Origin of the sequence: Lentzea sp. NPDC060358 (assembly GCF_042725365.1) — a bacterium.
Lineage (GTDB): Bacteria > Actinomycetota > Actinomycetes > Mycobacteriales > Pseudonocardiaceae > Lentzea.
The window spans coordinates 1-49,767 of sequence record NZ_JBHXCW010000033.1 but is presented as its reverse complement, the minus strand read 5'-3'; the positions used below and the strand labels follow the sequence as shown (position 1 = coordinate 49,767).

Annotated in this window: 42 protein-coding genes; 26 read left to right on the top strand and 16 right to left on the bottom strand. The window is 70.5% G+C overall.

The window, feature by feature from the left end; genetic code table 11:
- Positions 1 to 15: 15 nt before the first annotated feature.
- From ACFWGZ_RS10270 to ACFWGZ_RS10260, 3 genes are all read right to left on the bottom strand, one after another.
- Entirely contained in the window at positions 16 to 2,985 is a 2,970-nt protein-coding gene (locus tag ACFWGZ_RS10270) for a beta strand repeat-containing protein (protein ID WP_382451174.1), read from the bottom strand.
- 196 nt (positions 2,986 to 3,181) lie between these two features.
- A complete protein-coding gene (locus ACFWGZ_RS10265) occupies positions 3,182 to 3,946 on the bottom strand; it encodes a hypothetical protein (protein WP_382451173.1) in 765 nt (254 codons plus the stop codon).
- Positions 3,947 to 4,082: 136 nt separating this feature from the next.
- Complete coding sequence (locus ACFWGZ_RS10260; RefSeq protein ID WP_382451172.1) at positions 4,083 to 6,257, bottom strand: hypothetical protein; 2,175 nt, start codon at positions 6,255 to 6,257, stop codon at positions 4,083 to 4,085.
- Between the two features lie 82 nt (positions 6,258 to 6,339).
- Here ACFWGZ_RS10260 and ACFWGZ_RS10255 point away from each other — a divergent pair, with 82 nt between their 5' ends.
- On the top strand, positions 6,340 to 7,491 hold the full coding sequence (locus ACFWGZ_RS10255; protein WP_382451171.1) for an AI-2E family transporter: 1,152 nt from the start codon (positions 6,340 to 6,342) through the stop codon (positions 7,489 to 7,491).
- A gap of 255 nt (positions 7,492 to 7,746) precedes the next feature.
- Here the strand turns inward: ACFWGZ_RS10255 and ACFWGZ_RS10250 are convergent, their stop codons facing one another.
- Positions 7,747 to 8,943, bottom strand: a complete 1,197-nt coding sequence (locus ACFWGZ_RS10250; RefSeq protein ID WP_382451170.1) for a diguanylate cyclase — start codon at positions 8,941 to 8,943, stop codon at positions 7,747 to 7,749.
- A gap of 124 nt (positions 8,944 to 9,067) precedes the next feature.
- On the opposite strand from ACFWGZ_RS10250, the gene macS reads away from it, so the two are divergent.
- The 9 genes from macS to ACFWGZ_RS10205 all read left to right on the top strand — a co-directional run bounded on the left by macS (position 9,068) and on the right by ACFWGZ_RS10205 (position 17,746).
- Positions 9,068 to 10,231: a MacS family sensor histidine kinase gene (gene macS / locus ACFWGZ_RS10245; protein ID WP_382451169.1), complete on the top strand. Its 1,164-nt coding sequence runs from the start codon at positions 9,068 to 9,070 to the stop codon at positions 10,229 to 10,231.
- Positions 10,228 to 10,890 carry a response regulator gene (locus ACFWGZ_RS10240; protein ID WP_382414904.1) on the top strand — a complete coding sequence of 221 codons (663 nt, stop codon included), beginning with the start codon at positions 10,228 to 10,230 and terminating at the stop codon, positions 10,888 to 10,890. Before macS ends, ACFWGZ_RS10240 begins: the two co-directional genes overlap by 4 nt.
- Positions 10,891 to 10,910: 20 nt before the next feature.
- Positions 10,911 to 11,420, top strand: coding sequence for a DUF1707 domain-containing protein (locus ACFWGZ_RS10235; protein WP_382451168.1), 510 nt, complete (start codon positions 10,911 to 10,913; stop codon positions 11,418 to 11,420).
- Positions 11,421 to 11,641: 221 nt separating this feature from the next.
- On the top strand, positions 11,642 to 13,096 hold the full coding sequence (locus tag ACFWGZ_RS10230) for an SDR family oxidoreductase (RefSeq protein ID WP_382451167.1): 1,455 nt from the start codon (positions 11,642 to 11,644) through the stop codon (positions 13,094 to 13,096).
- A 37-nt stretch (positions 13,097 to 13,133) separates the two neighbouring features.
- Positions 13,134 to 14,165: an L-threonine 3-dehydrogenase gene (gene tdh / locus ACFWGZ_RS10225; RefSeq protein WP_382451166.1), complete on the top strand. Its 1,032-nt coding sequence runs from the start codon at positions 13,134 to 13,136 to the stop codon at positions 14,163 to 14,165.
- Positions 14,165 to 15,343: a glycine C-acetyltransferase gene (locus ACFWGZ_RS10220; RefSeq protein ID WP_382451165.1), complete on the top strand. Its 1,179-nt coding sequence runs from the start codon at positions 14,165 to 14,167 to the stop codon at positions 15,341 to 15,343. The genes tdh and ACFWGZ_RS10220 overlap by 1 nt, the downstream gene beginning before the upstream one ends.
- Positions 15,344 to 15,432: 89 nt before the next feature.
- Entirely contained in the window at positions 15,433 to 15,906 is a 474-nt protein-coding gene (locus ACFWGZ_RS10215; RefSeq protein WP_382451164.1) for an RNA polymerase sigma factor, read from the top strand.
- On the top strand, positions 15,891 to 16,904 hold the full coding sequence (locus tag ACFWGZ_RS10210; RefSeq protein ID WP_382451163.1) for a hypothetical protein: 1,014 nt from the start codon (positions 15,891 to 15,893) through the stop codon (positions 16,902 to 16,904). Before ACFWGZ_RS10215 ends, ACFWGZ_RS10210 begins: the two co-directional genes overlap by 16 nt.
- Positions 16,901 to 17,746, top strand: coding sequence for a LysR family transcriptional regulator (locus tag ACFWGZ_RS10205; RefSeq protein ID WP_382451162.1), 846 nt, complete (start codon positions 16,901 to 16,903; stop codon positions 17,744 to 17,746). Before ACFWGZ_RS10210 ends, ACFWGZ_RS10205 begins: the two co-directional genes overlap by 4 nt.
- 45 nt (positions 17,747 to 17,791) lie before the next feature.
- Here ACFWGZ_RS10205 and ACFWGZ_RS10200 read toward each other — a convergent pair whose 3' ends face one another.
- Positions 17,792 to 18,238 (bottom strand): MarR family winged helix-turn-helix transcriptional regulator, encoded by a 447-nt coding sequence (locus ACFWGZ_RS10200; RefSeq protein ID WP_382451161.1) that lies wholly within the window; start codon positions 18,236 to 18,238, stop codon positions 17,792 to 17,794.
- Positions 18,239 to 18,320: 82 nt separating this feature from the next.
- Between ACFWGZ_RS10200 and ACFWGZ_RS10195 the strand changes: the two genes are divergently transcribed.
- Complete coding sequence (locus ACFWGZ_RS10195) at positions 18,321 to 18,722, top strand: Rid family hydrolase (RefSeq protein ID WP_382451160.1); 402 nt, start codon at positions 18,321 to 18,323, stop codon at positions 18,720 to 18,722.
- Here the strand turns inward: ACFWGZ_RS10195 and ptsP are convergent.
- From ptsP to ACFWGZ_RS10165, 6 genes are read right to left on the bottom strand one after another with little or no spacing between them, the layout of a single operon-like run.
- Positions 18,719 to 20,350: a phosphoenolpyruvate--protein phosphotransferase gene (ptsP, locus tag ACFWGZ_RS10190; RefSeq protein ID WP_382451159.1), complete on the bottom strand. Its 1,632-nt coding sequence runs from the start codon at positions 20,348 to 20,350 to the stop codon at positions 18,719 to 18,721. The genes ACFWGZ_RS10195 and ptsP overlap by 4 nt on opposite strands.
- Before the next feature lie 47 nt (positions 20,351 to 20,397).
- Complete coding sequence (locus ACFWGZ_RS10185; RefSeq protein ID WP_382451158.1) at positions 20,398 to 21,267, bottom strand: ribokinase; 870 nt, start codon at positions 21,265 to 21,267, stop codon at positions 20,398 to 20,400.
- Positions 21,264 to 22,181, bottom strand: coding sequence for a substrate-binding domain-containing protein (locus tag ACFWGZ_RS10180; protein WP_382451157.1), 918 nt, complete (start codon positions 22,179 to 22,181; stop codon positions 21,264 to 21,266). Before ACFWGZ_RS10180 ends, ACFWGZ_RS10185 begins: the two co-directional genes overlap by 4 nt.
- A 33-nt stretch (positions 22,182 to 22,214) precedes the next feature.
- On the bottom strand, positions 22,215 to 23,120 hold the full coding sequence (locus ACFWGZ_RS10175; RefSeq protein ID WP_382451156.1) for an ABC transporter permease: 906 nt from the start codon (positions 23,118 to 23,120) through the stop codon (positions 22,215 to 22,217).
- Positions 23,117 to 24,526 (bottom strand): sugar ABC transporter ATP-binding protein, encoded by a 1,410-nt coding sequence (locus ACFWGZ_RS10170; protein WP_382451155.1) that lies wholly within the window; start codon positions 24,524 to 24,526, stop codon positions 23,117 to 23,119. Before ACFWGZ_RS10170 ends, ACFWGZ_RS10175 begins: the two co-directional genes overlap by 4 nt.
- Positions 24,523 to 25,488, bottom strand: a complete 966-nt coding sequence (locus tag ACFWGZ_RS10165; RefSeq protein ID WP_382451175.1) for a LacI family DNA-binding transcriptional regulator — start codon at positions 25,486 to 25,488, stop codon at positions 24,523 to 24,525. The genes ACFWGZ_RS10170 and ACFWGZ_RS10165 overlap by 4 nt, the downstream gene beginning before the upstream one ends.
- Before the next feature lie 112 nt (positions 25,489 to 25,600).
- Here ACFWGZ_RS10165 and ACFWGZ_RS10160 point away from each other — a divergent pair, with 112 nt between their 5' ends.
- Complete coding sequence (locus ACFWGZ_RS10160) at positions 25,601 to 27,547, top strand: DUF2339 domain-containing protein (protein ID WP_382451154.1); 1,947 nt, start codon at positions 25,601 to 25,603, stop codon at positions 27,545 to 27,547.
- A gap of 83 nt (positions 27,548 to 27,630) precedes the next feature.
- Positions 27,631 to 28,710, top strand: coding sequence for a YncE family protein (locus ACFWGZ_RS10155; protein WP_382451153.1), 1,080 nt, complete (start codon positions 27,631 to 27,633; stop codon positions 28,708 to 28,710).
- On the opposite strand, the gene ACFWGZ_RS10150 is transcribed toward ACFWGZ_RS10155, so the two are convergent.
- Positions 28,641 to 30,764, bottom strand: a complete 2,124-nt coding sequence (locus ACFWGZ_RS10150) for an MMPL family transporter (RefSeq protein ID WP_382451152.1) — start codon at positions 30,762 to 30,764, stop codon at positions 28,641 to 28,643. The two genes, ACFWGZ_RS10155 and ACFWGZ_RS10150, sit on opposite strands and share 70 nt — an antisense overlap.
- 112 nt (positions 30,765 to 30,876) lie before the next feature.
- On the opposite strand from ACFWGZ_RS10150, the gene ACFWGZ_RS10145 reads away from it, so the two are divergent.
- Positions 30,877 to 31,605, top strand: coding sequence for a TetR/AcrR family transcriptional regulator (locus ACFWGZ_RS10145; RefSeq protein ID WP_382451151.1), 729 nt, complete (start codon positions 30,877 to 30,879; stop codon positions 31,603 to 31,605).
- A 338-nt stretch (positions 31,606 to 31,943) separates the two neighbouring features.
- Entirely contained in the window at positions 31,944 to 32,093 is a 150-nt protein-coding gene (locus ACFWGZ_RS10140; RefSeq protein WP_382451150.1) for a hypothetical protein, read from the top strand.
- 21 nt (positions 32,094 to 32,114) lie between these two features.
- Here the strand turns inward: ACFWGZ_RS10140 and leuS are convergent, their stop codons facing one another.
- Complete coding sequence (gene leuS / locus ACFWGZ_RS10135; RefSeq protein ID WP_382451149.1) at positions 32,115 to 34,892, bottom strand: leucine--tRNA ligase; 2,778 nt, start codon at positions 34,890 to 34,892, stop codon at positions 32,115 to 32,117.
- A gap of 247 nt (positions 34,893 to 35,139) precedes the next feature.
- Here leuS and ACFWGZ_RS10130 point away from each other — a divergent pair, with 247 nt between their 5' ends.
- The gene (locus ACFWGZ_RS10130) at positions 35,140 to 35,544 is read left to right on the top strand and encodes an SdpI family protein (protein ID WP_382451148.1); all 405 of its coding nucleotides are present in this window, start codon (positions 35,140 to 35,142) and stop codon (positions 35,542 to 35,544) included.
- Positions 35,545 to 35,600: 56 nt separating this feature from the next.
- Here the strand turns inward: ACFWGZ_RS10130 and ACFWGZ_RS10125 are convergent, their stop codons facing one another.
- Complete coding sequence (locus tag ACFWGZ_RS10125) at positions 35,601 to 36,173, bottom strand: YqgE/AlgH family protein (protein ID WP_382451147.1); 573 nt, start codon at positions 36,171 to 36,173, stop codon at positions 35,601 to 35,603.
- A 237-nt stretch (positions 36,174 to 36,410) separates the two neighbouring features.
- On the opposite strand from ACFWGZ_RS10125, the gene ACFWGZ_RS10120 reads away from it, so the two are divergent.
- Positions 36,411 to 37,751, top strand: coding sequence for an MFS transporter (locus tag ACFWGZ_RS10120; protein ID WP_382451146.1), 1,341 nt, complete (start codon positions 36,411 to 36,413; stop codon positions 37,749 to 37,751).
- Here the strand turns inward: ACFWGZ_RS10120 and ACFWGZ_RS10115 are convergent.
- Positions 37,680 to 37,901 (bottom strand): LuxR C-terminal-related transcriptional regulator, encoded by a 222-nt coding sequence (locus ACFWGZ_RS10115; RefSeq protein WP_382451145.1) that lies wholly within the window; start codon positions 37,899 to 37,901, stop codon positions 37,680 to 37,682. The two genes, ACFWGZ_RS10120 and ACFWGZ_RS10115, sit on opposite strands and share 72 nt — an antisense overlap.
- A 118-nt stretch (positions 37,902 to 38,019) precedes the next feature.
- Positions 38,020 to 39,456, bottom strand: a complete 1,437-nt coding sequence (locus tag ACFWGZ_RS10110) for a CCA tRNA nucleotidyltransferase (RefSeq protein ID WP_382451144.1) — start codon at positions 39,454 to 39,456, stop codon at positions 38,020 to 38,022.
- Positions 39,457 to 39,498: 42 nt separating this feature from the next.
- Between ACFWGZ_RS10110 and ACFWGZ_RS10105 the strand changes: the two genes are divergently transcribed.
- The 9 genes from ACFWGZ_RS10105 to ACFWGZ_RS10065 all read left to right on the top strand — a co-directional run bounded on the left by ACFWGZ_RS10105 (position 39,499) and on the right by ACFWGZ_RS10065 (position 49,711).
- Positions 39,499 to 40,014 (top strand): NUDIX hydrolase, encoded by a 516-nt coding sequence (locus tag ACFWGZ_RS10105; RefSeq protein ID WP_382451143.1) that lies wholly within the window; start codon positions 39,499 to 39,501, stop codon positions 40,012 to 40,014.
- Positions 40,011 to 42,308, top strand: coding sequence for a DUF6049 family protein (locus tag ACFWGZ_RS10100; protein ID WP_382451142.1), 2,298 nt, complete (start codon positions 40,011 to 40,013; stop codon positions 42,306 to 42,308). Before ACFWGZ_RS10105 ends, ACFWGZ_RS10100 begins: the two co-directional genes overlap by 4 nt.
- Complete coding sequence (gene murJ / locus ACFWGZ_RS10095) at positions 42,305 to 43,945, top strand: murein biosynthesis integral membrane protein MurJ (RefSeq protein WP_382451141.1); 1,641 nt, start codon at positions 42,305 to 42,307, stop codon at positions 43,943 to 43,945. The genes ACFWGZ_RS10100 and murJ overlap by 4 nt, the downstream gene beginning before the upstream one ends.
- A gap of 37 nt (positions 43,946 to 43,982) precedes the next feature.
- Positions 43,983 to 45,500: a protein kinase family protein gene (locus ACFWGZ_RS10090; RefSeq protein WP_382451140.1), complete on the top strand. Its 1,518-nt coding sequence runs from the start codon at positions 43,983 to 43,985 to the stop codon at positions 45,498 to 45,500.
- A gap of 67 nt (positions 45,501 to 45,567) precedes the next feature.
- The gene (sigM, locus tag ACFWGZ_RS10085; protein ID WP_089927514.1) at positions 45,568 to 46,185 is read left to right on the top strand and encodes an RNA polymerase sigma factor SigM; all 618 of its coding nucleotides are present in this window, start codon (positions 45,568 to 45,570) and stop codon (positions 46,183 to 46,185) included.
- Positions 46,182 to 46,928 carry a hypothetical protein gene (locus tag ACFWGZ_RS10080; RefSeq protein WP_382451139.1) on the top strand — a complete coding sequence of 249 codons (747 nt, stop codon included), beginning with the start codon at positions 46,182 to 46,184 and terminating at the stop codon, positions 46,926 to 46,928. The genes sigM and ACFWGZ_RS10080 overlap by 4 nt, the downstream gene beginning before the upstream one ends.
- A gap of 78 nt (positions 46,929 to 47,006) precedes the next feature.
- Positions 47,007 to 47,987 (top strand): thioredoxin-disulfide reductase, encoded by a 981-nt coding sequence (gene trxB, locus ACFWGZ_RS10075; protein ID WP_382451138.1) that lies wholly within the window; start codon positions 47,007 to 47,009, stop codon positions 47,985 to 47,987.
- Positions 47,988 to 48,021: 34 nt separating this feature from the next.
- Positions 48,022 to 48,351 carry a thioredoxin gene (gene trxA, locus ACFWGZ_RS10070; RefSeq protein WP_382451137.1) on the top strand — a complete coding sequence of 110 codons (330 nt, stop codon included), beginning with the start codon at positions 48,022 to 48,024 and terminating at the stop codon, positions 48,349 to 48,351.
- A 220-nt stretch (positions 48,352 to 48,571) separates the two neighbouring features.
- On the top strand, positions 48,572 to 49,711 hold the full coding sequence (locus ACFWGZ_RS10065; protein ID WP_382451136.1) for an N-acetylmuramoyl-L-alanine amidase: 1,140 nt from the start codon (positions 48,572 to 48,574) through the stop codon (positions 49,709 to 49,711).
- Positions 49,712 to 49,767 lie beyond the last annotated feature (56 nt).

Below are 49,767 nucleotides of genomic sequence, written 5' to 3'. Positions count from 1 at the left end.
GTACTGCGGGGTGTGTTACAGCTGGCCGGTCACGGTGTCGAACAGGTGAGCCGGGTCGATCAGGGTCATCGCCGGAGCGGAGAACGGCAGCGCGCGCTCCTGCGCCGGAACCAGGCCCTGGGTCGGGTTGAGGTTCAGGCCGGAGACCGAGGCGGGGCCGTCGACCGGCAGGGCCGGCAGCGAGCGCTCGGTGGGCAGGCCGGGGACCTGGACCGGCAGGGCCGGGGCGGTCACGGGCAGCGACGGGACGGCCGGCAGCGAACGGCCGGTGGCACCCGCCGGGACCAGGCCCTGCGCGGCGCCGAGCACCTGGCCCAGCGGCAGGCCCTGGACGTTCGGGGTGATGCCGGCCGTGCCGCCGTTCAGCGGCAGCGACGAACGCTCCTGCGCGGGCAGCTGGCCCGTGAGCGCGGTCAGCTCGGCCGGGTTCGGGAGGGTGTTGACCGGCAGGCCGTGGAACGCCGGGACCTCGTCCGCCTTCATCAGGCTGTCGACGCCCTGGGGCAGCTGGATGCCCTTGAGCTGCGTGGCACGCAGGGTGCCCTGGTCCTCACCGGTGAGCTGCGTGTCGTCGCTCGAGCCCAGCGTGGTCGCCTGGCCGACGACCTCGACGGGGACGCGCGCGAGCTTGGCCGCGGCCTCGACCGGCACGGTCATCTCGCGGGCGGTCAGCGGGCCGCTGCCCTCCGTGAGCATCTCGCCACCGGCCTGGGTGTACGAGACCTTGTCGGTGGCCGTGGTGGACTTGCCCGCCACCGCGACCGCGTCCGCGTACGCGCCGGCGACGGCGTTCGCGGGGACGTGCACCAGGTTGCCGGACACCGAGGCGTCGTCGGCCATCGAGTAGTTGTCGCCACCGGACACGACGGCGGTCTGGCTCACCACGTCGGACGTGGTGATGCCCGCCGCGGAGACGGTGTTGCCCGGAACGGCCGGGAGCACCGTCGGCTGCGCGCCGATCAGGTTGCCGGAGACCGCGCCGCCGTCACCGTTGCTGTTGACGTCGCCGCCCGCGACCGACGAGAGGTCGTTGGTGGCCACGGAGTCGACGTTGCTGCCGCCGCCGACCGACCAGCCGAGCACCTGCGTGCCGGTGGCGACCGGGGCCGAGATGGCGTTGCCCGCGATGGAGCCCTGCTCGCCGGTGGTGATGGCGTCGCCGCCGGCCTTCATGTCGGTGGCGTTGTCGCCCGTGGTGGCGTTGTTGCCCACCAGGGTGGCGCCGTCGGCGAAGACCTGGGCCGGCGTCGAGGTCGGGACCTGGACGATGTTGCCGGAGACCGAGCTCTTCTTGCCGGAGGCGTTCGGGGCGTCGCCCGCGGTGACCGACGTGTCGTTCGCGGTGTCGGACTTGGTGTTGCCCACCAGGCCGGCGGTGACCGCGAAGACCTGCGGCGCGGCGGCGGTGGGCGCGGTCACGATGTTGCTGGAGACCGTGCCGTTGTCGTCGTTGGTGTTCGGCGTGCCGCTGGAGCGGACGTTCTTGACCTCGTCGGCCGAGCCGGACGCCTGGCCGCCGAGCGTGCCGGCGACGCCGTAGACCTCGGCGGGCGAGGCGACCGGGGTCGACACGATGTTGCCGCCGACGACGGAGTCGTTGCCGAGCGTGCCCTGGTAGCCGCTGGTCGTCGACTGGACGTCGTTCTCGCAGGTGCCCACGGACTGGCCGGCGAGCGAGGCGCCGTTGCCGCACACGTCCACGGCGGTGGCCGGGGGGACGTCGGCGATGTTGCCCGACAGCACCGAGTTGTCGCCGACGGTGAAGACGTTGCCGCCCGCCGTCGAGGTCGCTTCGTTGGAGTGGTCGGTCAGGGCGTTGCCCACGATCGACCCGCCGTTGCCGCCCGCGGCGACGGGGAGCGAGATCGGCGCGCCGGCGACGTTGCCGGAGGCCGTGGAGCCGTCACCGTTGGTGAAGGTCTCGCCACCGGCGATCGACTCGTTCCGCGTGTCGCTGATCGCGGTCGCGTTGCCGGCCGCGGCGGCCGCGTTGTCGTCGACCGTGATCGGGCCGGCGAGCGCGGGCTGGACGACGTTGCCGGCCAGGGTGGCCGGGTCGCCGCTGGTGACGGTCTTGCCACCGGCGTAGGCGGCACCGGTCTGCACCGAGTCGGTGGTGGCGTTGCCCGCGGCGGCGGCGGAGTTGCCGTTCACCTCGGCCAGCGGCGCGAGCGGGACCGGCACGGTGTTGCCGGAGATCGAGCTGTTGTCACCGCTCGTGGTGACGTCGCCCTCGGAGGAGGCGAACGTGTTGGCGGCCGAGTTGACCTCGGCGATGCCGACCGCGCCGACGCCGTTGCCGGTGATCTGGACCGGGGTCGCACCGCGCTCGGCGATGACGTTGCCGGAGATGGCACCCCTGTCACCGTTGGTGGTGATGTCGCCGCCGGTCGTGGAGACCTGCTCGGCCGTGCCGTAGGTGGTCGCCTTGCCGGCCGCGGCGATCCCGTTGCCGGTGATCTGGACCGGGAGCACGTGGTCGACGGCCACGACGTTGCCGGTGAGGGCCTGGCCCTCGCCGTCCGTGACGATCGTGCCGTCGCGGTGGGTGTACTGGGTGCAGTCGGCGGTCGACTCGGCGTTGGCGAGGACCGCGATCGCGTTGCCGCAGATGTTGATCGGCACGTCCAGGTGGCCCTGGATCCGGTTGCCGCGCACCACGTTCTCGGCCGCGGTGCCCTGCAGGCTCTGACCGGCCTGGCGGATCAGCGGGTTCGCGACGGGCGAGGCCGCCTGCATCGGCACCACGTCGGTGACGCGGTCCGTGCTGATCGTCCGGTCCACCTTGGGGAGGGTGATCTCCCGGACCGGCGTGGCGAGCTTGTTCTGGTCCGCCTTGACCGGGATGGAAGCCCCGATGTCGACGGCCGACGGAGCGGCGTCGGGGTCGACGTTCTCCTGAGCAGAAGCGATGCCCGTACCGAGCATCAGCAAACCACCGGTGACAAACGCGGTCTGAAGTCCGCGCTTTGCCCAGGTCTGCATTGGATCTCCTTTTTCCAGATGTCCCGTCGTGACGACGGGGGTTCATGGGGGGTGGGGCCGGACGCGCTTGGGGATGGGCGCGTCATCACCGGGGGAGTCGCACGCGGTGATCGACCGAAAGGAGCGCAAGAAAAAAGCGCGACGGTCGACTTCCGGACAGCCGGGGGAGGAGGCTGCCGCGGACCGCGCGCTGGAATCAGTCGGGGTTGATACCGGGCTGCTTGCCCGGCGTCACGGTCACCTCGTCGGTGGACGGCGCGAGAGCGCGCGTCACCGAGGTGCCGAGAGCGTTGCCGGACGCAGCGAGAGCAGCGAACGTGCTGCCCTTCGCAGAACCAGAACCGTCGGAGCACGAGGTGCACTGCACCGGCGCGGGGGCCGGGACGGGCAGCTTCGGCAGCGGGGTGCTGGGCTGGGACGGGAACTGCTGGGAGGGCACGGCGAAGTCGTTGTGCTCCACCAGGTCCGTCCACGAGGCACCGGGAAGTCCGGTGACCTGCGGAACCACCGTCTCGACCGGCGTCTGACCGGTCTCGGCGACGGGTGCCGGGATCTCCGGGAACGTCACGTCGAGGGCCCGCTCGGTGGCGGGGGCCTGCGGCACGGCGATCACGGGGACCTGGGGCAGGATCTGCTCGGCGATCTTCTCGACCGCCGCGGCGACCTGCACCTCCGGCAGGGCTGCGCGAGCCTTCTCGTGCTCGGTGCGCAACGTTTCGTCGATCTTGTGCACTGCGGTGGCAGCGGGAGCGACGACCGGCAGCTTCTCGTCCGTCTTGGAGACGATCTTGGTGACGACGTCGAACTGCTGCACGTCCTCGGCAGCGTGCGCCGAGGACGTGGTCAGCGCCCAGGCAACGGCCGTCCCCGCGATCGCACCACCGACAGCGAGCAGCGCTCGGGTGGCGAACCGGCGGATGCCGTTCGCTCCCGTCTTCGCTCGCAGATCGGCAGAGGACAACGCAGGAACCTCGCTACTCGGTGGCGCTCAAGGGATTCGCCGACGATCAACTGATCAAGTCGACGTCGGCGACTCTGCCATCCGCGCCACCGCGAACGCACGCTCTGAGCGCACCTTTAACTACATCGTGTGACGATCAGACCCGCTTCAACACCCGCGCCGCACCCGCCGCGGCGGTCGACGCGAGCACCCACCCGACCGCGATGAGCGTCGCCGAGATCCACTGCGAAGCACCCGTGAACTGCCATTTCCCGTCGTGGCCGAAGTCGATGATCGGGATCAGCAGGTCGAGCGCGAGCAGCCAGGCGTTCCACACCGGGTCCTCGTCGGAGTTCAGCTTGACCATCGGGTGCCAGTTGAACCAGAGCGCGCCGCCGAACCAGAACACGCCGAGCCAGCAGATCGCGAGCCACGGCCGGTAGCCGTACCCGACGGTCCACCGCTGGATCTGGCCCCAGATCCGCCCCGCCCTGCCGAGCTCGGAGTAGCGGCGGCGCTGCTTCTCCAGCTGGACCTTCTGGGCGAGCTCCTCCTCACCGCCCTGCTGGTAGACGGCGGCGAGCTGCTCGTACGGTCCCGGCGCGAAGTCGGGCTGCACCTTGAGCAGCCACCCGAGCCGGGTCTCCACCGGCACGTCCGGGTCGGCGGTGATGCCGGCGAACTCGAAGTCGTCGACGGCGACGCCACCCTCGGCGTCCCACAGCCCCGGCCCGTCGGTGACCGACACGGCCTTCAGCCGGCTCAGCACTATCTTCCCCTTGGGCTGCTGGCCCTTCGGGATGTGCAGCCGGAACTGGTGCACGGTGAGGCCGTAGGCGTTCAACGCGATGTCGGCGGCCGTCGAGCCGAGGTGCGAGTCGCTGAACGTGGCCATCTTGCCGACCTCGCCCAGCCTGATCCGCACGCCGCCGACCGCGGTGAACCCGCGGCTGCACAGGAGGTCCTTGCCGATCGTGATGGCGCGGGCGTCGAGCGACGGCTTCTGGGTGCCGTTGGTGCGCAGCCGGGGCAGCGTCAGCTCGGCGCCGGACATGTCGAGGGTGGAGCCGATGTTCGCGTTCTGGAGCCGGACCGAGCCCTTGGCCTTCAGCTCGCGCAGGAACAGGGTGCCGCCGACGCGGAGGCGGTCGGCGAACAGGACGTCGATGCCGGGCCCGTGCAGCGCGACGCCGGACATGCTGGCGCTGCCCATGATGTGCGCGTTGGACAGCCGGACCTGGCCGTAGGTCTGCAGCGGCAGCGAGCGGGTGCCCGAGCCGTTGACCGCGCTGCGGGCCTCGACGTCGCCGCGGACCTCCATGCCGTCGGCGTGCAGCGCGACGGGGATGCGGTGGCGGACGTCGCCCGCGGTCTCCTCGGCGACGTCGCGCGGCCCGATCACCGCGCCGGACATCCGCAGGTACCCGCCGATGACCGCGTTGGGCAGCCGGACCGTGCCGGTGCTCGTGAAGCCGTCGTCGAGCTCGACGTTGCCCTCGACCCGGACGCGGTCGGCCACGAGCGTCGCGGCCTCGTCGGCCAGTCCGTGCGGCAGGACCAGCACCTGTTCGACGCGATGGGTGGAGTGCAGCCGTGCGCCGGTGAACTCGAGGTTGCCGCCGACGCGCGCGCCGTCGAGCAGCACCCGTCCGTCGACGGTGAACCGGCCGCCCTCGGCGTTGCAGAAGATGTTGCCGGCGACGACGATCCCGGACGCCTCCAGCGCGTCCCGGCCGGTGTTCTTCAGCCGCGCGCCGCCGAGGTGCACGCTGCCGCCGATGGACGCGCCGCGGAGCCGGACCTCGCCGTCGGCCCGCATCGCTATCGCCTGGACGGAACCGCTGACCCTCAGTCGTGCGCCCAAGAGGGCGTGATCGGTGGTGGAACGCAGGACGGCGCCCGCGAGGCGCAGCGTGCCGTCGACGGCGGCGTCGGTGAGGTCGACGGTGCCCGTGCACGTGAACCCGGCCTCGAGGACGAGGTCGCTGAAGACGCGCAGGTTGCGGCCCTGCAGCCCCGGCACGCGGGTGCCGCGGAGCCGGAGCCCGATGAGCCGGGCCATGCGCAGGTCGGGCGCTTGCTCGAACGTGCAGTGCGTGAGGTCGATGACGCGCGTGACGCGGGTGCCCTCGAGCTCGAACCTGCCGGTGATCCGGGCGTTTCGAAGTCGCAGGGCTGGCAACCCCCTTCGCGGCACCCGGTACATGCCGGTCAGCAATCCGGTGAGCACCTCGCCGCGCACGCTCTGCCCGGTCAGGTCGATCTCGGTGCCACCCGCGTAGGCACCGGCGACCTGGCGTTCCACCTCGGTCAAGTCTTCCGGCTTGATCACTGTCGTTCCTCCCCCTGACAAACCGGATCATCCCCAATCAGCTTCCACCTTGGCGAGGGGCAGAACAGTTAACGTGAGGTCCGTGAGCGCACCGGAGTCGGAGATCAGCAGTCGCGTTCCGCTGCTGCTACGGGTAAGTGCCGCGCTGAGCTGGCGGTTCGTCGTCGTGGTGGCCGCGTTGTACGTGGTCGCGTACGTCTTCGGCTACCTGGCCTCGATCGTGATCCCCGTCGCGATCGCGCTGCTGCTGGCGGCACTGCTGTCGCCGGGTGTCTCGAAACTGGTCGAGTGGCGCGTGCCGCGCGGTGTCGCCGTGACCGTGATGATGATCCTCGGCATCGGCGTGCTGGGCGGCGTGCTGACGTTCGTGATCAGCGAGTTCTCCCGCGGCCTGCCGGAGCTGCAGTCGCAGGTGGGCAACTCGCTCGACGCGATCCAGCGGTGGCTGAAGGACGGTCCGGCGCACCTGTCCGACGCGCAGCTGCAGAACTACCTGAACGACATCGTCAACACGATCAAGGAGAACCAGGCCGAGATCACGTCCGGCGCCCTGACGACCGCCGCGACGGTGGGCGAGGCGCTGACCGGCCTGCTGCTGGCGCTGTTCACCCTCATCTTCTTCTTGCACGATGGTGACGGCATCTGGCGCTTCACGATCCGTGTGTTCCCCCGCGACGTGCGCCAGCGCGTGGACGTGGCCGGCCGTCGCGGCTTCGGCTCTCTCGTCTCCTACGTGCGCGCGACGGCGGCGGTCGCGGTCGTGGACGCCGTCGGCGTGGGCATCGGCCTGGCGATCATCGGCGTGCCGCTGGTGGTGCCGCTGTCGGCGTTGGTGTTCCTCGGCGCGTTCATCCCCATCATCGGTGCGGTGTTCACGGGCGCCATCGCGGTCTTGATCGCGTTGGTGACCAACGGCCCGATCGCGGCCCTCGTCGTGCTGGCCGTGCTGATCGGCGTGATGCAGCTGGAGTCGCACGTGCTGCAGCCGATCCTGCTGGGCCGCGCGGTGAAGCTGCACCCGCTGGCGGTGGTGCTGGCGATCGCGATCGGCCTGGTCGCCGGCGGCATCGCGGGCGCGCTGCTGGCCGTGCCGCTGCTGGCGGTGCTGAACTCCGGGATCCGGTCGCTGGTGTCGGACGCGGACGCGGTGCAGAAGCCGGAGAAGGTGGACGTGTTGAATCCTCAGGACACCGCTCCGAAGGACGACCGGAGCGAACGGGTCGAGGAGCTCTAGAAGCAGTCGGACCAGTTCGCGGCGCCGGTGACACCGGTGTGCTCGCGGGCGTTCCGGGCTGGTCCAGCCGCAGCGCGGCGACATCGAGGTCGGGTAACACCAGGCCTCGAACGTTCAGCGCATGCCAACTTGCGAAGAGCTGTACCCACGACACGTCATCAGAGTCGCCTGCGACAACTGTGCCGCCAGAGAGCACGACGATTCCTACGACCCTCGAGACTGCAACATCTGCTTCGGCGAGGGATGGCGCTTCGCCTAGGCCATCGACACGAGGTTGCGGCCGTACGCCTTCGCCGCCAGCAACGCCGCGTCCGCCGCCACCAGCAGGTCCGGCAGCTCGTACCCGAACCGCTCGGTCGTCGCGACCCCTATGGACACGGTCAGCCCGCTCAGCTCGTGCGGTTTGCCGTCGGTCGCCATCGTCGGCACGGTCAGCTCCTGCACTGCCTTGCGGACGCGTTCGGCCACCGACTCCGCCTCCTCGGGGGTGGCGTCGGGCAACAGCACGACGAACTCCTCGCCGCCGAACCGGCCGACCAGGTCGCCGCGGCGGACGGTGCTGCGCAGCAGCAGGGAGATCGCGGCCAGGGCCGCGTCGCCCGCCAGGTGGCCCACCTCGTCGTTCACGCGCTTGAAGTGGTCGAGGTCGAGGAGCATCACGGCCATCGCGCGGTCGCGGCCGGCGCCCTTGGTCAGTTCGTAGCGGGCCCGGCTGTCCCAGTGCACGGCGTTGGCCAGGCCGGTCTTCGCGTCGCGCTGGGCCGAGCGGCGCCACTGCGGGAGTTGGGCCGCTCGTTCCAGCAGGGCCAGGGACGGGGCGGCGATCAGGGCGTGGACGGCGTTCGTCTGGGTCACGCAGCCCATCAGGCCGCCGATGGACACCGCGACGACGCCGAGGATGACGTCGATCGGTTCGCCGACGTTCTCCTCGAAGGTGGCGGACGGGGTGCGCAGCTTCAGGCCCAGTGCGATCAGGCCCGCGCGCAGCGACAGCAGGACGGTGGCGCCCGCGACCATCATCAGCAGGTTCGGTCGCGGGTCGGCCCAGCCGAGCAGGTAGCGGGTGGCGAAGACCGCCAGCGCCGTGGCGCTCAGGGTGTAGAGCCAGCGGTAGGTCTCCGGGCGTTGCGCCAGCAGGCAGTGCAGGGCCGGGCCGAAGAGCAGCAGCACCAGCAGGTTCGGGGGCAGGGCGAGAACGCCCGCCGTCAGGTAGGAGAGGTGCGCGGCCCACGGGTTGCGCTCGGTCTCGCCCAGGCGGTGGCTGTAGATGGAGCTGCCGATGATCACCGCGCCCGCCGTGCCGGCGATGGCGACGAACCTGCCGACTTCGGAGGGTGACGGGGTCTCGGTGGTGACGATGGTCCAGGTGACGGTGGCGAGGGCGGCCGCGTCGATCAGCAACCAGTAGCAGAGCGCGGGCCGCCGCAGTGTCCACACCGGCCAGTCGCGCACCTGTATGCCCTCCCCACCTGAACCCGGAGAGCGTCGCACATTCCTCCGTTCGGCAGAAGACGGCCACCTGGGGGTTAGCCACGCCACGTTCTCGCGGCAGGATGGTGCGCGAAAGGAGCACAGCGTGCGCAAAGAGCCTGCCGAACGTGTGACGAAGGCGATCGACGACCCCGCCACGCCCCTGTGGCGCGGGACCATCGCACTACGCGTAGTCACATTCCTGTTCGCGGCGGCGAACGTCATCGCGAACCAGGCCGAGTACGTCCGGCCGTGGCTCGCGTGGACCACGCTCGGGGTGATGGCGCTGTGGTCGGTGTTCACCAGCCGCGCGTACAGCACGCCGTGGGGCAGGCGGTGGCCCGTGGTGCTGACCGACCTGGCTCTGACGTGCGGGCTCATGTCGATGTCACAGCTGATCATGACCGACCACCAGCTGCTGACGCTGAACGTCCCGCTGATCACGACGATCTGGGCGTGCGTCCCGGCGGTCGCGCTCGGAGCGCTCGGCGGCGCCTACGCGGGACTCGCGGGCGGGCTGGCGATCGGGCTCTCCACCTACCTGTCGAAGGGCGTGCCGAGCCTGGACCTGCTGCGCGACGTCGTGCTGCTGGGCGGCGCGGGCATGATCGTCGGCATGGCGGCGGTGACCGCGCGGCGGTCGGCGGTGCTGCTCGCCCAGGCGTTGCGGGCCGAGGCGGCGACGGCGGAACGCGAACGGCTCGCCCGTTCCATCCACGACAGCGTGCTGCAGGTGCTCGCCCGCGTGCGCAAACGCGGGCTCGAGGTCGGCGGCGAGGCGGCCGAGCTCGCCAAGATGGCCGGCGAGCAGGAGGTCGCGCTGCGCAACCTGGTGGCCGCCGCTCCCGCCGACTCCACCGTGGACGGGGAGATCGACCTGCGGCCCGGCCTGCAGCTCCTCGCGACGCCCCGGATCCAGGTCTCCACCCCCGCCACGCAGGTGATGTTCGCCTCGGCGGCCGCGGGCGAGCTCACGTCGCTGGTGCGCGAAGCACTGTCCAACGTGGACAAACACGCTGGTGACGACGCGCGGGCGTGGGTGCTGCTCGAGGACCTCGGGGAGGAAATCGTGTTGAGTGTCCGTGACGACGGTCCCGGCATCCCCGACGGCAGGATCGCGTCGGCTGCCGCGGAAGGCAGGATGGGCATCGAGAAATCGATCAAAGGCCGGGTGGAGTCGCTCGGCGGGACGCTCGAGCTCCAGACCGGGCCGGGGGAGGGCACGGAGTGGGAGGTCCGGGTGTTCAGGAAGGGGGCGGCAACAAGATGACGGTCTCGGTGATGGTGGTGGACGACCACCCGATGTGGCGCGAAGGCGTGGCACGCGACCTGCAGGAACGCGGTTTCGAGGTCGTGGCGACCGCCGGTGACGCGCCCTCGGCGGTGCGCATCGCGAAGGCGGTGCGGCCCAACGTGGTCCTGATGGACCTCAACCTGGGCGAGCTCTCCGGCGTCGACGCCACCCTGCTGATCACCAGCGAGCTGCCGGACACCCGCGTGCTGGTGCTGTCGGCGTCCGGCGAGCACGACGACGTGCTGCAGGCCGTGAAGGCGGGCGCCTCCGGCTACCTGGTGAAGTCCGCGTCCTCCGAGGAACTGGTCGAGGCCGTCTCCCGCACCGCCGCCGGCGACGCCGTCTTCACCGCGGGTCTCGCGGGCCTGGTGCTGGGCGAGTACCGGCGCATGGCCGCGGCCCCCGACGACTCGGAGGAGAAGCCCCAGCTCACCGACCGCGAGACCGAGGTGCTCCGGCTGGTGGCCAAGGGCCTGACCGCGCGGCAGATCGCGAACCGCCTGGTGATCTCCCACCGCACGGTCGAAAACCACGTCCAGTCGACTTTGCGCAAACTCCAACTGCACAACCGGGTGGAGTTGGCGCGTTATGCCATCGAGCACGGTCTCGACGCCGATCCGGAGGCAGAGAAATGACAGACCCCAGAGACTTACGCGTGTCCGACGCGGAACGCGAGCACGTCGTCGGCCTGCTGAACAAGGCGGTGGGCCGCGGCATGATCACGCTCGACGAGTTCACGGTCCGCACGGACACCGCTTTGGGCGCGAAGACCAGGGCAGATCTGAACGCCGTGCTGGTCGACCTGCCCGGCATGGTCAACAACGAGCTGGCGCACGCCCGCACCGAGCTGAAGAACACGATGGGCACCACGACGCGCAAGGGCCACTGGGTCGTGCCGCGCGAGCTCGTCATCCGCAACACCCTCGGCACCACGAACCTCGACTTCACCGCCGCCGAGGTGCCGGAGATCGTGAACGTCGACCTGGACGTGTCGTTCGGCTCGGTGAAGCTGCTGCTGCCCGCGGGGTCGTCGGTGGACGTGAACGCCGTGGAGATCACCGCCGGCGAGCTGAAGGACAAGGTCAACTCGGCCGTGGGGAACCCGCACTTCCAGCTCAGGGGCGCGGTGCGGGGCGGGTCCGTGGTGATCAAGCGCAAGCGCTGACCCTCGTCGGCCGACCTCGGGGACGCTGCGCGCGGCGGCGGGGACTTCGCGGGGCGGTACATGCGCCGGTCCACGACGTCGAACGGACGGCCTCCCGGCGTCGCCGAGAACTGTCGGACCCGCTGAGTACGTTGGGATGCGAGGGGATCCCCGGCCGGGGGTACCCCTGCGCCAGCGCGCCCTGATCTGCGAGGACCTGCCGCAGACCGCAGGATCGAGGCATGCGATGTCTCGTGACCGGCGCGACCGGATACCTCGGCGGACGGCTCGTGCCCCGGCTCCTGGCCGAAGGCCACCAGGTGCGGTGCCTCGTCCGGTCGCCGGAGAAGCTGCGCGACGTCCCGTGGGCCGCCGACGTCGAGATCGTCCGCGGGGACGTGCTCCAAGACCTCGACGAGGCCATGCGGGACGTCGAGGTCGTGCACTACCTGGTGCACTCGCTCAACTCGAAGGACTTCGCCAACGCCGACCGGAAGGCCGCCGAGAACACCGCGCGCGCCGCCGAGCGCGCGAACGTCCAGCGCATCATCTACCTGGGCGGGCTGCACCCCGAGCACACCGAGCTGTCGCCGCACCTGTCCTCCCGCAAGGAGGTCGGCGAGGTCTTCCTCAAGTCGGACGTCCCCGCCATCGTGCTGCAGGCCGCGGTCATCATCGGGTCGGGGTCGGCGAGCTTCGAGATGCTGCGCTACCTGACCGAGCGGCTGCCGGTCATGATCACGCCGCGCTGGGTGCACAACCGCATCCAGCCGATCGCCGTGCGGGACGTGCTGCGCTACCTGGTCGACGCGACGACGCTCGAGAACACCAACCGCACGTTCGACATCGGTGGTCCGGACGTGCTGACGTACCTGGACATGATGCTGCGGTACGCGCAGGTCGCCGGGTTGCCCCGGCGGCGGGTCGTGCCCGTGCCGTTCCTGACGCCGCGGCTGTCCTCGCACTGGGTCAACGTGGTCACGCCCGTGCCCAAGTCGATCGCCAAGCCGTTGATCGAGTCGCTGGTGCACGAGGTGGTGTGCCGCGAGAACGACATCCGCGAGGTCCTGCCCGGCGAGAACGTCGGCTACGACAAGGCCGTCGAACTGGCGCTGGCCAAGATCCGCGACGCGGACGTGGAGACGCGCTGGTCCGGGGCGTCGACGCCGGGGGCGGCGAGCGAGCCGCTGCCGACCGACCCCGACTGGTCCGGCGGTTCGGTCTACACCGACGAGCGCGAGCAGCGGACGACCGCGACGCCCGAGCGGTTGTGGGAGGTCGTCGAGGGCATCGGCGGTGAGCGGGGCTGGTACTCGTTCCCGCTGGCCTGGGCGGTGCGGGGCTGGATGGACCGGCTCGTCGGCGGGGTGGGGCTGCGCCGGGGCCGGCGCGATCCGCAGCACCTGCACGTCGGGGAGGCGCTCGACTTCTGGCGGGTCGAGGAGATCGAACGCGGCCGGCTGCTGCGGCTGCGGGCCGAGATGAAGGTGCCGGGCAAGGCGTGGCTGGAGCTTCGAGTGGCGGGCAACGAGGGGTACGGGTCCACTTACCGCCAGCGTGCCGTGTTCGTCCCCAAGGGCCTCGCCGGACACCTCTACTGGTGGGCCGTCTGGCCGTTCCACGGCATCGTGTTCGGCGGCATGGTGCGCAACATCGCCAATGAAGCCGAACTGCACAAGAACTTCAGAAAGTCCTGATGGACTGCACAAGCGGCAAAGGGTGAAACTTCGGAGCATGAAGGCTCTCGTCAAGGTCGCCGCAGGGCCCGGCCTGGAACTGACCGACGTCCCGGACCCCACTCCCGGACCGGCGGACGTGCTGGTCAGGGTGTTGCGCACCGGTATCTGCGGGACCGACCTGCACATCGACTCGTGGGACGACTGGGCGGCGGCGAACATCGAGGCGCCGCTCGTCGTCGGGCACGAGTTCGTCGGCGAGGTCGTGGAGACGGGCGCCTCCGTCACCAGCGTCAAGGTCGGCGACCTGGTCAGCGGCGAGGGCCACCTCGTGTGCGGGAAGTGCCGCAACTGCAAGGCCGGCCGCCGCCACCTCTGCGCCAACACGCGCGGGCTCGGCGTGCACTCCGACGGCGCGTTCGCCCAGTACGTCGTGCTGCCCGAGCAGAACGCGTGGGTGCACCGCACGCAGGTCGACCTGGACGTGGCCGCGATCTTCGACCCGTTCGGCAACGCCGTGCACACCGCGCTGAGCTTCCCCGTCATCGGCGAGGACGTGATCATCACCGGCGCGGGCCCGATCGGCATCATGGCCGCCGCCGTCGCCAAGCACGCGGGCGCGCGCAACGTCGTGATCACCGACATCTCCGAGCACCGCCTCGACCTCGCGCGCAAGGTCGGCGTCGACCTCGCCGTGAACGTCGCCGAGCGCACGATCGCCGACGCGCAGGCCGAACTGGGCATGGCCGAGGGCTTCGACGTCGGCATGGAGATGTCCGGCAAGCCCGTCGCGATGCGCGACATGATCGCGAACATGGCCCACGGCGGCCGCATCGCCATGCTGGGCCTGCCCGCGGACGAGTTCGCCGTCGACTGGAGCAGCATCGTGCTGAAGATGCTGCAGATCAAGGGCATCTACGGCCGGGAGATGTTCGAGACCTGGTACTCGATGACCGTGCTGCTGCAGCGCGGCCTCGACCTCGCACCGGTCATCACGCACCGGTACGACCACACGCAGCACGCGGAGGCGTTCGCCACCGCGCGCGAGGGCAAGTGCGGCAAGGTCATCCTCGACTGGACGGGAGCCTGATGTACGGCGAGCTGAAGAACGACCTGGTCAAGACGATCGGGGAGATCCGGGAGGCCGGGCTCTACAAGTCCGAGCGCGTGATCGGCACCCCGCAGAACGCCGCCGTCCGGGTCGGTTCCGGTGACGAGGTCCTGAACTTCTGCGCCAACAACTACCTCGGTCTCGCCGACCACCCCACGCTCGTCGAGGCCGCCAAGAAGGCCCTCGACGACTGGGGCTTCGGCATGGCCTCGGTGCGGTTCATCTGCGGCACCCAGGAGCCGCACAAGGAACTGGAGCGCAAGCTCAGCGAGTTCCTCGGCACCGACGACACGATCCTCTACAGCTCGTGCTTCGACGCCAACGGCGGCCTGTTCGAGACGCTGCTCGGCGCCGAGGACGCGATCATCTCCGACGAGCTGAACCACGCGTCGATCATCGACGGCGTCCGCCTGTCGAAGGCCAAGCGCTTCCGCTACGCCAACCGCGACATGGACGACCTGGAGCGCCAGCTCAAGGACGCGTCCGACGCGCGCTACCGCCTCATCGCGACCGACGGCGTGTTCTCGATGGACGGCTACCTCGCGCCGTTGGACGAGATCTGCGACCTCGCCGAGCGCTACAACGCCCTGGTCATGGTCGACGACTCGCACGCCGTCGGCTTCACCGGCCCGACCGGCCGCGGCACCCCGGAGCTGTTCGGCGTGCAGGACCGCGTCGACATCGTCACCGGCACCCTCGGCAAGGCGCTGGGCGGCGCGTCCGGCGGCTACACCTCGGGCCGCGCCGAGATCGTCGAGCTGCTGCGCCAGCGCTCGCGCCCGTACCTGTTCTCGAACTCGCTCGCGCCCTCGATCACCGCGGCCGCGATCGCGACGCTGGACATGCTGTCGTCGTCCACGGACCTGCTGGCCCAGCTGCGGTCGAACACCGAGCTGTTCCGCCGCCGCATGACCGAGGAGGGCTTCGACCTGCTGCCGGGCGAGCACCCGATCATCCCGGTGATGATCGGCGACGCGGCCGAGGCGGCGCGGCTCGCCGACCTGCTGCTGGAGCAGGGCATCTACGTGATCGGCTTCTCGTACCCGGTCGTGCCGCACGGCAAGGCGCGCATCCGCACGCAGATGTCCGCCGCACACACGACCGATGACGTCAATCGCGCCGTGGATGCATTTGTGGCCGCACGAGCGAAAATGTAGGTGTCACGCGAGGCGTGGGTCACCTTTCTCCCTGATGTGACCCGCGTCACTCCGCAGTAAGAATCGGCACGTCCGGAGCACTACTCGACGTGGAGGAATTCGCGACGGTCTACCGCGAGTGCTACCCGCGGGTGCTCGCGTACGCGGCGAGTCACGCGGGGGCGAAGCTCGCCGAGGACATCACCAGCGAGACCTTCACGATCGCCTGGCGCAAGTCGGCCGAGATGCCGTCGAACGCGCTGCCGTGGCTGCTCGGCATCGCCCGCAACCTGGTGCGCGCGTCCCGCCGGCAGACGACGCACTACGAGCTGACCGACTTCCCCGCGGAGGACGAGTTCGCGGTGATCGAGCTGCGGGCGGCGTTGTCGAGCTTGTCCGACGCCGACCAGGAGGTGCTGACGCTGATCGCGTGGCACGGGCTGGCCGCGGCGGAGGCCGCGCAGGTGCTCGGGTGCACGACGGCGACGTTCTTCGTGCGGCTGCACCGGGCTCGCAGGCGGCTGCAGGCCGCGCTCTGGACGCCGAAATTCGACAGTGCGAGGGAGTCATGGAAGACCTCCTGAAGGACTTGGCCGCCGCCAAGCCGCCCGTCCCCGAGGTCGACCGCGACCGGATGGAACGCGACCTCGCCCGCATCATCACGCTGCCGAAGGACCGGCCGGTCCGCCGGCAGCTCGTCCGGCGGTTCGCTCCGCTGCTGGTCGTCGCCGCGGTAGTGGTCCTCGCGGTGGTCCTGCTGCCCGCGCCGCCCCAGCCGGTGCAACCCGCTGCGGCACCGCGGTGGTGGCACGTGCTGACCCGGCTCAACTCGACGATGGTCGTCGGCGACCCGGCGAAGCCGTACCTCGCGTTCTTCACCTCCGTGACCGAGCAGTGGGTGGGCGCGAACAGTCGGATCACGGTCGGCCAGAAGGAGGGCGACGTCTCGCCCTCGGCGATCACCAGAGATCACGACGGGTGGGTGGACGCCGGGAGCCCGGCGACCGCGCCCCTGGTCGGCGGGAGCCGTTCGGTGCGCTTCGGCCCGATGAAGCCGTACCTGCAGAAGACCACCGTCTCCGGGTTCCAGATGTCGGCGCACAGCCAGGTGCGCATCGACTCGCTCGACTCGCTGCCCGCCGACCCGGCGGAGCTGAAGAAGGCGCTGGAGACCATTGTTGGTAAGGACTCCTACCGGGTTGCGACGCTCGCGATGGAGCTGATGACCTCGAACATCCGCCCCGACCAGCGCGCCGCTGCGTTCGAGATGCTCACGACGCTCGACGGGGTGCGCTCCCTCGGCCAGACGTCGTGGCGTGGGCAGGACGGCGTCGGTGTGGCGATCGACGCGCCGCGGAACTTCCAGTTCGCCGATGTCGAGACGCGGTTCATCGTCAACCCGGGCACCGGCTTGCCGATCGCGAAGTTCGACCTGACCACCACACCCCAGTACGGCCTGCCCGCCGGCCTCCCCATCTCGAGCGAGGAGTACCTCCTGCTCGACGACGTGGACTTCGAGCCGATCCTGCCGAAGGACATCCCCGTGAACGAGCCGGTGGAATCCCCCATCATTGAGCGGTGATCGACCCACGACGGCTCCGCGTGCTGCGCGCACTCGCCGACCACGGCACGGTGACGGCCGCAGCAGCAGCGTTGCACCTCACGCCGTCGGCGGTGTCGCAGCAACTGGCCGCTCTCGAGTCCGAGGCCGGACATCCGCTGCTACTGCGCAAGGGACGCCGTGTCTCGCTGACGCCGGCCGGTTCGCTGCTGGTCGCCCACGCCCACGTCGTCGCCGCCGAACTGGAACGCGCCCAAGCCACGCTGGACGCGCTGGCCGCCGGTCACGCCGGACGGGTGGAGGTGGCGGCGTTCGCGTCGGCGATCACGCAGGTGGTGGCGCCGGCGCTGGCGGCGCTGAAGTCGCGGTCGGTGGAGCTGTCGGTGCGCGACGCCGAGGGGCACGAGAGCGTGCGGCTGCTGCTGGACGGCGAGATCGACGTGGCGATCACCGAGGAGCACCGCACGGCCGACCGGCTGACCCGGTTCCCGCTCTACACGGAACCCTTCGACGTCGTGCTGCCGCCGGGACGGGGGTCCATCGCGTCGGTCGACCTGGCTTCGCTCGCCGACGAGGACTGGGTGGTGACGCTGCCCGGGAACCCGTTGCGGGACGTGGTGGAGATGGCGTGCGCGCAGGCCGGGTTCGCGCCGCGGATCCGGCACACGTCCGACGACTTCCGGGCCATCGAGGCGCTGGTGGCGGCGGGGGCCGGGGTGGCGCTGGCGCCTCGCAACGCCGTGCGCGGGGTGCCGGTGTCCGGGGTCGCGCCGTTGCGGCGGGTGGTGGCGGCGGTGCGGCGCGGGTCGGAGGACCATCCGCTGATCAGAGCGGTGTTGGACGAGCTCCAAGCGGCTCGCTAGACGGCGGCGGGTGCGCGGCCTGGTCGAGCGGGTGGACGTGATCCGTCAGGGCGGCGGGATCGTCACCCGCAGCTTCGCCGCGATCCGCGTCAACGCCTGCCGGTCCTCCGCGGTCAGCGGGTCGAGCACGAACTGCCGCACCGCGCGCAGGTGCACGGGCGCGGCCGCCTCCACCACCGCGAATCCCTCGTCGGTCAGCGACGCGATCGTGTACCGGCCGTTCTCCGGGTCTGGGTAGCGCTCCACCCAGCCGCGCTGCTCGAAGCGCTTCACCACGTTCGACAGGCGGGACAGGGAGCCGTTCGCCAGCACCGCGAGCTCGCTCATGCGGATGCGGCGGCCGGGGGCCTCCGAGACGTGGCTGAGCACCAGGTAGTCGAACAGGCTCAGGCCCGACTCCTGCAGCGGCGCCTCCAGCCTGCCCGGCATCAGCAGGAGCACCGAGACCAGGCCCGTCCAGGCGTCCTTCTCCTCCGCGTTCAGCCACTCCACGTCGCAGAGCGTACTTCACGCTTGAAGTCGTGTACGGTTGACTTCAAGCGTGAATTCAAGTGTGAAGTCAGAGGAGACGACGATGAGCAAGGTGGAGTTCTTCGCGACGCCCGGCTACGGCGAGACGCAGGCCGAGAACGTGCACTACAGCCAGGCCGTGCGGATCGGCGACCGGGTCGAGACCTCGGGGCAGGGCGGCTGGAGCGACGACTTCGAGTTCCCCGAGACGCTCGAGGAGGAGATCGTGCGGGCGTTCGACAACGTCGAGCGGACGCTGAACACGGCGGGCGCCACCTGGGCCGACGTCGTGCACGTCAACTCGTACCACGTGGTGGAGAACGGGTTCGACGAGCACAACCGGGTCATGGTCGAGCAGTTCCGCGCGCGGATGGGCGAGCGCAAGCCCATCTGGACCGAGAGCGGCGTCACCGCCCTCGGTCACCCGAAGATGCGCGTCGAGATCCGCGTGACCGCGGTCGGCTAGTGCGGGGCGCGGGCCGCGAGCTTGGCCGAGCCGGGGTCGGCCGCCGCGAGAGCGCCGCGGGCCGCCAGCTGGCAGATGTCCGTGCTCGAGGTGGCGAGGCGGGCGCCGACGCCGGACAGCGCCGTGTGGTTCATCGACAGCGACGTCACGCCGAGGCCGATGAGCACGCACGCCAGCAGCGGGTCGGCCGCCGCTTCGCCGCACACGCCGACGGGCTTGCCGGTGGCGGTGGCCGCCTCGCCTACCACGGCGATCAGGCGCAGCAGCGCCGGCTGCCACGGGTCGTTCAGCGCGGCCACGCCGCCGAGCTGGCGGTCCGCGGCGAAGACGTACTGGGCCAAGTCGTTGGTGCCGATGGAGACGAAGTCGACGACCTGGAGGATCTCGCGGGCCGACAGCGCGGCCGACGGGACCTCGATCATCACGCCGACGCGGGCGATGCCGGCGGCGCGGGCGCGTTCGACGAACCACGCGGCCTCGGCGGCGGTCGCGACCATCGGGGCCATGACCGAAACGTCGGCACCGGAGGACTTGGCCGCGGCGGCGATGGCCTCGAGCTGGCGGTCCAGGACCTCGGGGCGGTCGAACGCGACGCGCAGGCCGCGGACGCCCAGGGCCGGGTTGGGCTCGGGGTCCGGGTTCAGGAACGCCAGCGGCTTGTCCGCGCCCGCGTCGAGGGTGCGCACCACCACGGGCTTGCCCGCGAACGGCGCCAGCACGGCCTCGTACGCGGCGGTCTGCTCGGCGACGGTCGGTTCCTCGGCGGCGTCCAGGAAGCAGAACTCCGTGCGGAAGAGGCCGACGCCCTCCGCACCCGCGGCGGCAGCGGCGGCCGCGTCGCCGGGCGAGCCCACGTTGCCCAGGACCTTCACGCGGTGGCCGTCCTTCAGGACGCCCACGCCGTTCCACTCGGCCTTCTTGCCCGCGCCGGCCGAGCGGACCTTGCCGTCCGACTCGCGGATCTGACCGGTGTCACCGTCGACGTCGAGAGAGGTGGCCTCGAACGCCAGGATGCCGCGGCACGCGACGACGGCCGGGATGCCGAGCGAACGGGCGAGGATCGCCGTGTGCGAAGTGGGGCCGCCCTCCTCCGTGACCAGGGCGAGGACCTTCGACGGGTCGAGGCCCGCGGTGTCGGCGGGCGCGAGGTCGCGCGCCACCAGCACGGACGGCGAGTCCAGGTCGGGGACGCCGGGTGCGGGCTGCCCCAGCAGCTCGGCCACCACGCGGTCGCGGACGTCCTGCACGTCGCGGGCGCGTTCGGCCATGTAGCCACCGGCGGCCTGCAGCGCGGCGATGAACTTCTGCGCCGCCTGGTGCACGGCACGGGCCGCGGGCAGCGACTCGGCGGAGACGAGCTTCTCGGCGGACTTGATCAGGGACGGGTCGCCGGCCATCGCGGCCGTCGTCTCCAGCACGGCGCGGGCGTCGCCCTCGACGGTCTTCGCGCGCTCCATCAGGCGCTGCGCCACGACCTCGGTCGCCGGGCGGATCCGTGCGGCCTCCGCGGCCGGGTCGTCGGGTCGGGGACCCGCGGGAGGTTCGGGCAGGGCTTCGGCGACCCTCACCACGGGGCCGGAAGCCCGGCCGCTGCTGACACCGACACCGCTCAGCCGCGCGCTCGACATGGTCTAGACCATACCCTTCACCGGGGTTGCGCCGACAGCACGGTTTGTTAAAACGAGCTGACTTCGGCCGCGGTCGGGTAGGACGGCTGCGCGCCCGCCTTCGTGACGGACAGCGCGGCGACCTTCACCGCGTACCGAGCAGCTTGCACGAGGTCGTCCCCGTCGGCCAGTCGCGCGGACACCGCACCGGCGAACGCGTCACCGGCGCCGGTCGTGTCGACGACCTCGGCCACCTCGGCCGCCGGCACCTCGACGACCCCCGACTCCTGCACGACGGCGACGCCGCGCGAGCCGAGCGTCACGACCGCCGACGCCGGTCCGAGCGCGAGCAGGCCCTGCCAGTCGGACGCGAGCTGCGCGGCCTCGTGCTCGTTCACGACCAGGACGGTGAGCCGCCCCAGCGTCGCGGACGGCAGTTCGGCCACCGGCGACAGGTTCAGCACCGTGCGGACACCGGCCTCGGCGGCCACGTCGATCGCGTGGACCACCGCCTCCAGCGGCACCTCCAGCGAACAGGTCAGCACGCGGACGCCGGCGAACGACAGCCCGTCCACGTCGGACGACGACACGTCGGAGTTGGCGCCGGGGGAGACGACGATCGAGTTCTCGCCGTCCGGCGTCACGGTGATGTAGGCGATGCCGGTCGGTCGCGCGGAGGCCTTCACCAGCGAGGTGTCGACGCCGGACGACTCGAGCGACTCGCGCAGCAGCGCGCCGTACCCGTCGTCACCGACGGCGCCGACCAGCGCGACGGAGGCACCGACCCGAGCGGCGGCGACGGCGGTGTTCGCGCCCTTGCCGCCGGGCAGCACGACGGTGTCGCCGCCGAGCACGGTCTCACCGCCGGCGGGCCGCCGGCCGACCTCGACCACGAGGTCGGCGTTGGCGGACCCGAGCACGAGCAGAGGCTTCGTCACTTGGTGAACTCTGCCACGTTCTGCTTGGTGATGACCTTGACCTCGACGTCCACGACCTGCTGAACGGTCTCGCCCTTCGCGGCCTTCACCGCCTGCTCGACGGCCTTCGACCCGAGCTGCTTCGGCTGCTGGGCCACGGTCGCGGCGAGCGTGCCCTCCTGGATCGCCTTCAGGCCGTCGGGCGTGCCGTCGAAGCCGACGACCATGACGTCCTTGCCGGCACGGGCGCCGAGCGCCTTGATCGCGCCGAGCGCCATCTCGTCGTTCTCGGCGAAGATGCCCTTGATCTCGGGGTGGCCCTGCAGCAGGTTCGTGGTCTCGTTGAGGCCCTTGGCGCGGTCGAAGTCGGCGACGGCCTCGGCGGTGACCTTGATGCCCCCGCTGTTCAGGCCCTGCTCGAAGCCCCGGCCGCGGTCGCGCGACGCCGACGCGCCCTGGATGCCCTTGAGGTGGGCGACCTCGCCGGTGGTGGCGCGGCCGAGTTCGATGGCGGCGAGGCTGCCGCCCTGCACGTTGTTCGACGCGATCTCGGCGGCGACCTTGCCCTCGACCGAGCGGTCGACCGAGATCAGCGGGATGTTCGCCATCTCGGCGGCCCGCGCGGCGGGAGCGGACTGCTGGGAGTCGACCGGGTTCAGGATGATCGCCTTGACGCCCTGCGTCACCAGCGTCTGCACCTGGTTGACCTGGTTCGTCGCGTCGTTCTGCGCGTCGACCACGGTCAGCTTGGCGCCGAGCTGGTCGGCCATCTCCTGCGCGCCCTGCTGCAGCTCCACGAAGAACGGGTTGTTCAGCGTGGACACGGCGAGGCCGATGGTGAGGTCGCTGCCACCGGACGCCCCGGTGCCGCCGCACGCGGTCGCGGCCAGCGCCACGGCACCGAGGGTCAGCGCGATCCGTCGGGTCACCTTCATCAGTGTCTTCCTTACCTGTTCCGGGGTTCTTGCTCAGCGACGGCGAAGTGAGTCGAGCAACGCGGCGAGTGCGATCACCACGCCGATGACGACCTGCTGCCAGAAGGGGTGCACCTGCAGCAGGTTGAGGCCGTTGCGCAGGACGGCGAGCACGAGTGCGCCGACCAGCGTCCCGGTGGCGCGGCCCACGCCACCGGACAGCGACGCACCGCCGATGACGACCGCGGCGATGGCGTCGAGCTCGTAGCCGACCGCTGCCTGCGGACCGGCGGACCCCAGCCGGCCGGCGAGCACGAGGCCCGCTGCGGCGGCGAACAGGCCGGAGAGCGCGTAGATCCAGAGCTTCTGCCTGCGGACGTCGATGCCGCTGAGCTTCGCCGCCTCCTCGTTGCCGCCGATCGCGTACATGCGGCGGCCGAGGTTGGTGCGCGTGAGGATCAGCCCGGTGATGCCGAAGAACGCGAGCATCAGCAGCAACGGCAACGGCAGCATCGGCGCGAGGTTCGAGCCGAGGAACGTCACCAGCTCGTCGGTGTTGTGCGGCTGGCCTTCCGAGACCACGAGCGTGAGGCCGCGGGCGACGCTCAGCATCGCGAGCGTCGCGATGAACGGCGGCAGCTTGCCGTAGCTGATCATCGCGCCGTTGACGAGGCCGCACAGCGCGCCGACGACGAGCCCGACCGGCCCGGCGGTGAGGGCGCCGACCATCGCGGCCAGTGCGGCGACGCTGCCCACCGACAGGTCGATGCCGCCCGCGACGACCACGAACGTCATGCCGAACGCCAGGATCGCGATGGCCGCGGCCTGCACGCCGACGTTGACGAGGTTCTGCGCGGTGAGGAACGCCGGGTTCGAGATCGCGAGCGCCAGCGCGAGGACGAGAAGTCCTGCGAGGGCGCCGTTCTCGCTGGCGTACTTGCGAATGCTGATCGTGGTCATGCGGAGATCTCCTGCACGGCGAGTGCCATCACCTGGTCTTGGGTCGCGCCCCGGGGCAGCTCACCGGCCACGCGGCCGTGCGCCATGACGACGACGCGGTCGCTCATCCCGATCACCTCGGGCAGGTCGCTGGACACGAGCAGCACGGCCCGGCCCTGCGCGGTCATGCGGTTGACCAGCTCGTAGATCTCGACCTTGGCGCCGACGTCCACGCCGCGGGTCGGTTCGTCGAGGATCAGCACCTTCGGGTCGGCCAGCAGCCACTTGCCGATGACGACCTTCTGCTGGTTGCCGCCCGACAGCTCCTTCACCGGCTGGTCGACGCGGCCCTTGACGCGGAGCTTGCCCGCGATGTCGTGCAGGCGTTTCGCGTCGCGGTTCTCGAGCGTCACCAGCTCGAGGTTCTGGCCGACGGTCGCCGTGAGCACGAGGCCCTGGCCCTTGCGGTCCTCGGGGACGAGCCCGAGACCGGCCTTGATGGCGGCCTGGACGTCGTTGCGGCGCACCCGCTTGCCGTCGACCTCGACCGTGCCGTGGTCGTAGTCGTCCACGCCGAACGCCGCCCGTGCGACCTCGGTGCGCCCGGCGCCGACCAGTCCGGCGATGCCGACGACCTCGCCCGCGTGCACCTCGATGTCGATGTCGCGGAACACGCCGTCCTTCGTCAGGCCGGAGATCTTCAGCAACGGCTGACCTGCGCGGTGCTGTGCGCGCGGGTACTGCTCGTCGATCGGGCGGCCGACCATCAGCTCGATCATGTGCTGGGTCGTGGCCCTCGGGCCGAGGACGCCCACCGACCGGCCGTCGCGCAGGACGGTGATGCGGTCGGCGATGCGCTGGATCTCGTCGAGGTGGTGGGTGATGAAGACGAGCCCGACGCCGTTGTCCCGCAGCTGCGCCATGATCTGCAACAACCGGTCGGTCTCGGTGTCGGTGAGGACCGCGGTCGGCTCGTCGAGGATCAGCACGCCGGCGTCCTTGTCGAGCGCGCGGGCGATCTCGATCATCTGCTGCTGGGCGATGCCGAGGTCGCGGACCCTGGTGTCCGGGTCGACGCGCAGGCCGACGCGGTCGAGCAGCTCCGGTGCCCGGCGGCGCATCGCGGCGCGGTCGACGAAGCCGAACCTGCGCGGCAGCCGGTTGAGGAACAGGTTCTCCGCGACGCTGAGCTCGGGGACCAGGGCCAGCTCCTGGTGGATCACGGCGAGGCTGGCGTGGCCCTCGATCGTGCCGGAGTCGTGGCCGTGGATGCCCGCGAGCACCTTGACCAGCGTCGACTTGCCGGCGCCGTTCTCGCCGAGCAGGACGTGGACCTCACCGGCGTTGATGTCCAGGTCCACCCCGTCGAGCGCCTTCGTGGTGCCGAAGTGCTTGGTGATCCCGCGGGCGGTGATGAGGGTGTTCACAGCTCGGCCTCCCCGAGCGAGCCGCGGAGCACGAGCTTCGCGGTCAGGCGGACGTCGTCGGGCTGGCGGCCCTCGATCAGGGCGAGCAGGCTGCGCGCGGCGGCCCTGCCCATCTCGACGGTCGGCTGCGCGACGACCGTGATCGGCGGGTCGAGCAGCGGGAACCACGGCTGGTCGTCGAACACCGCGAACGCGATGTCGTGCGGGATCTGCAGGCCGCGGGCCCGGACCTCGCCCAGCGCGCCCAGGCCCATCAGGTTGTCCATCGCGACGAGCGCGGTGGCGCCGCCGTCGAGGAGCCTGGCGGCGGCCTGGCTGCCGCTCTCCTGCCGGAAGTCGCCGTGCACGACCTGCGCGAGGCCGCCGAGCGACCCCGTGAGCACGTCGGTCCGCTCTCTTCCGGTGGAGGTGTTCGGCGGTCCCGCGATCACTCCGATGCGGGTGTGGCCGGCGCCGACGAGCCGCCGGGCGAGCGCGGTCAGTGCCTCGCTGCCGTCGGCGCGGACGACCGGGCATGTCGCGCCCTTGACCGTCCGGTCGAGCAGAACCAGTGGTACGCCGCCTGCGCTCACTTCGCGGACCAGACCTGGATCGTCTGTCGCGGGGCACAGCAGGAGGCCGTCCACCCGGCGGTCGAGCAGGGTGCGCACGTAGGTGGCCTCCTGCTCGGCGCTCTCGTCGGCGTTCCCGATCACGACGCAGTAGCCGTGTGACCGGGCCTCGTCCTCGACCGCTCGCGCGATCTCGGCGAAGAACGGGTTCAGCAGGTCGCTGATGACCAGCCCCAGGGTCTGGGTGCTGGTGGTCCTGAGGGATCGCGCCAGGGCGTTGGGCCGGTAGCCGAGCTCCTCGATCGCGGCGAGCACGCGCACCCGGGTCTCGGGCGTCGGCGCGGCATGGCCGTTGAGCACGCGCGACACGGTGGCTGTCGACACGCCCGCGTGCTGCGCGACGTCCTTCATGGTCGTCACGAGGGCTTAGTTAATCGATTACACATCTATGTAGTCAAGCTGAGACCAGTGGATGAGTAGGTGTACGGATGTCACTGGGCGTGCCCTGCCCCACTCTGATCACATGGACGGACAGGATCGCCTCGGGGACGAGCAGCGCCTCGCGCTGGAGCTCGCGGCCATCGGGCAGCGGCTGGTGACGATCAGCTCGGAGATGCGGGAACGCACTTCGGGCCCGGTGGCGGCCGCGGCGACCGCAGTCGCCGAGGTCGTCGCACCCGCGACGCCGCCGCGGCCGATGCCCGCCCAGGCACCGGTCCCCGGTCCGATCCCGCAGCAGGCCCCGCCGCCCCAGCAGCAGGTCCCCCAGCCGGTTCCGGCGCAGGGCCCGCCCAACCCGTGGTCGTCGCAGGGCGCCTCGGCACCGCTGCCGCCCCCGCCCGGACCGCAGTTCCCGCCGCCCGGCCAGGCGCCGTGGCCGCCGCAGCAGCCATGGGGCTCTCCTCCGCCGCCGCGCGAGACGTTGTTCGAGAAGCTCGGCAAGGACGGCGCCGGCGCGAAGCTGCTGGCCTGGGTCGGCGGCGCGATCACCGTGCTCGGTTTCGTGCTGCTGCTGGTCCTGGCCGTGCAGCGCGGCTGGCTCGGCCCGCTGCCGCGCGTCATCGGCGGTGCGGTGTTCAGCGCCGCGCTGATCGGCATCGGCGTGCGGCTGCACCGCAACCCCGCTGGTCGCGTCGGCGCGTTCGCCCTGGCCTTCACCGGTTTCGCGGGCCTCTACCTGGACGTCATCGCGGCCACGAGCCTCTACCACTACTTCCCGGCGACCATCGGGCTCGTCGTCGGACTGGCAGTCGCGATCGCCGGCGTGGTGCTCGCGCTGCGCTGGGACTCGCAAGCGCTCGCGGTCACCGTCGTCACGGCCTGCGCCGTCTGCTCGCCCGCGCTGACCGAGGGCTTCACCGTCCTGCTCGTCGGCTTCCTGCTGGTGCTGAAGATGGCCAGCACGCCGGTGCAGATCAAGCGCAACTGGCCGGGTCTCGCGATCGCCGGCGGCCTTCCCGCGATCTTCGCCTCGCTGGTCACGACCGCGGCCGCCATCCCGCGCGGCTACGAGTGGACCGTGGTCGGTGTCGCCGCGGCGACGACCGTCGTCGGCATCGTCGTGGCGCTGCTGACGATCCGCAAGCGGCGCGACGACGTCGTGGCGATCGCCCTGGTGGCCGGGTCGGCGCTGCCCGCGTTGTTCGCGACGACGTTGCTCGACCGGACCTCCGCGTCGGTGCTCGCCGGTGCGGTGGCCGCGGTGCTGCTCGCGATCTGGATGGTGCCGGACCTGCCCCGCGCGTTCGCGACGGCGGCCGGTGCGACGGGCATGCTCGCGCTGTTCCAGACCACGGTCATCGCCCTCGACGGCAACGTGCGGACGGCGATCGTGCTGGCCGAGGCGGTGCTGCTCGCGTTCCTCGCGGCGCGCCTGGGCAAGCGGAGCGCGCTGGTCGGCTCGATCGCGTTCGGCGTGGTCGGGTTCTTCATGGCCTTCGGCCTGGCGGTGCCGATCACGTGGCTGGTCGAGGAGCCCCGGTTCTTCAACACCGTCTCGCCCGGTTACTACGCCGCGGGCCTCGTCACCGCCGTGGTGCTGGGGATCTACGCGGCCGTCGCGCCCTGGGCGGCGCTGAAGATGCAGGTGCTGCGCGAGCCGGCGAAGCACCCGTTCCCGTGGATCGTCTCCGGCCTGGTGCTGCTCTACGGCGCCGCGGGCGCGGTGCTGTGCGCGGCGCTGCTCGTCTCCCCGGACGAGACCGGGTTCCTCTTCGGGCACTCGATCGTCACCGTGTCGTGGACCGTTGCCGCGTTGTTCCTGCTGGTCAAGGGGATCGGCACCAAGGCGCTGCGGATCTGCGGCCTGATCCTCGTCGGTGCCGCGGTCGTGAAGCTGGTGCTGTTCGACCTGTCCGCGCTCGACGGCGTCGCCCGCGTGCTGGCGTTCCTCGGCGCCGGCCTGGTCCTGCTCACCGCGGGCACCCGGTACGCGAAGCTCGTGGCGTCGGCGAACAACCAGCACCCGTGACCCTTACACCGAGAAGGCAAAGATCTCACTCGACCGAGTGACCGAAGTGGATTGAAAGCACCCGGAAGTGGTCCCATCGCCGCATGGCAAAGCCACGCCTCGTGGCCGCGGTTCTAGCGCTCTCAGCGGCCTTCGCGGCGATGGGTGTTCACCAACGGCACGAGTACACGACCACTTCCTCCGCTTCGGGCGCACCGCTCGCGTTCGTCGTGGGCAGGACCGGGCTCGTGCAGGTCGTCGACACCCGCAGTGGCGCCGTGCTGGTGACGGCCGACACCGGTGGCCGGGCGACGGGGGTCGCGGTGTCGCCGGACGGGCAGCGCCTCTACGTGGTCAACGGCTGGACCGGCGCGATCACCGCGGTCGACCCGCGGACCGGTGAGATCCTCGACCGGATCTTCACGCAGGTCCAGCTCTCGCACGCGGCGATGCGGCCGGACGGGGAGCGGCTCTACGTCTCGGCGGCGGGCAGCGTCGCGGTGGTGGACCCGCGGGACTTCCGGCTGGTCGCGGCCATCAGGGTCGGCGGAGGGCCGCAGGGGCTCGCCGTGCACCCGAGCAACGAGGTCCTCTACGTCGCGAACTCGCAGGACGGCACGGTGAGCGTGGTCGACACCGCCACCGCGTCCCAGACCTCGACGATCGAGGTCGGCGGCCTGCCGCAGTTCCTCGCGCTCTCGCCGGACGGCAGTCGCCTCTACGTGAGCGGCCTGCGGCTGGGCGAGAAGACGCCCGGTGTGCTGACGGTGGTCGACACGACCACGAACCAGGTCGTCGGCTCGGTCGAGGCAGGCAGGGGAGCGGGCAGCATCGCGGTCACCCCGGACGGCGCGACCGTCTACCTGACGCTGCCGAAGAACGGCGAGGTCGTGGTCGTCGACGCGGCCACCATGACGGTGCGCGAACGTTTGCCCATCGACTCGCCGGGCGTCGCCATCGCTCCGGGCGACCCGAGGGTTTTCCTCGCGACCGGAGCGACGACGACGGTGCTGGACAGCACGAACACGGTGCTCGCCACGTACCGGATGAGGACGGGCGAGCTGGCGGAGACGAGGCCGCGCAAGTTCGACGCGGCCATGATCGCCTTCTGCGCTCAGCGCGCCCCGACGGGCTCGCGGATCTCGTCGTCCCAGTCGTCGAAGTCGTCGACCGGCTCGTCGTGAAGCGCGAGGCGTTCCTGGATCCGCTTGAGCGGACCGGGTGACCACCACGCGGCGTTGCCGAGGAGCTTGAGCACCGCGGGCACGAGCAGCATGCGGACCACCGTGGCGTCGAGCGCCAGCGCGAGGATCATGCCGACGCCGACGAACCGCATCATCGCGACCTGCGAGAACGCGAACGCACCGGTGACGACGATCAGCAGCAGGGCCGCCGAGGTGATGACCCGGCCGGTCTTGGCGAGACCGGTGGTGACGGCCTCCTCGGTCGTCGCGCCCTGGCTGCGGGCCTCGACCATCCTGCTGAGGAGGAAGACCTCGTAGTCGGTCGACAGGCCGAACACGATGGCCGCCATCAGCACGACGATGCCGGACTCGAGCGGTCCCGGCGTGACGCCGAGCCAGTCGGCGCCGTGGCCCTCCTGGAAGATCCACACGAGCACGCCGAACGTCGCCGACAGCGACAGCGCGCTCATCAGCACCGCCTTGATCGGCAGCACGACCGAGCCGAACGCGAGGAACATCAGGACCAGCGTCGCGCCCACGAGCAGCGCGATCATCAGCGGCAGGCCGTCCGCGATGGCGTCGAGCGAGTCGCCGACCACGGCGGTGTTGCCGCCGACCAGCACCTCGGCACCGGCGGGCGGGGCGAGCGCGCGGACGTCCTTCAGCGCCTGCTTCGACTCGTCGCTGAGCGCGTCGTTGTCGAGGCCGGCCGAGGCGGACGTGACGCCGTTGGCGTTGCCGGTCGGCTGGACGCCCTTGATTCCGGCGACGTCCCCGACCTTGCCCAGGTACTCCTGGACCGCGGCCTGGTCGCCGCCCTTGACGACGATCTTGAAGCCCTGGCTGGAGAGCGCCGAGAAGTTCTGGTTGATGTTCTCGGTGGCGACGCGCACGGCGTTGCCCTCGGGCAGCACCTTCTCGGTGACCTGGCCGAACTGCACGCCGAGGAACGGCGAGCCGAGCGCGACGAGCACACCGATGATCGGCAGCGCGATCAGCACGGGCCGCTTCATGACGGCACCGCTGAGCTTGCGCCAGCCGCGTTCGCTCGGCTCCTTCTTGCGCCACGGCATGGCGAGCTTGTCGACCCGCTTGCCCAGGACGCCGAGCAGCGCGGGCAGCAGCGTGAGCGAGACGAGCGCCGCGATCGCAACCGACGCCACGCCGCCGTAGGCGAGGGACTTGAGGAAGCCGTGCGGGAAGAGCAGCAGCCCGGCCAGTGCGATGACCAGCAGCGTCGCGCTGAACACGACGGTCCGGCCGGCACTCGCGACCGTGCGGCCGACGGCCTGTTCGGTCGTGCGGCCCTGCGCGAGCTCCTCGCGGAACCGGCCGACCATGAACAGCCCGTAGTCGATCGCCATGCCGAGGCCGAGCAGCGACGCGACGTTGACGGCGAACGAGTTGACCTCGGTGAAGATCGCGACGGCGTGCAGCACCCCGAGCGCGCCCATGATCGCGAGACCGCCGACCACGACCGGGAGGCTGGCGGCGACCAGTCCACCGAAGATGACGACGAGCAGCAGCAGGACCAGCGGCAACGAGAACATCTCGGCGCGCGTCAGGTCTTCCTGCGACATGTCGTTGATGGCCTTCTGGGTGGGCACGAGCCCACCGACCTGCTGGGTGAAGCCGTCGATCGCGAGCTGGCCCTCGACGTCCTGGAACTGCTTGATCTGCTCGTTCGAGTCGCCGCTGGTCAGCGTGATGGCGACGAGAGCCTGCCGCTGGTCGTCCGACGGCACCGGTCCGACGGTCTTGAGGACGTCGTCCTTCGGGAAGCCGCTGATGTGGTCGGCGACCTTCTTGAGCTCGAGCGGGTTCGCGAAGTCGCCGCGGTAAATGACGATCACATCACCGTTCTGCCGCCCGAACGCCTCCTCGGCTACCTTGTCGGCCCGCGCCGCCTCGCTGGAAGGAGCCTCGTACCCACCCTGGCTGAGCTTGTCGAACACGCCCAGGCCCCACACGCCGCCCACGACGGCAAGGAGCACTGTCGCGACCAGCACCACCCACCGGCGGCGATATGCGATCGAGCCCCACTTCGCGAACATCGGCGACGGCCTCCTGGGTTACCGTTCTGCAAATATCGTGAACTCTTGTAAACACCGTTCACTGAAACCGTACGGGGCCGTGGACAGGGTCTACAACCCGATGGAGTGACATATGACCGAGGCCACTCGCCGAGAACGACTCCGCGCAGAGACCGAGCGAGAGATTCGGCAGGCGGCCCGCGCCCTTTTGGTGGAAAGCGGACGTGACGCGGTTACCCTGCGTGCGATCGCACGCAAACTGGGGATCACCGCGCCGGCCCTGTACCGCTACTACGACTCGCACGACGCCCTGCTGCGCCAGCTGTGCGACGACATCTGCGACGACATGGCCACGTCCCTGCACGCGAAGCTGGCCGCGGAGACGTCCGGGCAGGTGGAGTGCAAGGTCAGAACGGTGTGCCACGCGTTCCGCCGCTGGGCCCTGGCCCACCCGCAGGAGTTCGCGCTGGTCTTCGCCTCACCCCGCGACCCGCTGGGCGCCGACCAGTTCGGCTCGGTGTTCCTGCGCCTGGCCGGCCCGCTGATCGCGTCGAACCAGGCGGCGAACCACCTGGACGCGGAGGTGCCGGCGGTGCTGCACGAGGACCTGGTGCGGTTCCAGCAGGTGCTCGCCGGGGCGGTGTCGGAGCACGGGGTGGAACCGGCCGGGCACGTGCTCAACCTGGGCAAGATCTACCACGTCGTGCAGTCGTGGGTCCGGTTGTACGGGCACGTCGCCCTGGAGGTGTTCGGGCGGTTCCCGTTCGCGGTGACGAACCCGGAGCCGATGTTCGACTCGATGCTGGACCAGATGCTGATGGACATCGGGTTCTCGGAGGCGCCGGACGTGGCGGGACGTTGATGTAGCGCGGGGCGGACGTTCGCTGGGCGGGCTCGCAAGAACGCCGCCAGGACACCTTGGAAGCGGCGCCGCAGGACGCAGCTGGCAGTCGAGGCTCGGTCACGCCAGGACTGAGCGCACTGTTCGAGTTCTCGACCGCAGACGTTCGCGCATCTCGCTCGGCGAGGTCGAATGCCGTCTCGTCCTCACGACGAGCTCCTGCTCGGCGAGGCCGGGGACTCTGAGAGCGTCGGCGAGATCGCCACGCGTGCCGCTCAGCACCTGGTCCCACGACGCCGCCGAGCCGGATCGACCAAATCCCGGGACACGGGTCTTGGCGTGCCGAGCAGGGGATCGTCGTGCTCGGCAGAGCGGTGCCGTTCGGCATCGGTGCGCTGATCGGCGGCGGCGCGAACGCGACCATGGCCGTGCTCGCCGTCAAAGCCGCCCGGCGCGCGTTCGGCGAGGCCCCGGAGTCCTGGCCGGAAGCGGAGCCGGCGCAGCCCTAGCCGCGCCGGCCCCACCCCCGACTACAGAACGATGTTCACCAACCGGCCCGGCACCACGATCACCTTGCGCGGCTCACCGCCGCCCACCAGCTCGGCGATCTTCTCCTCCGCCAGCGCCGCCGCCTTGATCTCGTCCTGCGAGGCGGAGGCGGCGACCACGACCCGCGAGCGGACCTTGCCGTTGACCTGGATCGGGTACTCGACCGTGTCCTCGACCAGGTACTGCTCGTCGGCCGTCGGGAACGGGCCGTGGGCCAGCGAGCCGGTGTTGCCCAGCTTCGTCCACAGCTCCTCGGCCACGTGCGGGGCCTGCGGGGCCAGCATCAGCACCAGCGGTTCGGCCAGGGCTCGGGGCGTGCCGGCCGGGTAGTGCTTGGTGACGTGGTTGTTCAGCTCGATCAGCTTCGCGCCCGCCGTGTTGTAACGCAGGTTCGCGTAGTCGTCGTGGACGCCGGCGATCGTCTTGTGCAGCAGGCGCAGGGCCTCGGCGGACGGTTCCTCGTCCACCACCTTCAGCGAGCCGTCGGTCTCGTCGACCAGGTTGCGCCACAGGCGCTGCAGGAAGCGTTGGGCGCCTACGACGTCCTTCGTCGCCCACGGGCGTGACACGTCCATCGGGCCCATGGACATCTCGTAGAACCGGAAGGTGTCCGCGCCGTAGCGCTCGCACATCTCGTCGGGGGTGACGACGTTCTTCAGGCTCTTGCCCATCTTCCCGTACTCACGGCGTACTTCCTCGCCGTTGTGGAAGTACCTGCCGTCTTCCTCGACGACCTCGTCGGCCGGGACGTAGACGCCGCGCGGGTCGACGTAGGCGTACGCCTGGATGTAGCCCTGGTTGAACAGGCGGCGGTACGGCTCGTCGCCGGACAGGTGGCCCAGGTCGAACAGGACCTTCTGCCAGAAGCGCGAGTACAGCAGGTGCAGGACCGCGTGCTCGACGCCGCCGATGTACAGGTCGACGCCGCCGGGGTCGGTCGAGCCGTGCTCCGCCGTGCGCGGGCCCAGCCAGTACTTCTCGTTCTCGGCGTTGACGAACCGCTCGGTCTCGACCGGGTCGACGTAGCGCAGCTGGTACCAGCACGAACCCGCCCAGTTCGGCATCGTGTTCGTGTCGCGGCGGTACGTGCGAACACCGTCGCCCAGGTCCAGCTCGACGGTCGTCCACTCCGTGGCGCGCGACAGCGGCGGCGACGGCTCGGTGTTCGCGTCCTCCGGGTCGAACGTGCGGGGGGAGTAGTCGTCGACGTCGGGCAGCTCGATCGGCAGCATCGACTCGGGCAGCGCGATGGCGGTGCCGGCCTCGTCGTAGACGACCGGGAACGGCTCGCCCCAGTAGCGCTGGCGGCTGAACAGCCAGTCGCGCAGCTTGAACTGGACGGTGCCGTGGCCGTGGCCGTTGTCCTCCAGCCAGCCGATGATCGTCTTCTTGGCGTCGTCGATCGCCATGCCGTCCAGGAACCCGGAATTCACGGCCGGGCCGTCACCCGTGTACGCCTCGCCCTCGAAACCCTCCGGGGGCTGGACGGTGCGGACGACGGGCAGGTCGAACTTCTTCGCGAAGTCCCAGTCGCGCTGGTCCTGGCCGGGGACGGCCATGATCGCGCCCGTGCCGTAGCCCATCAGCACGTAGTCGGCGATGTAGACCGGGATCTGCTTGCCGTTCACCGGGTTCGTGGCGTACGCCCCGGTGAAGACGCCGGTCTTCTCCTTGTTCTCCTGCCGGTCCAGTTCGGACTTCAGGGACGCTGCGCGCCGGTACGCGGCGATGTCTGCCACGCGATCGGGCGTCGCAACCTGGTCCACCAGCTCGTGTTCCGGTGCCAGGACAACGTAGGTCGCGCCGAACAGCGTGTCCGGACGGGTCGTGAAGACCTCAATGTTCTCGCTTCCCACCGCAAATCGGACACGGGCGCCGTGCGAGCGCCCGATCCAGTTGCGCTGCATGGCCTTGACCTTGTCGGGCCAGTCCAGCCGGTCCAGGTCGTCGATCAGCCGGTCCGAGTACGCGGTGATGCGCATCATCCACTGGCGCAGGTTTTTCCTGAACACCGGGAAGTTGCCACGCTCACTGCGACCGTCCGCGGTGACCTCTTCGTTCGCCAGCACAGTACCCAGTCCGGGACACCAGTTGACGGGCGCCTCCGACATGTAGGCCAGCCGGAATCCGCCCAAGATCCTTTGCTGGTCGGCAAAAGACAGCTCAGACCACGTGCCGCCGCCCGGAACGTCCCGCGCTCCAGACTCGAACTGCGAGATCAACTCGGCGATAGGGCGAGCCTTGCCGGCGTCCGCGTCGTACCAGGAGTTGAAGATCTGCAGGAAGATCCACTGAGTCCACCTGTAGTACTCGGGGTCGATCGTCGAGATGCGGCGCCGCTCGTCGTGACCCAGCCCCAGCCTGCGGATCTGGCGCAGGTAGGTGTTGATGTTGTCCTCGGTGGTCTTGCGCGGGTGCTGGCCGGTCTGCACCGCGTACTGCTCGGCGGGCAGGCCGAACGCGTCGAAGCCCATGGTGTGCAGCACGTTGCGGCCGTTCATGCGGTGGTACCGCGCGAAGACGTCCGTGCCGATGAAGCCCAGCGGGTGGCCGACGTGCAGGCCGGCGCCGCTCGGGTACGGGAACATGTCCTGCACGAACAGCTTGTCCGCGGGCACGTCACCCTTGAGAGCACCAACGGGGTTGGGCGCGTAGTAGGTGCCGTGGTCCTCCCAGTACTGCTGCCACCGCTTCTCGATCTGGTTCGCCAGTTCGGCGGTGTAGCGGAAGGCGGGAGTCTCCGCCGCGTCCGTGCTCATCTCAGGCGTCCCTCTCACATCGATCCTGCCCCTGATACGACGAAACCCCCCAGCCCAGATGGGCATGGAGGGTGGCCGCGCCGACCGTCTCTCGATCAGGTCGTCGCGGCTAGCTAAGGAGCAGGCGGGCCGTGCTCATGCCCTCAACGGTATCAGCGCAGCGCAACTCGATGAAACGCGGTGGCCTGGGGCACACCAGATGAGGGTTCGTTCCCGGCTTGCGGCGGGGGAGTCTTACCCTCATGGGGTGAACATCGTGCTGTCGGTCGTCCTGGGTGTGCTCGGCGTCGCTCTCGGCGCGGTCGGTCTGCTGGGTCTGCAGGGCAAGCTGCGGCGCAACCGCTACGTCGGTGTGCGCACGGCGGCGGCTGTCCGCGACGAGGAGACGTTCGCGCTGGCCAACCGGGTCGCGGGCGTACCGAACGTCGCGGCCGGTGTCGTGGCGATCGTGTCGGGCGCCATGGCGTTCGTCATGGAGGACATGGCCGTCACCGCCGGGATCATCGGACTGGTCGGCGCCCTCGGCATCGCCTTCGCCGGCGGCATCGTCGGCAGCCGGGCGGCGGCGCTGGTGCCGGAGCCGGTCAAGCCCAAGGGCTGCGGCGGCTGCGCCTGCGGCGGCGGTGGCTGCTCGCCCCTCGCCGGGCTCTGACACCCCGCTCCACCAGGCCGGATCAGCGGATGATCCGGCCTTTTGTTTCACGTGGATCAGTTGTCGCGGACGTCCTTCGGGTAGGTCGACAGCAGCGCGAGCGGCATGCCCTGCCTGCGCAGCACCCGGCCCCACAGGTCAACGCCGGAACCGGCCAGCACGTCGTCGGCCAGGCCCGTGACGACCATCCAGTCGCCGCGCTCGATCTCGCCCGCGAGCTGACCCTCGCCCCAGCCCGAGTAGCCCGCGAACACGCGCAGGCCCCGGACCAGCGGCACCAGGTCGTCCGGTTCGGCGTCCAGGTCGATCAACGCCACCGGGCCCTGCACACCCACCAGGCCCTCCACCTCCGACGGGTCGGTGCCCGCCTTCAACGCCGCCAGGCACAGCGCCGTCTTCTGCTCGACCGGACCGCCGATGTGGATGCACTGCGGCTTGCTGACGTGGTCGCCCCACGGCGGCAGCACGTCCACCACCGCCACTTCGGACGGACGGTTCAGCACGACACCGAGGGTCCCCTCGGGACGTTGATCGATGATGTAGACGACGGTGCGCGTGAAGTTCGGGTCGTTCAGGCTCGGAGCGGCAACCAAGAGGGAGCCTGGCTCGACTTCGGCATCGGGACGCACGTCACCATGAAATCACCCGTGATCGTCGGAACAACTCAGGGCCGCGCCCCGTTAGACTCAACTGTCGGATGTCTTTGTGCCCCCCGGGCTCAACAGACAACTGCCTTCGCGGAATACCGTCCGGCTGGAGCCGCGTAGTGCATCGCGCCGTGAGGCGACCTGGCATCCGATCCACGGGAGCCGGACCGCGAGGTCCGGCTTTCGTGGTTTTCACGGCGTCGCGCATAGAGTGCAGCGGTGACGACGCTCGCGGTGGACAAGCACCACTGGGGATCACGCCGGTTCCTCGGCATCCCCGCGTACCGCAGGCTCCTCGCCACCCGGCTCGCCTCGCAGTGGGGTGACGGCCTCTTCCAGGCCGGCCTCGCGGGCGCCGTGCTCTTCAACCCCGAACGGCAGGCCGACCCCGCGGCGATCGCGGCGGGCTTCGCCGTCCTGCTGCTGCCGTACTCGATCATCGGACCGTTCGCGGGTGCCCTGCTCGACCGGTGGGACCGCCGGAAGGTCCTCGTCGTCGCGAACGTCCTGCGCGGCGTGTTCGTGCTGCTCACGGCCCTCGCGGTCGGGGCAGGGCTGAGCGGGGTGCCGCTCTACGTCTCCGCGCTCGTCGTCATGGGCATCGGCCGGTTCGTCGGCTCCGGGCTGAGCGCGTCGCTGCCGCACCTCGTCCCCGAGGACCACCTCGTCGAGGCGAACGCGCTGGCCACGACGGCCGGCGCGATCATGGCCGTGGTCGGCGCCGCCTGCGCGATCGGGTTCCGCACGATCCTCGGCGCGGGCGACGGCGGGTCGGGCTGGACGACCAGCATCGCCGTGGTCGGGCTGCTGCTCGGCGCGTTCATCGCCAGCCGGTTCGCACCGGGTGTGCTCGGACCGGACGAGGTCGACGAGCCGCACAACGCCGCCACCGCCGTGGCCCGCGGCCTGCTCGACGGCGGCAGGGCCACGCTGCAGACGCCGAGCGTCACGGCCGGTCTCGCCGCACTGCTCGCGCACCGGGCCGGGTTCGCCGTCAGCCTGATGATCACGCTGCTGCTGATGCGCTACAGCCTGGAGGACGTCGGCATCCTCAAGGCGGGCATCGGCGGTCTCGGCGAGATCGCCGTCGCGGGCGGCGCGGGCATCCTGCTCGCCGGGCTGCTCACCGACCGGATCGTCGACCGGTTCGGCGTGAAGCGCACGATCTGCGGCGCGCTGCTGCTCACCGCGGTCGCGCAGGTCGGGCTCGGCCTGCCGATGACGCTGCCGACCATCCTCGCGGCCGGGTTCTTCGTCATCTTCGCCGGTCAGGTCGTCAAGCTCTGCGTGGACACCGCGGTGCAGCACGACGTCGGCGACGAGGTGCGCGGGCGCGTGTTCGCGCTCTACGACACCCTCTTCAACGTCACGCAGGTCACCGCGGTGACCATCACCGCGACGGTGGTCCCCCTGGACGGGCGCTCGCCCGGCCTCCTGCTCACCGCCGCCGGCCTCTACCTGGTCGGACTGGTCGCCTACCTGCTGCTGTCAGCGCGGAAACGGCAGGTGCAGCATCCCGGCCTCGTGCGCGAAGACGACGGCGGCGACCCGGTCGGGTAGCTCCAGCCTCCGCAGGATGTCGGCGACCTCGTCGGCCACCTCCTGCAGCCCCAGTCCGAGCACACGAGCGATCTCGTGGTCCTCGTGACCACGTGCCAGGCACCGCAGCACGGCGCGTTGGCCGTCGGTCAGCGCGTCCAGTCCGCGCACGGCAGGACCTGCGGAAAGTCCCCAGGAGAACATCGGCACCACCCCCATGAGCACTGTCCATGGTGCCTCCCCGCGCTGACGCTTCGCTAACGCGTGGATGTCATGCCATCACCGCGCGTCACGACGACGGCGGCGTGAGCCCCTGGTCGCGCGCCCAGTCGAGCAGGGCGGCCTCTGCCTCGTCGCGGTCGAGCGGTCCCCGGTCGAGCCGGAGCTCCTTGAGGAACTTCCACGCGGCGCCGACCTGCGGGCCCGGCGGCAGGCCGAGCAGCTTCATGATCTCGTTGCCGTCGAGGTCGGGGCGGACGCGCGCCAGGTCCTCCTCGGCCGCGATGCGCGCGATGCGCTCCTCGAGGGAGTCGTAGGTCCGCCGCAGCAGGTTCGCCTTGCGCTTGTTGCGGGTCGTGCAGTCGGCGCGGACGAGCTTGTGCAACCGCGTCAGCAGATCACCGGCGTCGGTCACGTAGCGGCGCACCGCCGAGTCGGTCCACTCGCCGTTGCCGTAGCCGTGGAAGCGCAGGTGGAGGTAGACGAGCTTGGCGACGTCCTCGGTGATCTCCTTCGAGTACCGCAACGCCCGCAAGCGCTTGCGCACCATCTTCGCGCCCACGACCTCGTGGTGGTGGAACGAGACGCCGCCGCCCGGCTCGAACTTCCTGGTGGCCGGTTTGCCGATGTCGTGCAGCAGCGCCGCGATCCTCAGCACCAGGTCGGGTGAGTGATCGACGTCTTCGAGATCAATCGCCTGTTCGAGGACAACCAGGGAGTGGTCGAAGACGTCCTTGTGCTGATGGTGTTCGTCGATCTCCAGCTTCATGGCCGTGAGCTCGGGCAGCACGACGTCGGCCAGCCCGGTCTCCACCATGAGCTCGATGCCGCGGCGGGGGTGCGCCCCGCACAGGAGCTTCGAGAGCTCCACCTGCACGCGCTCCGGCGTGATGCGGGTGAGCTGTGCTGCCATCGACCGCATCGCCTCGACCACCCGCGGCGCCGCCGTGAAGCCGAGCTGGGAGACGAACCGGGCCGCGCGCAGCATCCGCAGCGGGTCGTCGCCGAACGACTCCTGCGGGGTCGCCGGCGTGTCCAGCACGCCTTCCCGCGCGGCCGCGAGGCCTCCGGTCGGGTCGACGAACTCGCCGGCGGCGACGTCGAACGCCATCGCGTTGACCGTGAAGTCGCGGCGGACCAGGTCGCCGTCGATCGAGTCGCCGAAGGTCACCTCGGGGTTGCGGGTGACGCCGTCGTAGACGTCCGCGCGGAAGGTCGTGATCTCGATGATCTCGCCCTTCTTGGACGCCCCGACCGTGCCGAACGCGATGCCGGTGTCCCACTGCGCGTCGGCCCAGCCGCCCAGCAGCTGCTGGATCTCGGCCGGTCGCGCGTCGGTGGTGAAGTCGAAGTCGTTCGTCGGCCGCCCCAGCACGGCGTCGCGCACGCTTCCGCCCACGAGGTAGAGGCGCTTGCCACCGGCGGTGAACCGGGCGGCGAGGTCGGCGACGACAGGCGTGATGGCGGGCGTTTCCACCACCGCATTCTCTTGGAGCGATCGAGACACGAGAAACCAGCGTACTCAAGGTTCGTAAGTACGATCGGCCGTATGTCCCCGTCAGCTCCGCGTTCCGGGAACCCCAAGCCGGGGCGCAGGAAGAAGCGCCGGGGCAAGAGGCTCAAGACCGTCGACGAGACGTCGGCGGGCGGTCTGGTGCTCGACGGCGAGCAGCGGGCCGCGGTGATCGGGAGACTTGACCGGCGGGGCCGGTTGCTGTGGTCTTTGCCGAAGGGTCACATCGAGGCCGGTGAGACCGCGGAACAGACCGCGGTGCGCGAGGTCGCCGAGGAGACCGGTATTCATAGCAGGGTGCTGCGCCCGCTGGGGTCGATCGACTACTGGTTCGTCGCGGACGACCGCCGGGTGCACAAGACGGTTCACCACTTCCTCCTCGAAGCGCTGGGGGGAGAGCTTTCCGACGAAGACGTGGAGGTCACCGAGGTGGCGTGGGTGCCACTCGGCGAGCTGGACGAGCGACTCGCGTATGCCGATGAGCGCCGTCTGGTCCGCCGAGCTGCCGAACTGCTCTCCGGCCGCTGCCCGAACGGGGCGGAGTCGGCGTGAGCCTGAGGAAGCTCTTCTGCACAGCCGCCGTCGCCGCGTTCCTGGTGACCGCCACGCCGCCCGCGGGCGCCGAGCAGTCGCAGCCGGACGAGGTCGACGCGCTGCCCTTCCTGCCCGCGCCCGCCACCCAGGTGTGGGCGACGAGGCCGCTGTCGGCTCAACCGGGCCAGCAGGCGCCGCAGTTCCTGCGCCTCGACATCGCCCAGCTCACCCCCCGGTTCGTGACGAGCGACTCGCCTGGCGCCGTCACGATCACCGGCTCGATCGTCAACGTCGGCGACCGCAAGGTCTCCGACATCGTGCTGCGCCTGGAGCGCGGCGACTCGCTCGACACCGAGGACGACCTGCGCAAGGCGTTGCGCGAACCGGCGGCGGCCGAGGCCGTGCAGCCCAAGTTCACGCCGATCGCCGGCTCGCTCGAGCCCGGTCAGCAGAAGGACTTCACGCTGCAGGTGCCGCTGCGCGGTACCGACCCGACGTCGTTGCAGGTCGAGCAGCCCGGCATCTACCCGATCCTCGCCAACGTCAACGGCCGGCCCGACTACGGCGGCCAGGCGCGGCTCGCGGCGCTCTCGACACTGCTGCCCGTGCTCGGCGTGCCCGGCGGTGAGACGAAGGGCAAGCCGGCCGCGGCCGCGAAGCTGACGGTCCTGTGGCCGATCGCCGACAAACCGCGCCTGATCCGCGCCGGCGGCAAGGGGCAGTCGGAGCTGGTCGACGACGAGCTCACCGCGTCGCTCTCGGTCAACGGCCGGCTGTACGGCCTGCTGCAGGCCTACGAGCAGGCCATCTCGTCGATGAGCACGGGCATGTGCCTCGCCATCGACCCCGACCTGCTGCGCACCGTCCAGGCCATGAGCACCGGCTACACGGTCCGCGGTGGCGCGCAGGGCAAGGGCGAGGTCGAGGCCAAGCTGTGGCTCGACCGGCTCAAGCTCGCCGTCACCGGCCGGTGCGTCGTCGCGCTGCCGTACGCCGACGCCGACCTCGTGTCGCTGAGCAGGGCGAAGCTCGGCGGTGTCGGCAAGCTCGCGGTGACGAGCTCCCAGCTCGTCCAGGACGTGCTGGCCGTGCAGCCGCTGCCCGACCTGGCGTGGCCGGAGGACGGCCTGCTCGACCAGACGACGTTCGACGACCTGGTCACGCCGCAGCCCGACCAGCGCTACCCCGGGGTGAAGTCGCTCCTGCTGGACCCGTCCGGCGTCGCCGACGCGCCGGGCACCGCACCCGCCGTGATCGGCGGCCGGTACCCGGTGACCGCCGTGAGGACCGACTCGATGGTCTCCGACGCCCTGCAGGGCAGCGAGTCCCGTCCCCGCACGCTGTCGGGGATCACCTCGCCGGTCGAGAGCCAGCCGGTGTCCGTGCAGAACGCGCTGGCGGTGCTCGTCTTCCGGGCCGGCTGGCAGGGCGACGGCCGCAACGTGCTGGTCACGCCGCCGCGCCGGTGGAACGCCCCGATCTCCGAGATGACCGAGTTCCTGACCACGGCCCAGAAGCTCGTCGGCGCCGGCTACGCGGCCCAGACCGGCCTCGAGGAGCTCACCAGGGCGACCCCGGCGACGACGAACGCCAGGATCTCCTACCCGGCGGAGGCCGGCGCGCGCGAGATCTCGTCCGTCATCTCCGACTCCGTCATGGACCAGAGCGTGCAGCTCAACGGCCTCGTCGCGGCGATGCAGCAGGAGGACAGCGAGCACGCCTCGCCCGCCGACCTGGCCGACCCGCTGTGGCTCGGCCTGATGCGCGCGATGTCGGGCTCGTGGCGGTCGAACGAGCAGGGCGCCCGGTCCGCCGCGGACATCAGCCAGGGCGAGATCGACGCGCTCACCGGCATGGTCGGCGTGACGCAGCCGAACAGCCCGATCCTGCTGGGCTCCGGCGACAGCCCGATCCCGGTCACGATCACGAACAAGCTCGACGTGCGCGTGACCGTGCGGATCGCACTGGCCGACACCCCCGGCATCCGCAAGCTCGAACTCGCCGACCAGGTGCTCCCGGCCCGCGGCGAACGCGTCGTGCGGGTGCCCGTCGAGGTGCTGCGCTCCGGCCGGTTCCCGGTCAACGTCCGGCTGACCACTCCCGAGGGCGTCGCTCTGGGTGACAGTGTCAAGCTGGAGGTGTCGTCGTCCGCCTACGGCACCATCACGGTGATCATCACCGTGATCGCCGCGATCGCGCTCGTCCTGCTTTCCGGGCGGCGCATCTACAAGCGGGTTCGCGCCCGCAACGGCGAGACCGGCGGCGCACCGCCGTCCATCGAGAACGTCACACCGGAGAAGTCGAGCGCGTGAGCGAGACAGCCACGACCACCGAACCAGAGCAGCAGAAGCAGGCACCGTCGGTCGCCAAGGCGAGCGGCTCGATGGCGATCGCCACGATCGTCAGCCGGGTCACCGGCCTGCTGTCGAAGGTGCTGCTGGTCGCGGCACTCGGCATCGGCACCCTCAACGACTCGTACCAGGCGGCCTCGACGCTGCCGACGATGATCAACGAGCTCCTGCTCGGCGGCATCCTGACCAGCGTGGCGATCCCGCTGCTGGTCAGGGCCGAGAAGGAGGACGGCGACGGCGGCGAGTCGTACGCCCAGTGGTTGATCAGCATGGGCACGGCGATCCTCGGCGTCGGCACGGTGATCGCGGTGGCGTCCGCGCCGCTGCTCACGTCGCTGTTCATCGCCGACTCGCCGAACGCGAACCGGGACCTGGTCACCGCGTTCGCCTACCTGGTGCTGCCGGGCATCGTGTTCTACGGCCTGACCGCGCTCATCGGCGCGGTGCTCAACGCGCGGCACGTGTTCGGCCTGCCCACCTGGGCCCCGGTGCTGAACAACCTCGTCGTGATCCTCGTGCTGGGGGTCTACTGGCTGTTGCCCGGCGACATCACGCTCAACCCGGTCTCCATGACCGACAGCCACGTGCTGGTGCTGGGTCTCGGCACCGCGCTCGGTGTCGCGGTGCAGGCGCTGGTGCTGTTCCCGGCGCTGCGCAGGACCGGGTTCCGGTTCCGGTGGCGGTTCGGCTGGGACTCGCGGCTCGCCGAGTTCGGCAACCTCGCGTTCTGGGTGCTGCTCTACGTCGGCCTCGGCTTCGCCAGCATGACGGTGCTGACCAAGGTCGCGACGCACGGTGACGGCGCGCTGGCGGCGTTCAACTTCCAGTGGCTGATCGCCCAGGTGCCCTACGGCGTGCTCGGCGTCTCGCTGCTGACCGCGCTGATGCCGAAGATGAGCAGGGCGGCCGCGAACGACGACAACGACGCGATCGTGCGCGACCTGCTGTTCGGCAACCGGATGTCGTCGATCCTGCTGATGCCGTTCAGCGTGCTGATGACCGTCTCCGGTGTGGCCATCGGTCTCGCCGCCTTCGGGTTCGGCAAGTCGGGCGTCGAGGGCGGCACGGCGGTCGGCCTGGCGCTCGCGCTGTCGGCGTTCGGCCTGGTGCCCTACGCGATCACGCTGCTGCAGCTGCGCGTCTTCTACGCGATGAAGGACGCCCGCACGCCGACGCTGATCCAGGCGCTGATCGTGGCGGTCCGGATCGGGCTGCTCTACTTCTTCCTGGCCGTGTCCGAGCCCGAGCAGCTCGCCGTCGGCGTCTCGCTCGCGATGTCGCTGAGCTTCGTGTTCGGCGCGGTGGTCGGCCAGGTGTGGCTGCGGCTGCGCCTCGGTCGTCTGCGCACCGGGTTCACGATCTGGACGGTCTGCCTCACGGTGGTCGCGTCCGCCGTGGCGTTCGCTGTCGCCAAGGGGGTGAACGCGCTGGTCCTCGACCTGATCGGGTTCTCGAACCCGGTCGTGGCCGCGTGGTTCGAGGTCGTCCTGGTGACCTTGATCGGGTTGCCGCTCGCGTTCGGCCTCCTGGCCGCGTTCCGAGTGCCGGAGATGAAGCCGGCCATCGACAAGATCAACCGTTTGGTGCGTCGCCGATGACTCCAGGCCGTGACCGTCTTCCCGTAACCTGGTCTCCGTGAGTAGCGGAGTCCACGCCGCCCTGGTCCCCGGCGGTGTCATCGGCAACGGCCGCTACCGGCTGCTCGCGAGCTCGGGCGCCGACGCCCGGTCGAACGCGGAGCTGTGGCGTGCGCGCGACGGTCAGCTCAACCGGGACGTGGCGCTGACCATCCTGCTCGGCGACCTGGCGGACAACCAGGCCGCCGCCCGTGCCCGCCGGACGGTCGAACGCGCGATGCACGCGTCGTCGTTCACGCACCCCGGTGTGTCCAGGGTGATCGACGTGCTGACGCCCGGCACCGGCATCCGGCCCGACGAGGGCATCCTCGGCATGGTCGTCGCCGAGTGGACCCAGGGCACCGACCTGATGGACCTCATCGCGGAGGGCCCGCTGCCGGCGGGCGCCGCGACCCGCCTGCTCGAACCGCTGGGCGCCGCCATCGAGGGCGCGCACCACGCCGGTCTCGTGCTGGGCGCCGACCACCCGCAGCGCATCCGGGTCACCTCGGACGGCCGGTTGCGCCTCGCGTTCCCCGGTCCACGGCCGGACGCGATCGCCCGCGACGACGTCAAGGGCCTCGGCGCGATCCTGTACCTGCTGCTCACCGGCCGGTGGGCGCTGCCGGGCGGCCCCCAGGGCGTGCCGGCGGCGCCGACCGGGCCGGACGGGACGGTCGTCCCGCCGAACGCGTTGCACCCGTACCTGCCGCACGACCTGTCGTCGGTCGCGGTGCGGTCGCTGGAGGACACGTCGGTGGGCGGCATCCGCACGTCCGCGGCGATCCTGCAGGTCCTCGACCAGATCGCGGCCGAGGAAGCGCAGACGGCGCTGATCTCGGCCGTGTCGTCGCGCGACGACGAAGACGACCAGGTCGTGTGGACCACGCAGCGCCCGCGGCAGGACAGGCAGCAGAAGAAGAAGCTGTGGATCAGCGTCGGCCTGCTCGCCCTGGCGACGGTGGCGGTGATCGCGTGGCTGAGCGTGCAGATCGTCGGGTTCTTCAGCGACGAGCCGTCCCGGGGCGGCGGCCCGACCGTGGTGATCAACCAGCCGGGGTCGAACGGCCAGACCGCGCCACCGGCCGTCGCCGCCGGGCCGGTGCAGCCGGGTCAGATCGGCGTCTACGACGTCACGAACCAGCCCGACAACGCGAACCAGGCGAGCAGGGCGGTCGACACCAACGCGAGCACGTTCTGGCGCACCGACAACTACTTCCAGCAGTTCCCGGCCCTGAAGCCGGGGATAGGGCTGATGGCGTCGTTCGCGGAGCCGGTGAAGCTCGCGTCGCTCACGATCACCTCGCCGAGCAAGGGCACGCACGTCGAGATCCGGGTGGCGTCCGCGCAGAACTCGCCACTCGAGGAGACCAAGGTCATCGGTGTCGCGGACCTGTCGGACGGGCAGACGCAGATCCAGCTGAACGAGCACGAGCCGACCGGGCACGTGCTGATCTGGATCACGCAGCTGTCGAGCTCCGGCGGCGGCAAGAACCAGTCGGAGATCCGCGAGGTCCTCTACACGCGGGCCCAGTAGAACTACCTGCACACTCTGAGTAGGCCTGTTCGGGTCTCCTGTGATCACTCTCGCTAAAGTGCGTCTCGTGACCGCCGCAGCCAGCTCGGACGCCGATCTCATCTCGGCCCACGCCGCAGGTGACCCCTACGCGTTCTCGGAGCTGGTGAAACGGCACCGCGACCGGATGTGGGCGGTGGCGTTGCGCACGCTGCGCGACCCGGAGGAGGCCGCGGACGCGCTCCAGGAGGCGTTCATCTCGGCCTTCCGGGCGGCGTCGTCGTTCCGCGCCGAGTCACAGGTGACCACCTGGCTTCACCGGATCGTGGTGAACGCGTGCCTCGACCGGATGAGACGCCGACAAACAAGACCGACAGTGCCGCTGCCCGAGGCCGGCCCCGGCGAGCCCGTCGCACCGCGCGACGCGATGAGCGACCGGGAGACGAGCCTGATGGTGCAGCAGGCGTTGATGGAGCTGCCGGAGGAGCAGCGGGCGCCCATCGTGCTGGTCGACGTCGAGGGGTATTCCGTCGCGGAGACGGCGAAACTCCTCGGCATCGCGGAGGGCACGGTCAAGAGCAGGTGTGCGCGAGGTCGCGCCAAGCTCGCCAAAGTTCTCGGGCACCTCAGGAACCGAATCGCAGATGCGAACGTCCCAGCTGACGGTGTGAATGTGCAAGAGCAACGTCAGTGGGAGGGTCGATGACCGGCATGGAGCGCGTGCCGATGGGTCCGCCGTGGTCTGTCGACCTCATCGCGGACCTGCACGCGGGCGTGCTGCCCCCTGAGGTCGCCGCACAGCTGCGCCCGAGGGTCGAGGCGGACGCGGAAGCCCAGGAGATCCTGCGGGCGCTGGACGCCACGCTGGCGGACCTGGAGTCGCTGCCCCCGATCCCGATGCCCGACCACGTGGCGGCCAGGATCGACGCCGCACTGGCGGCGGAGGCCCGTCCGGCCGCTCCCGTCGTGTCCCTCGACGACGCCCGCAAGCGCCGCAACCGCAGGCTCGGCCTCGGCGGCGGTGTGCTGGTGGCCGCCGCGGCGGCGTTCGGCATCGTGTTCGCGGTCGCGCCCGGTGGCGGGGACCAGGCGAACACCCCGCCCGCCGCGCAGCAGACGCCCACGAAGAACTCGGACGCCGCGGCCCAGCCGCCGCTGTCGGTGAAGGAGTCCGAGCTGGGCGCCGCATTCGGCGAGGTGCTGAAGGCCCAGAACTACGGCCCGCTCGAGACGCCCGACCGCCTCGCCGGCTGCCTGCAGGGCGGCGGCATCACGAGCGCCGGCAAACCGCTCGGCATCAGCCCGATCAGCCTGGAGGGCAAGGACGCGGTGATGGCGATCCTGCCCGCCGGTCTCGGCCAGTACCGGCTGGTCGTGCTGGACCCGAAGACCTGCGGACCGGACAAGCCCGAGGGCGTTCTGGAAGACGAGACCATCAAGCCGAGGTAGTCGCGAACGTCACGGAATCAGCTGCACCTACGATCCGTTGAGCTAGTCAGACGACGAGATCGAGGAGTTGCATCAGCCGTGAGCGTGCGCAACGTGATCATCATTGGATCGGGACCTGCGGGCTACACCGCCGCGGTCTACGCGGCACGCGCGCAGCTGGAGCCCCTGGTCTTCGAGGGCTCGCAGTACGGCGGAGCCCTGATGACGACGACCGAGGTCGAGAACTACCCGGGCTTCCGCGAGGGCATCATGGGTCCCGAGCTCATGGAGCAGATGCGCGAGCAGGCCCAGCGCTTCGGCGCCGAGCTGCGCGCGGAGGACGTGGAGTCCGTCGAGCTGACCGGCGAGGTCAAGAAGGTCGTCGCGAACGGCGTCGAGTACGAGGCCAAGGCCGTCATCCTCGCGATGGGTGCCGCGGCCCGCTACCTCGACATCCCCGGCGAGCAGGAGCTGCTCGGCCGCGGTGTGTCGGCCTGTGCGACCTGCGACGGCTTCTTCTTCCGCGACCACGACATCGCCGTGGTCGGCGGCGGGGACACGGCGATGGAGGAGGCGACGTTCCTCACCCGCTTCGCCAAGTCCGTGACGGTCATCCACCGCCGCGAGGAGTTCCGCGCCTCGAAGGTCATGCTCGAGCGCGCCCGCGCCAACGAGAAGATCAAGTGGCAGCTGAACACGCAGGTCACCGACGTGCTGGGTGACGGCACCGTGTCGTCCATCAAGGTCAGGGACACCCAGACCGGCGCCGAGTCCGAGCTGCCCGTCACCGGCTTCTTCCTGGCGATCGGCCACGACCCGCGCTCGGCGCTGGTCAAGGGCCAGGTCGACCTGGACGCGGAGGGCTACGTCCTCACCAAGGACAAGTCCTCCTACACGAACCTGGACGGCGTGTTCGCCGCCGGCGACCTGGTCGACCACGAATACCGTCAGGCGATCACCGCCGCGGGCTCCGGCTGCAGCGCCGCGATCGACGCGGAGCGGTGGCTCGCCGAGCACGGCACCGAGCAGGCCGAGATCGCCGCCGAGGCCGTCGGTGGCGGCTACGGCAAGAGCAACTGAAATCCCTTCTGCGAGACCTCCCGAGGAGAGCAACATGGCAGGCGCCACCGTCACGGTGACCGACAAGTCGTTCGCGGACGACGTGCTGACCAGCGAGAAGCCCGTGCTGGTCGACTTCTGGGCGACCTGGTGCGGCCCGTGCAAGATGGTCGCGCCGGTGCTGGAGGAGATCGCGGCCGAGCACCCCGAGAAGATCACCGTCGCCAAGGTCGACATCGACGCCAACCCGTCGATCGCCCGCGACTACCAGATCATGTCCGTGCCGACGCTGATCCTGTTCCAGGGCGGCCGCCCGGTGAAGCAGATCGTCGGCGCGAAGCCGAAGGCCGCGCTGCTGAAGGACCTGCAGGACGTCCTGTCCTGACGCACGAAGTCGCGTGACCTGAAAAGTCGGGTGCAACGCGCAACGTGACCCGCCCGTCTACCGATAAGACGAGCGGGTCACGTTCGTTTGCGGTGCCGGGGCGGCGACCCCGGCACGACGGTGAGTAGCCCTGCATCGATCACTGAGCGCAGCAGGGCACAATGAAGACTTCCCAACTGACGCGCCGACCAGGTTCGGCGCCCTAGTCGAGCGAGGGTGCATGCAGCTGCTCCGCCGCGGGGACGTCGGAAGTGATGTTGCCGAGATCCGGTCGATCGTGACCAGGCTCGGACTGCTTCCGCCGGCCGACCCACAGGCGCCGCCGGTGTTCGACCAGCAGGTCGAGCACGCCGTGCGCGCGTTCCAGCAGCAGCGGGGGCTGATCATCGATGGCATCGTCGGCCCGGCCACCTACCGCTCGCTGCGTGACGCGACGTTCCGGTTGGGGGACCGGCCGCTCGCGTTCCTGATGTCGCAGCCGACGACCGGCGACGACGTGCTGATGCTGCAGGACCGCCTGCTGGAGCTCGGCTACGACGTCGGCCGCGCCAACGGTGTGTTCGGCCAGCAGACCGAGGGCGCGCTGAAGAACTTCCAGCGCGACTACGGCCTGATCGTGGACGGCATGTGCGGACCGGACACGGTGCGCGCGTTGCGCCAGCTCCAGCCGAAGGTCCGCGGCGGCCGTCCGCAGCTGCTGCGCGAGCAGGAGCGGCTGCGCGGAGCGGGGTCGCGACTGTCCGGCAAGCGCATCGTCATCGACCCCGGTCACGGCGGCCAGGACCGCGGTGTCGTGGTCGGCGGCGTGTCCGAGGCCGACCTGATGCTGGACCTCGCGCGCAGGCTCGAGGGCAAGATGGCCGCCACCGGCATGGAGGCGCTGCTCACCCGCGGTCCGGACAACTGCCCGGACGAGGCGGAGCGCGCCCGGTTCGCGAACGAGGCGGGCGCCGACCTGATCCTGTCGCTGCACAGCGACGGCAACTCGTCGCCGAACGCGCAGGGCGTGGCCACGTTCCACTACGGCACGGGCAACGGCACGTCGTCGACGGTCGGTGAGGCGCTGGCCGGGTTCATCCAGCGCGAGGTGACCGCCCGCACGACGATGTCGAACTGCGGTTCGCACCCGAAGACGTGGGACCTGCTGCGGCTCACCCGCTGCACGGCCGTCCGCGTCGAGGTGGGCTACCTGACGAACGCGGAGGACCGTGCTCGCCTGGCCACGCCCGGTTTCCGCGACATCGTGGCCGAGGGCATCCTCGTGGCCGTGAAGCGCCTGTACCTGCTCGGCAAGGACGACCAGCCGACGGGCACGTTCACGTTCAACGACCTGCTGCGCTACGAGATGTCGAAGAGCTGATCTTCTCCAGCTGACGAAAAGGGCCCCCTCGCACGCTGCGAGGGGGCCCTTTTCGG

Coding starts and splice junctions, on each gene's coding strand:
- ACFWGZ_RS10270 (WP_382451174.1), bottom strand. CDS start 2,985: ATGCAGACCTGGGCAAAGCGCGGACTTCAGACCGCGTTTGTCACCGGT.
- ACFWGZ_RS10240 (WP_382414904.1), top strand. CDS start 10,228: ATGACGGTCTCGGTGATGGTGGTGGACGACCACCCGATGTGGCGCGAA.
- ACFWGZ_RS10230 (WP_382451167.1), top strand. CDS start 11,642: ATGCGATGTCTCGTGACCGGCGCGACCGGATACCTCGGCGGACGGCTC.
- tdh (WP_382451166.1), top strand. CDS start 13,134: ATGAAGGCTCTCGTCAAGGTCGCCGCAGGGCCCGGCCTGGAACTGACC.
- ACFWGZ_RS10220 (WP_382451165.1), top strand. CDS start 14,165: ATGTACGGCGAGCTGAAGAACGACCTGGTCAAGACGATCGGGGAGATC.
- ACFWGZ_RS10210 (WP_382451163.1), top strand. CDS start 15,891: ATGGAAGACCTCCTGAAGGACTTGGCCGCCGCCAAGCCGCCCGTCCCC.
- ACFWGZ_RS10195 (WP_382451160.1), top strand. CDS start 18,321: ATGAGCAAGGTGGAGTTCTTCGCGACGCCCGGCTACGGCGAGACGCAG.
- ptsP (WP_382451159.1), bottom strand. CDS start 20,350: ATGTCGAGCGCGCGGCTGAGCGGTGTCGGTGTCAGCAGCGGCCGGGCT.
- ACFWGZ_RS10180 (WP_382451157.1), bottom strand. CDS start 22,181: ATGAAGGTGACCCGACGGATCGCGCTGACCCTCGGTGCCGTGGCGCTG.
- ACFWGZ_RS10175 (WP_382451156.1), bottom strand. CDS start 23,120: ATGACCACGATCAGCATTCGCAAGTACGCCAGCGAGAACGGCGCCCTC.
- ACFWGZ_RS10165 (WP_382451175.1), bottom strand. CDS start 25,488: ATGAAGGACGTCGCGCAGCACGCGGGCGTGTCGACAGCCACCGTGTCG.
- ACFWGZ_RS10160 (WP_382451154.1), top strand. CDS start 25,601: ATGGACGGACAGGATCGCCTCGGGGACGAGCAGCGCCTCGCGCTGGAG.
- ACFWGZ_RS10155 (WP_382451153.1), top strand. CDS start 27,631: ATGGCAAAGCCACGCCTCGTGGCCGCGGTTCTAGCGCTCTCAGCGGCC.
- ACFWGZ_RS10150 (WP_382451152.1), bottom strand. CDS start 30,764: ATGTTCGCGAAGTGGGGCTCGATCGCATATCGCCGCCGGTGGGTGGTG.
- ACFWGZ_RS10145 (WP_382451151.1), top strand. CDS start 30,877: ATGACCGAGGCCACTCGCCGAGAACGACTCCGCGCAGAGACCGAGCGA.
- leuS (WP_382451149.1), bottom strand. CDS start 34,892: ATGAGCACGGACGCGGCGGAGACTCCCGCCTTCCGCTACACCGCCGAA.
- ACFWGZ_RS10105 (WP_382451143.1), top strand. CDS start 39,499: ATGTCCCCGTCAGCTCCGCGTTCCGGGAACCCCAAGCCGGGGCGCAGG.
- ACFWGZ_RS10080 (WP_382451139.1), top strand. CDS start 46,182: ATGACCGGCATGGAGCGCGTGCCGATGGGTCCGCCGTGGTCTGTCGAC.
- trxA (WP_382451137.1), top strand. CDS start 48,022: ATGGCAGGCGCCACCGTCACGGTGACCGACAAGTCGTTCGCGGACGAC.
- ACFWGZ_RS10065 (WP_382451136.1), top strand. CDS start 48,572: ATGCAGCTGCTCCGCCGCGGGGACGTCGGAAGTGATGTTGCCGAGATC.